We start from the raw sequence: 56,483 nt of genomic DNA on the forward strand, positions 1-56,483 counted from the left end.
CGCGGGCGTGAAGAGATCAGGACCCACGTCGTCCGGTTCAGGCCACGCGCTGCGCGCTCTCGATGACCACGTCGTCCTTCGGGACGTCCTGGTGGAAGCCGCGGGTACCGGTCTGGACGCTCTTGATCTTGTCGACGACGTCCTGGCCCTCGACGACCTGGCCGAAAACGGCGTAGCCCCAGCCGTTCGGGGACTTCGACGTGAAGTTCAGGAAGTCGTTGTCGCCGACGTTGATGAAGAACTGCGCGGTCGCCGAGTGCGGGTCGTTCGTACGGGCCATGGCAACGCTGTACATCGTGTTCTTGAGGCCGTTGTCCGCCTCGTTGTCGATGGGCGCGTTCGTCGGCTTCTGGTTCATGCCGGGGGCGAAGCCGCCGCCCTGGATCATGAAGCCGGGGATGACGCGGTGGAAGACCGTGCCGTTGTAGTGGCCGGCGTCGACGTAGGCGAGGAAGTTCTCGACGCTCTTGGGCGCCTTCTCCTCGTTGAGCTCCAGAACGATGTCACCGTGGTTGGTGGTCAGCCGGACCTTGGCCATGATGTGCTCCATATGTTCAGTGCGCTTGTTTACGCGTTTCAAGCAGAAACGATCACAGTCTGTCACACCTGAGCTGCTGTGCCGTTGTGCTTCATACGTTCGCTCGCGTGTCCACTGTTGATGGAGTGACCGTTTCGGCTGCGCGGCCCATCGTGCCCACGGCACCCTGGAGGGCATGGCAGAGCTGGACGGGGAGAATGTCCCCGCGTACCGCAAGATCCGGATCACCGTTCCGGAAGAGCCCGTCGCGTCGCTCGCGGACGTCGAGGCGTGGCGGGCCCGGGAGGCGTATCCGGACATCCTCCTGGACGGACACCCCGTCTTCGGTGTTGCCCAGGAACGGATGGAGGGCGGCTGGGAGCTGGTCTCCTCGCTCTCGTGCCTGGAGCCGCAGGAGGCCCGGGACTCCATGGGCTCGGTGTTCCGGCTGGCGGCGCGAACGGCCCGGGAGGCCGGTGACCCGGCCGGGCACGACGTATATATGAGCGCGGCGGAGCGCATGGACTGGGAGGCGGTCGACGAACTGACCGTTCGGGGCGTCCGCTACCGGGTGGTGCGGGCGGAGCGCTTCCTGCGCGGCGGGCCGCAGGGTCCCGAGCCGCCCCGGCCCACCGACCCGGACCCCATGGAGCCGGGCGATTCCCACCGGGCCCCGGACCCCGCGGACGGGTTCGTCATCGACCCGTTCACCGCGACCGGCATGTCGGAGGGCATCCTCAAGATGGAGTTGCTCTCCCTCGTCCGGAAGGAGGGCACGGTGCCCCGGGCCGTGCGCGAGGACTCCGTGCGCGCCACGGAGACCCACCCGGGAGGGGTGTTGCTGCCCGCGGTCTTCGGGACGGCGGAGTACACGGACGGACGCTGGCGGCCGGATTCCGCGGGCGCGTCGACGATCCCGCAGGGCGCCCGGGACTCCCTGGCGATAAAACTCCGCGTCATCATCCCCTGGCAGCAGGACCTCACCCCCGCGGAACGCGCCCCCTACACGGCCGCGGCGGACCGGCTGGACCGCGAGCGGTGCGACGAGCTGGAGGTCCTCTCCCTGCGGTTCAGGGTCGTGCGGATGGAACGCCTGGTGCGCATCGGGCCGGACGGCCCGGAGGGCCCGCGCCCGTCCGACCTGGACTCGACACCCCCCGTGAAGGTGCAGGACCAGCGGCTCCGCGCGCAGGGGGTCGACATCGACGACGAGGACTCCCCCGTCGAGCTCGACGAGCACGCCCGGCGGCTGGCCGACCTCTTCCACGAGGAGGAGGCCCGCCGCAAGGCCCGGCGCCCCCGCAAGGGCTAGCCGGAGCGGGCCTCATCCGTGCGGGCCGCCCGGATGCGCCCGGCCCAGTTCGAGGGCGAGCACTCCCGCCACCACCAGCGCGATGCCGCCTATTTGGGTCCAGGTGAGCCGGTCGCCGAACCACACCGCGCCGATGACCGACACGAGCGTCACGCCGATCGCCGACCAGATGCCGTAGGCCACGCCCAGCGCGAGGCCCTGGGCGAGCACCCGCGACAGCAGGAAGAACGCGGCGATGTATCCGACGACGACCACGGCGGAGGCGGCGGGGCGGCCGAAGCCGTCCGAGGCGCGCAGGGCGACGGTGGCGGTGACCTCCGCGGCGATGGCTCCGGCGAGGAGCAGCCACACCGTCACCGGACGGCGAAGGTGGTGATGACGGCGGCGTGGTCCGAGGGCCATTCGTTGGCCGCGACGGCGGGGTAAGGGCCCGGGCTGCCGGTGACGTGGGCGGTGGAGTCCAGAACCGTCAGGCCGTCGCCCGCGAACAGGACGTAGTCGATGCGGTCCTGGGGTTCGGCCCGCCCGCTGCCGTCCTCGTGCAGGGGGTGGAGGGGGGACCAGGTGGCGCCCGGCGCGCGTACCGGGTCGGGGTGGGCCACCCGGTAGGAGTCGCGCAGCCCGGCCTCCTCGGCGGCCTTGGTGACGGGCCAGGCGACGGGCCCGTATCCGCCGTGCAGCGGGGCGGCGGCCTCGGTCCAGTCGAGGTGCGAGGGGGCGTTGAAGTCGCCCACGAGGAGGACGGGGGTGGTGTCGCGCGTCGCGAGGCCGGGAGCCATCGCCCGCAGGACGTCCTGGATCTCGGCGACCCGCCCGGAGGCCGTCTCGTGCTCGATGAGCACCGGGACCGGTCGCCGGTCGAGGCACGCGTCATAGGGCCCGTACGGGGTGTAGTTCAGGTGCGCGTTCCAGACGGTGACGTCCTTGGTGCCGTCCAGGCGCACGGTGACGCCGGTGGCTCCGTAGCCGGAGGGCGCGGGCTCGCCGAAGCGGTCGGCGATGGGGTAGCGGCTGATGACGCCGAGGTTGTGGCCCGCCTGGTGGTGGTGCCAGCCGAGGGCCTCGGCCAGCTTCCGCGTGGAGGTTCCGGCGGTCTCCTGGAGGCCCACGATGTCCACGTCGGCGTCCAGCAGGACCTTGAGCTGCTTGTGGCGGTGGTCGTCCACCGGGCCGCCGCCGAGCCACAGGTTCCAGCTCATCACCTTCAGTACGCGCACCAGCGGCTCGTCCGTCCCCACCACGGGGACGCGCGCGGTCACCCGGGAGCCGTCGCCGGTCGTGACGACGACCTCGCAGACGCCCGCCTCCGTCGGCGTTCCGGTGAGCGTCCCGTCGGTGGCGACGTGCGCCCAGTCCGGGCCGGACGCCTTGGTGAACGAGCCCCCGCCGCCCCGCAGCAGGCCGCCGACCGTGGCGCGGAACGGCTCGCCGATCCGGGCGTTCCGGGTGGTGAAGGCGGGGACCACGAAGCGGGTGCCGGCCGCGATCGTCTCGAGCAGGGCGACGTCCGCCTGCTCCAGGCTGCTCAGCACGGTGCGTCCCGGGGCCTCCGGTATCGGGGTGAGGGAGGGGACGGCGAGTACGCGGCACCCCGCGGCCTCGGCGGAGGCGACGCCGGTCGGGGTGTCCTCGACCGCGACGCAGGCGGAGGGCGGCACGCCGAGGGCGCGGGCCGCCGCGAGGTACGGGTCGGGGTCGGGCTTGGTGCGGGGGGTGTCGTCGGCGGTGACGGTGACCGTGAACCGGTCGGGGCCCAGGCCGGCCAGGACGGTGTCGGCCACCGCGCGCGGGGAGGCGGTGACCAGCGCGGTGGCGATGCCCCGTTCGTGGAGCCCGTCGAGCAGTTCGATCGCGCCGGGGCGCGGCACGATCCTGTTCGCGACGCGCGTCGCGAACTCCCGGTGGAGATCCGCGGTGAGCGTGGCGAGCGGGGTGCCGGTGCCGGTGGCCTTCAGCAGGTGGGCGGCGGTGTGCTCGACGGGGCGGCCCAGGATGTCGGGCAGGTCGCCGTCGGTGGGCGCGTACTCCAGCCCGGCCGCCACGTGCTGGACGGCCTGCCACCACAACTCCTCGGTGTCCACGAGGGTTCCGTCCATGTCGAAGAGGACGGCTCGCAGGGCCGGGGCGTCGTCGTTGCTGTCGTGGGACACGGGTTCTCTTCCGTAGGGGTCCGTGAAGAACAATGAGGTCAGGGGCGGGCGGCGGCGAGCACCGGGCGGTCGGGCAGGCTCAGGGTGACCGCGGCGCCCGCGACGAGGGCGGTGGCGTCGTGGGTCGGCAGGTCGGCCTTGACCGTGGTGCCGTCGGGCAGGGTCACGGTCAGGCGGGTGACGGCGCCGAGGAAGGACGTGGCGGTGACGCGGGCCTCGCCGGCCTCGTCGGCGGTCACGCGGACCGCCTCGGGGCGGACCAGGACGTCGACCTCGGGGCCTTCGGGGGCCTCGCCGTCCACCGGCAGCCGGCGGCCCAGCACCTCGACGGTGCCGATGCCCGCGGTGCGGGCGGGGATACGGCTCATCGTGCCGACGAACTCGGCGACGAAGGCGGTGGCCGGGCGCCCGTACAGCTCGGCGGGGGTGGCGCACTGCTCCATGCGGCCGCCGCGCATGACCGCGACCCGGTCCGCCATGGACAGCGCCTCCTCCTGGTCGTGGGTGACGAACACGGTGGTGATGCCCAGTTCCTGCTGGACGCGCCGGATCTCCTCGCGGAGGGTGAGGCGCACCTTGGCGTCCAGCGCGGACAGGGGCTCGTCGAGCAGCAGCACGCGGGGGCGCAGGGCGAGGGCCCGGGCGAGGGCGATGCGCTGCTGCTGGCCGCCGGAGAGCTGGTGGGGGTAGCGGTCGCCCTTGTCGGGCAGGCCCACCAGTTCCAGGAGCTCGGCGGCGCGGGCGCGCCGCCGGTCGGCGGGCACCTTGCGCATGCGCATGCCGAAGGCCACGTTGTCCAGGGCGTTGAGGTGGGGGAAGAGGCTGTAGGACTGGAAGACCATGCCGGCGTCGCGGCGGTGCGCGGGGACGGCGGTGATGTCCTGCCCGTCGACGAGGATCTGTCCGGAGTCGGGGTGTTCGAAGCCGGCCAGCATGCGCAGCGCGGTGGTCTTGCCGCAGCCGGACGGGCCGAGCAGGGCGAGGAGTTCGCCCGGGCGGGCGGTCAGGTCGAGGCCGTCGAGGGCGAGGGTGGTGCCGAACGTCCGGCGCAGGTCGCGGAGTTCGACGGAGGCGGCGGTGGCGGTCGCGGTTGCGCTGTCGGTCGTCGTCGCGGTGGTCGTCGTCACAGTGGTCATCGTCGTGCTCATCGGGCGGAATTCTTCCGGTCGGTGGTGGGTGCGGCGGCGCGGCGCCCGCCGAGGAAGGCCAGGATCAGCAGCAGCGCCCAGGTGATCAGCAGGCTGAGCACGGAGACCGCGACGGTCAGCTGGGCCTGGGAGCCGCTGGCCGCGACGATCCAGACGGCGAACGGCTGGAAGCCGAGCACGCGGGCCACGGTGAACTCGCCCAGGACCAGGGCGAGCGTGAGGAACGTGGCATTGAGGAGCGCCCCGCGCAGATTGGGCAGGACGGCACTGGCGACCGCGCGGGGCCACCCCGCTCCGCAGCTGCGGGCCGCTTCGACGAGCGTGCGGACGTCGACGGCGCGCAGTCCCGCGTCCAGGGCCCGGTGGACGAAGGGCAGGGCCATCACCGCGTAGGCGATGACGAGCACGAGCGGGAAGGAAGGGTTCTGGAGCGCGGTGAACGTCTGGAAGAAGGGGGTGTCGGCGAGGTGCTCCGGTCCCCAGCGCAGCACCGTGCTGATGCCGGCGACGAGCGCGATGGGCGGGACCACGAGCGGCAGGGAGCAGATGATCTCCAGTACCGGGCGCAGCCGGGGCGCGCCGAGCCGGACGGCGAGCGCGGCGGGTACGACCAGCAGGAGGACGAGGGCCACGGTCGCGGCGGCGAGGGCGAGGGAGAGCAGGAGGCTGGGCAGGAAGCCCTCGGCGCCGAGGAGTTGTCCGTAGGCGTCCGTGGTGAATCCCTGGCCGGGGACGTCGACGGTGAAGACCACGGAGGCGGCCATGGGGAGCAGGAAGTACAGGCCGGCTAGGGCGAGTGTCGCCGTGCCTCGGCGTGCCGTCAGACGAACCATCGGGCGCTCCGTCGTTGCAGGGGAAGGTGGACGGCCATCACGAGGCCGGCGACGACGACCATGTCGAGGCTGAGGGCGAGGGCCACGTTCTCCTGGCCGACCAGCACATTTCCGGAGATGGCGTCGGCGATCTGGAGGGTGATCAGCGGGACGGAGCTGCCCACCATGGCGGCGGCGGTGGCGTAGGCGGCGAAGGCGCTGCCGAACAGCAGGACCAGGCCGCCGAGGAGGGAGGGCGCGAGGACGGGGAGGGCGACGTGGCGCCAGTACTGGGCCTTGGTGGCGCCGTTGTTCTGGGCGGCCTCGCGCCACTGGACGCGCAGGCCCTCCAGGGCGGGGGTGATGGTGAGGACCATGAGGGGGATGAGGAAGTACAGGTAGGTGAGGGTCAGGCCCCAGAAGCTGTAGAGGCTCCAGCCGGCGTCGGCGAGGCCGAGGCGGTGGGTGAGGACGCCCGAGTTGCCGAGGGTGGCGACGAAGGCGAACGCGAGGGGGACGCCGCCGAAGTTGGCGAGGACTCCGGAGCCGGTGAGGACCGCTTCGCGCAGGGTGCGGGAGCCGAAGGACACCACGGCCTGGGCGAGCAGCAGGCCCAGGACGGCGGCGATGCCGGCCGAGACGGCGGAGAGCTTGACGCTGCCGAGCAGTGCCGTCAGGTAGGGGCCGTGGAGGGAGGTGGTGAGGTTGGCGGTGGAGAAGGAATCGGCGCCGGTGGCCGGGTCCTTGACGGTGAACGCTCCGGTGAGCATGGCCAGGGCCGGGGTCCCGAAACCGACGGCCGCGAAGGCGAACAGCGGCAGGGCGGCGAGCCAGGCGCGGGAGCGCTTGCGGCGCGCGGGGGCGGCGGGGGCCGCGGGGGCCCGGTCGCGGGCCCCGGTCGTGAGAAGGGTGGAGGTCATGGACGGTGTCACCCGGAGACGGCCTGGCCCCAGCCCTGGGCCAGCGTCTGCTTGGCCTTGGCCTGCTGGGCCTCGCTCGGGAAGGACGGGGTGCCGGAGACCGGCGGGAGCTTGGCGGCGGCGTCCTTGTCGAGGGTGCCGTCCTTGGCCATGGAGGTCATCAGCGCGGGCCGGGCGTGGCCCTTGAGGTAGAGGTTCTGGCCCTCGGCGCTGTAGACGTACTCCTGCCACAGCCGGGCTGCGGCGGGGTGCGGCGCGTCCTTGTTGACCGCCTGCGAGTAGTACTGGGAGAACTTGCCGTCCTCGGGGACGGAGACCTGCCAGTCCACGCCCTTGGACTTGAACTCCTCGGCGTAGCCGGCGTTGAGGTAGTCCCAGTCGACGCTGATGGGCGTCTCGCCCTTCTCGATGGTGGCCGGGGTGGCCTCGACGGGGGTGTAGTTGCCGTTCTTCTTCAGTTCGCCGAAGAAGTCGACGCCCGGCTTGATGTCGTCGAAGGAGCCGCCGTTGGCGAGGGAGGCCGCGTAGACGGCGGCGAAGGCGGCGCCGGCCTTGGTGGGGTTGCCGTTGAGGGCGACCTGGCCCTTGTACTCGGGCTTGCGCAGGTCGGCGAAGGTCTTCGGGCACTCCTTGACGCGCTTGGCGTCGCAGCCGATGGACACGTAGCCGCCGTAGTCGTTGTACCAGCGGGCCTGGGCGTCCTTCTGGGCCTGGGGTACGGCGTCGAAGGAGGCGACCCGGTAGGGGGCGAGCAGGCCCTGCTGGGCGGCGCTCAGGGCGAAGGAGCTGCCGAGGTCGACCACGTCGGGGGCCCGGTCCTGGCCCTTGCGGGAGGTGACGGCGCTGATCTCGTCCTGGCTGGAGCCGTTGGGGTTGTCGACGCTCACCTTGATGCCGTACTTGGCGGTGAAGCCGTCGATCAGGGCGCCGTAGTTGGCCCAGTCGCGCGGCAGGGCGATCGCGTTGAGCGTGCCCTCCTTCTTGGCCGCGGCCACCAGGGCGTCCATGCCGCCCAGGTCCTTGGCGGAGGTCGCGGTCGCCGCGGCCTTGCCGCCGGCGATGTTCGCGGGAGCCGAGCCGCACGCGCTGAGGACGAGCGCGGTGGCGGCGAGGCCACAGGTGACGGCGGCCGCCTTGGGCAGGGCCTTGGCCGCCCACCGGTTCCGGATGGTGATCACGGTGTCTCCTCGACACGAGTCGTCGTGGGGCGGGTCGAGCGACCCGCCCCCAACTTGTCTGGACAAGTTGGCCACAGTAGGCACGGCGCCGATGACCGGAAGGTGAACGGGAGGGGAACCCCGGCAGCCCCGGAATCGACGATTCCAACCACGTGGACCAGGCACTTTCCAGAAAGCGGGGATCCATCCGATCAGTCGCGGACATACCGTGCGGAGCGCGTACGCTGAACTCACAGGACAAGACATTGCGCACACCGGAGGAAAATCGTGGGGGCACGGTACGAGGAGATCGCCGACGAGCTGCGGCACGCGATCGACGCCGAGGAGTATCCGGTGGGGGCACTCCTGCCGTCGGAATCCGAGCTCGCCGCCCGGTACGGGGTCTCGCGCGGCACCGTCCGGCAGGCGGTCGCGACCCTCACCTCGGAGGGGATGATCGGCTCCCGGCAGGGCGCGCGCCGCGTGGTCCTGGCCGGCCGGCGCAGCCAGAGCTTCGCCGAGCTGCGCAGCTTCGCCCAGTGGGCGCGGTCCATGGGGCACACCGCGACCGGCCTGGTGATCTCCGGTGGCCGCCGCCCGGCCACGGCGGAGGACGCCGTCCGGCTGCATCTGGCGGAGGGCTCGGAGGTCCTTGAGGTGCTGCGCGTCCGGGGGCTCAACGGCGAGCGGGTCCTGCTGGAGCGCACCGTCTACGCGGACTGGGTCGCCCCGGACGTCGAACGGATCGAGCCGGACTGCGAATCGGTCACCCAGCGGCTCTACGAGACCACGGGGCTCGTCTTCAGCTACGGGGAGCACCTCATCGACGCCGTGGCCGCCGGTACCGCCGACGCCGAGCACCTGGGCGTCCGGCGCGGCAGCCCGCTGTTGCGGGTCCGGCGTGTCACCACCACTCCCTCGGGCCGCCCGGTGGAGTGGTCCGACGACCGTTACCGCTCCGACGCGGTCAACTTCAGCGTGCACAACTCCGTGGGCTCCAACCCGCTGGCCCGCCAGGCCGGCCCGGGCATCGCCGGGACCTGACGCGGCGTCATCCGGGGTGCCGCCCGAGCCCCGAAGCGCCATGGCGACGACACCTGGTGTTTGCCCGCGCGTAGCCGTCCGGTATCTGGCCCGCGCAGGGTGGTGCCCGCATCAGCACGACCGCCGAAGGGAACCACCGCCCCATGCCCGTCCACCCCGCCAGTCCCGCACCCCGCGTCCTCGTCGTCGGCATCGACGGGGTCCGCTACGACCACCTGCGGGAACTGCCCACCCCGAACCTGGACGCGGTCGCGGCGTCCGGCTTCCTCGTGCCCGTCGAGATCGACCCCGGCACCCCCACGATGTCGGGGCCCTGCTGGGCCACCATCGTCACCGGCGTCAACCCGGCCAAGCACGGCGTCTGGGGCAACAACCTCACGGGCAACCGTCTGGACGTCTTCCCGGACTTCGCCACCCGGCTGGCCCGGCAGGACGGGCGGCGCACCTTCGTGGCGGCGGGCTGGGACCCACTGGTGGTCCAGCGGGACGGCGGGCCGCTGTTCCGGGCCCCGGCCCGGCTGTCCTTCGTGGCGCCCGCCGCGCACACCACCGAGGCCTGGGACGAGTGCGACGAGCAGGTCACGGCCGAGGCCGTGCACGTCCTGGCCGGCTCCGACCCGGAGGTCTCGTTCGTCTACCTCGGCGCGGTGGACGAGACCGGCCACCTGGACGGCTGCGGCGGGACGTACCGCGAGGCGGTGACCCGGGCCGACGAGCGCCTCGGCAGGCTGCTCGCCGCGGTCCGCGGCCGCGCGTCGTACGCCGAGGAGGCGTGGACGGTCATGGTGGTCACCGACCACGGCCACGTCGACGCGGGCGGCCACGGGGGCGACAGCCCCGAGGAGCGCACGGCCTGGCTCGCGGGCTCCGGCCCGCTCTTCCCGCCGGGTACGCCCGTCGGCACCGTCCGCCACCCGGACGTCGCCGCCCAGGTCTACGCCTCGCTCGGCCGGACCATCGACCCGCACTGGACCCTGGACGGCCGCCCGTTCGGGCAGCCGGCCCCGGTGCCGGCCGGGGTGTAGCCGGGGCCTCGGCGGGTGCGGCGGGCCGGCGTCACCGGGTGCCCCGCCCCTGCCGGAAGCGCTCCCCCACGACCCCCTGGTCGGTCTCCCACCAGGGGCGGGTGACCTCGGGGACGGGTACGGGCCCGGGTGCCGGCGCCTCCGCCGGCGTCGCCTCCCGTGGCGGGGCGGCGAGGGCCGCCTCCGCATCGAGGCGCCGGTCGAGCTCGGCGGTCCTGACGCGGTCGGCGCGCACCCATTCGGCGAACACCGCGATCAGGAACGGCAGCCCCACGAGCTCGGCGATGCCGAGCATCAGCCCGCCGCCCAGCACCTGGTCCCGGTCCGGCCCGGGCCCCCAGCCCGGCTGCCGGGCCGCGTACCAGCCAGCCGCGATCCGGGTGCCGCTGGTCATCACGAGGATGCCGGGGATCGCGTCCACGAGGCCGTCGACGAAGACGAACAGGGCCCGCAGCGGGTGGGTGCACCAGGCGGGCAGCAGCTCCTCGCGGCTGAGCATGGGCAGCACGAACAGGCACCCGGTCAGCAGCAGCTGGAGGTACAGCAGGGAGTGCACCGCCCCGGAGCGCAGCGCCGTCTCGAAGTACGGGGTGAAGTAGACCGACAGCTCCGACGCGAGCACGAGGACCGTGCTGATCACGGGGAACGTCAGGACGCGGAGCACCCGGCCGCGCAGGACCCGGCCCAGGCGGTCCGCGGCCCGCCCGGGCAGCGCCAGCCGCGCCAGCGCGAGCGGGTCGCCGAGCGCGAGGCCGAGCGGGGCGACGAGGTCGAGGAGGATGTTCTGCACGGCGGCGGGCCAGAACAGCACCCGGCCGTAGACCGCGAGCGAGGACATCGTCGCCACGGCGATCGTCCCCAGGCCGAGCACCGCGAAGGCGCCGGCGCGGACGGCCGGCCAGCGGTGACCGCGCCGTCCCGCCCGGAGCACGCCCCACCCGTAGAGCCCGCCCAGCAGCACGACGGCGGCGATCCCGAACGGGTCGGCCTGCCAGGTGCCGGCCATCCGGCCGGGGGTCGGTGCCGGCAGCGCGAGGACCGCGGGACCGCTTGCGAGGAGACTGCTTGCCATTGCCACGAGGGGTCAGCGTAGGACCGGCCCGTAACCGATCTTCGGGCGGGTTCGGGGCATTTACTCCTCTTTGCGATCGACGGAGGAGCGCTTTGCCTGCCCTTCGCCGGTTCGAGACACAGGGCCGCCGAACGCTTCAGGTCAAACCCTTCGTCATCCCGCCTCACTTGCTGCGCGCCCGGGGACCGCCGGTCTACGCTCGTCGGGTTGCTCGGCGAGGGAGGCCGTACCGCTGTTCCGGGTGCGGCGGCTCCGTGATCGGCGCGCGTTCTTCGTAGCGGTTCGTGGAGCTCGGTCGCGAGCCGGGTGACCAATGCCCAGCAGTCCACGAGTCGTACGAGGAGTGCAGAATGGCTGAGGTAAAGCTGGCCGCGGAGCCGCGGACCGCCTTCGGTAAGGGCGCCGCCCGCCGGATCCGTCGCGAGAACAAGGTCCCGGGCGTCGTCTACGGTCACGGCGCGGAACCCAAGCACGTGACGGTCGACGGTCACGGGCTGATGATGGCCCTGAAAACCCCTAACGTCCTGATAAACCTGGAAATCGACGGAAAGCGCGAACTGGTCATTCCCAAGGCGGTCGACCGGGATCCCCTCAAGGGATTCCTCGTGCACATCGACCTGCTGGCCGTCCGCAGGGGCGAGCGGGTCACCGTCGAGCTGCCGATCCACACCGAGGGCGCTCTGGCCCCGGGCGGCAATCTGCTCGAGCACTTGCTGAACGCCCTGCCGGTGGAGGCCGAGGCCACCCACATACCCGAGTCGGTCACGGTGTCCGTGGCGGGCCTGGAAGCGGGGCACACCGTTCACGCCCGTGACATCACGCTTCCGGCGGGCGTGTCGCTGGCGATCGACGAGGACGCGGCGGTGCTCCAGGTCGTGGCGACGCAGGTGGAGGAGACCGGCGAGGACGACGAGGACGCGGAGCTGTAGGGCGTCCCGGCTTCCGGCCGTCGTCCCGTTCCCTCCCGGAACGGGACGACGGCCGCGGTCAGGCCTGCTGACCGAGCTCGTACCACCGCTGGAACCGACCGCCGGCCGTCACCAGCTCGCCGAAGGTCCCCTGCTCGACGATGCGGCCCTGGTCCATGACGACGATCAGGTCCGCGACCCGGGCGTTGGCCGGGCGGTGCGTCACCACGACCGTGATCCGGTCCGGGGCGATGGTCCGTACGAGCCGGAACATGTCGTGCTCGCCCTGGGCGTCCATCTGCGAGGTCGGCTCGTCCAGCACGACGACGTCGGGCTCGCGGTAGAGCACCCGGCCGCAGGCGACCCGCTGCCACTGGCCGCCCGAGAGGGAGACGCCGCCCCACAGCTCGCGGGCCAGCAGGGTGTCGAGGCCGTCGGGCAGTTCCTCGGCCGCTTCGCGCATGCCGACCTCGTCGACGACCTTCCACACCCGTTCGTCGCCGGACGTGACCGGCTGGCCGAGGGTGATGTTCTCCCGTGCGGACAGCGGCCAGTACCCGAACTGCTGGGTGACCACGCCCGTGTGCTCCCAGACCCGGCGCAGGTCCATCTCCGCCAGGTCCGCCCCGTCCCAGAGCACCCGGCCCTTGTCGGCGGTGTACAGGCCGCACAGCAGCCGGGTGAGCGTCGACTTGCCCGAGCCGTTCTCCCCGAGGACGGCCACGACCTGCCCCCGGCGCAGGGTCAGCGATACTCCGTCGACCGCGGGCCGGGTCTTGTTGGGGTAGGTGAACGACACGTCCTCGACCCGGACGGTCTCCGGCCGGTCGGGCACCACGACCGTGCCGTGGGCCGGGTAGTGGGCGCGGCTGGAGGTGATGAACCGTTTCCAGTCGCCGAGGAAGAGGCTGGAGTGGAAGAGGGACGCGGCGTAGTGCACGGCGTTGGTGAGATTGCCCAGCGCCGCGCGCACGGCGAGGACGGCCGTCGCGGCGATCGCGAGCGACATCCGCCCGGTGACCGTGAGCCAGGCCAGCGTGGCCCACGCCAGGGTCAGGCACACACCGCCGGCGCACGCCGAGACCAGGTTGATCCGCAGCGCGCTGGCGGCACCGGCCAGCGACCGCGCGTCCATCCGGCCGGTGATCGCGCGGTACCAGAACATCAGGTACGGGGCCATGCTGTTGCCGCGCACCTCGTCGGCCAGCTGAGTGGTGGTCAGGTGCCAGCGCATCATGCCCTTGACGTTGCGGCCCGAGCTGTTGGCGTGATGCGTCCGGTGCTCGATCCTCGCCTCGGCCATCGCCCCCGTGCCCGACGGGGCCACGGCGAGCACGAGGACCGGCAGCATCAGCGGATGCAGGACCGTGAGCACGCCGAAGGCGGCCACGAGCTTGATCAGCGCCGACATGAACGACTGCACGTCGTAGATCAGCCGGTCGCAGCGCAGCGATCCCGCCTCCGCCGCCTCGTGCTCCTCGGCGAATCCCGGCTCGTTGAACGCGGCGAGCTCCACGGACACCATCGCGTCGACGACGGCGATGTCGGCGGCGGTCATGAGCCGTGGTCTGAGACGGCCCACCGACCAGGACGCCAGCCCGTGGGCGACGCGGCCGATGCCGGCGGCGACCGCGATGGCCAGCAGCGCGGGCAGCGCGGCGTGGACACGGTAGGCGACCGTGCCCGTGCCGAGGATGTGCACCATCGCCCGGGACGTGGCCGTCAGGGCCACGGCCGAGCAAATGCCGTAGGTGAGCTGCGCGCCCACCATGACCGTCACGTCGCGGCGGTCGATGCGCCAGGCCATGCGGAACACCTGCGCGAGGACCGCCGGGATGGACGCCGACAGCCGCCATACGCTGGAGTGGTCGAACGCCGATGTCGTCCACTGCGCCTTGCGTCGGGGTTCCACCGGCTCGGGGAACGGTAGCCTGTGAGCCTGAGCCTGTTTATGGTCTCCCGGACTCTCCATGAGGGTTTCCCTCCCTTGGTTGGTAAAGGGCACCGGGTTCAAGGCACCCGGTGCTCAACCGGCGTGCCGGGGAAGGAGTTCGGCCCGCTTCGCCCGTGAACGGTGGAAGTCAGGGGCGCCCGGATGGCCGGAAGAGCGCGTGGAGTGCGCGACAGGCGCCTCGTTACCGGCTGGTCGCCCGCCGGTCGGCGCTGTCAGACTGACTCATGGTTCGCGGTGACCGGACGACCGACCGTTCGCTGGGGAGGCTGCCGTGCGCAGTGTCAGGGTGTCCGCCGGTGTCATCGAGTACGAGGACGCCGGGGCGGGGCCGCCGGTCGTCCTGCTGCACGGGCTGCTGATGGACCACACGCTGTGGGACCGGGTCATGCCGCTGCTGCCCGAGGGGTTCAGATATCTGCGCCCCGTCCTGCCGTTGGGGTCCCATCGCCGGCCGATGGACGAGGGCGCCGATCTCACGCTGCGCGGACAGGTCCGGCTGCTCGCGGACTTCCTGGACTCGCTCGATCTCGACGCGGTCACGCTGGTGCACACCGACTGGGGCGGCGCGCTGTTCCTCACCGCCTATGGCCTGGACCGGCGCGTGGCACGACAGGTGATCCTCCCGTGCGAGGCCTTCGACAACTTCCCGCCCGGGCTGCCCGGCAAGGTGCTCACGCTCGCCGCGCGCCTGCCCGGCGGGCTGAGGCTGGGGGCCCGTCAGCTGCGGATCGGCCCGCTGCGCCGGTTGCCGATGTTCCTCGGGCAGATGGCCCGACGGCCGCTGCCGGACGCTCTCGTCCGTCGCTGGACCGAGCCGATCCTCGGCGACCCGGCCATCGAGCGCGACCTGCTCGCGTACTGCCGCGGCCCGTTCGACAAGGAGGAACTCGTCCGGGACACCGAGGCGTTGCGCCGTTTCACCGGCGACGTGCTCGTCCTGTGGTCGCCCGACAACCGCATGATGCCGGCCGAGCACGGCCGCCGTCTCACGGAGTTGCTGCCCTCGGCGCACTACGCCGAGGTGCCGGGCGCGTATGTGCTGTCCATGCTGGACGAGCCGGAGACGGTGGCGCGCGAGATCGGCCGCTTCCTCAAGCCCCCCGCCGGCTGGTAGCGCGGCCGGCGGTCAGTGCCGCGCAGGCCACCGCCGTCACCGCCCCGGCGGCCAGGAGGCCCCGGTGGGACCGCGAGGACATCACGGACCACCGTGACCGCGAGGACAGCAGGGAGCCGGTGCTCAGCCAGGAGCCGACCGAGGCGACCGACAGGGCGCTGCCGACCGAGCCGACGGACAGGATCGACCCCGCCGAGCCGATCGAGAGCACCGAGCCCACCGAACCGATTGACAGTACCGAGTCCCGTGACCACAGGGACCACCGCGAGTCTGCGTCATGCTTGGACATGCACCGATGGTAAGGGGCCCGTGGTAAGGCGCCCGCCCCGACCGGCGTTACGCGTCCGGGCCGTTGGGGTTGGCGGGCAGCGGGGGCGTGAAGGCCACCTTGCCGTCCTTGAAGGCAGCCCGGATCTCGCGCTTGCCGCCCGACGGGCAGCACAGGGGATCCGTGGTCGTGAAGACGGGGTAGGAGAGGGTGACCGTCCTCCCGTCCTGCTTCACGATCGTGGACTCGGTGACTCCGGGAGTGTCGTACCCCACGTAGTCGTTGCCCTGGAAGAAGAACACGCTGACGCAATGGCCGTCGACGCTTCCCGTGCAGGTACCGTGAATGGCGCGGAAGGGGCCACGGAGGTTCTTCAGCGCGGCGGGCTCGTCATCGGCCGTGTAGCCCAGGCGCTTGATGCGCAGCGTAGCGGCGTCCACGTCGAACGGTCCGTCGGCCGCTGCCGACGGCGAGGGACGCCCGGCCGAGGGGGCCCACAGGGCGACCGACCGGCTCGGGCCCGGCGAGCCGGCCGGATTCCCCGACGACGAGCACGACGTGGACGTGGCCGCCAGGAGGAGGCACATGGCCGCCACTGCGCCTACCCGCGAGCGCATGCCGTCACCCCCAGCAGGTTGCGCTCCAGGAAGCCGTAGCGCACCGTTCCCATGTCGCCGTGCGTGATGTCGCGCGTAACGCGCGAGCACAGGCCCGCGGCCCAGGCGTCCGGGGACGCCTGTTCGAGGCGAAATCTCACGTCGAGGTCCTTGCCGGTGGTCAGGAGCATCCGCTCGCCGTCGGGTGAGGGGACGACCGCCCGTACCTGGGCGGCCGCCGGGGTACGGGTCCGGGCGATCAGGCCCTCGGGGCCCCACACTTCGAAGGCCCCTTTCCGCATGCTGACCACCCGGGTGGAACGGTCCAGGAAGGCCGTGTAGCGGGAGGGCGCGGCGGGGATGCCGATCAGTTTCCGCCCCGTCCCCACGTCACGGATCTCCGTCTCCCCGTCCTGGCTGACCAGCATCAGCCGCGTGCCGTCGGCGCTGTACCGCACGGCCCGGTACCAGTCGAGCAGCGGCGCCGTGAAGTCGGGGACGATCACTTTGACGCGGCGCCGGTTCTCGAGGTCCCAGATCTCGACGCCGCGGCGGTCGGGCGTGGTCACGGCGGCCTGCCCGGAGCGGGGACGCACGGCCATGGTCGTCGAGTAGTCGCGCTGTTCGACGGAGGCGTCGCCCGTGAAGAGCATCGGTCGCCCGCTCTCCTCACCCGTGGTGATGTCCCAGCGTGAGACCGCGCCGCCCGCCAGCGCCGTCAGGTGACCCCGCGCGTCGAACCCCATGCCCGCGACCGCGCCCGCGCGCGGTGGCGTTCCGGTGGGCAGATCGAGGCGCAGCCGACGGAGCGCGTGGAGCCCGGGCAGGCTGTAGAGCGTGACCGTGGGGTCCGTGGTGTCGCTCACGGCGAGGATCTTCTCGGCGGGGTCGAAGACCGCGTGCCCCGGAACCCCGCCGTCCTTCGCCGCGCCGTCGGTGGCGACGCGGCGCCCTGTCGCCGGGTCCCACAGCGTGACCGTGCTGTCGACGCGCACCGTGGCCAGATAGCGGCCCGACGGGGAGAACTGGGCTGTTTCCGCGTCACCGTTCCTGCCCTCCGGGGACGAGCCGCCGATCCAGCCGACCGTGCCGAGGGAGTCCGGCGCCGGTGCGGTCATGGCCAGGATCTCCGTGCCCCGTGCGCGGACGATTCTCCGGCTGCCGTTGGACAGGACGTACCGGGTGTAGCGGCCGCCCGAGGCCTCCTCCTCGTCGAACTGCGACAGTTGCCGGCCGGTGTGCGCGTCGTGGACCGTGACCGTGCCGTTCCGCCGTGCGAGCACCACCTGGTCGGACACACCGGCCAGTTCGGCGGTGGCATCGCACGGGATGGTGCGGGCGAGGCGCGGGTCGGTCGTGCCGTCGGCCGGGTCCGTCAGATGCCATCGGCCATCCACGCACTGGGCGACGACCGGGTGGGGGCCGCTGAGGAAGGACACCACGGGGAGACCCGGCCCCTCGGCCGGACCCTTCTTCGGCACGGGAAGGCCGCCGCGCGCGTCCCACACGTGGTAGTCGTCCCCGATGTGGGAGGCCACGACGTGCTCACCGCTCGCGTCGAAGGCGAACTCCGTGGCCTCCCCATAGGTCCCGGTGGGCGCCCGCAGCGTCACCGCGGGGGCCGTGGGCCGGTCGAGGTCCCACACCTGGGCCGTGTCGTCCGCCGGTGGGTGCGACACGAGCCGGTGCCCCGTGCGGTCGAAGCGCAGCTGGTCGGGCCGTTGGTCCGCGCTGGCGGTGCTCGCCGCGCCGCGCAGGGTCGACAGCACCTTGCGGCCGGGGACGTCCCACACCCCGATGCTGTTGCCGTCGCCTCCGAGCGCCAGCCGTGTGCCGTCGGGACTCACCGCCACGGCCGAGACGTTGTCCATGTCCACCAGCCGCGAGATGCCGCCCGACGCCGCCACGCGCCAGACGGTGAGCCGGCCGGCGCCGGTGCGGACGGCGATGACCTGCCCGGAGTCGTCGAGCGCCGTCTCGGCGACCGTCCCGGTCGCGGGCAGCACCGCGTCGTAGCGGGCGTCGGACAGATAGCGGTCGAAGAGGTTGTCGCGGGCCTGCTGGGTGGAGGCCGTGCGCCAGGCGGCGACGGACAGCAGGGCCGAGGTCTCGAGCCGGGAACCGGCCTGGCGTTGTGCCTCCTGCACGAGCCCGGCCGAGAGTTCGGCCGCTTTGCCGTCCCGTACGGAGACGAGTCCGGCGCCGGCGAGGCCCGTCATCGCCGTGAGAACGGCCGTCCCCGCGAGGGCCGCGCGCAGTCGGCGGCGGCGCCGCCATTCCGCGCTCGCCCGGATGTACGCGCGCTCGGCCTCGGGGATGTCGTCCTGCCGGTCGCGCAGGCGCCGTTGGGCCTCGCTGAGCTCCGAGCCACGCATCAGCAGCGCCCGGTCGCGGTCGCTGAGCTCCCAGCGGCTCATCCGCGCCCGGAGGTGCTCCTGCCAGGCGCGGAACTCTCGGTCGGCGTCGACCCAGGACCGGAGCGTGGGCCAGTGCTCCAGCACCGCCTCGTGGGCGAGGGCGACCGTCTCCACGCCGTCGGAGGCGTGGTCGAGGTGGACGATCCGCTGGGTGGCCAGGAGCTGGGCGGCTTCCCAGCAGTCGGGGTGGAGTTCGGGGCGGCGCGCGGTGCGTCCGGTGTCGACGGGGTTGTCGGCGGCGCCGTCGCCCGGGCGGACGAGCTGGACGAACAGCCTTCGCACCTCGTCCCGCCTGTCGCCCAGCCGCTCCTTGACGGCCCGTTCCGCGTGCGTCGCGAGGGCCCCGGCGACCCGGCCGGTCTCCTCGTAGGCCGCGTGGGTCAGCACCCCCTTGACCTGGCGCTCCCACAGGAGGGTGAGGGCGAATTCCAGGAGGGGCAGGGCCCCGGGGCTGCTTCCGGCGTCCGCCAGCAGGCGCTCCGCCAGCCGGTCCTCGAACCGCACGGCGCCGTGGAAGGAGTCGACCGGTGCCAGCACCACCTCGCGCAACTGCTCGCCGGCCAGCTTGTTGACGAAGAAGGCCGATGTGTCGCACGCGCGCTCCAGCGCCGGGAACCGGCGCATCGCCTTGAGGAAGTCCAGCCGCAGGGTGAACACCAGGCGGACGAGCGGACCGCCGTCCCCGGTACGCCACTCGGTCATCCGCAGGGCGTGTTCGACCAGCGCGTCCGCCTCGTCCGGAGGGCAGCGGAAGAGCACCTCGAACTGATCGACGAAGAGGAGGAGCTGGGAGGTTCCCGAGCGGCTGACCGCCTCCGTGACGAGGGGGGCCGCCGCTCCGTCCCGTAATCGCCGCGCCAGCCGGTCCAGGCGCTCCCCCATGTCGCCCGGGGCGTCCTCCTCGCCGGGGAGGGCGTCGAGCAGCGGCAGCAGGGCCGAGGCCAGCATGTGCTCGGCGCGCACGGCCGGTTCGGGGACGAGCGTCACCGCGCTGTAGTCGCCGCGCCGGCGCAGCGCGGGCAGGAGCCCCGCCCGGACGAGGGAGGACTTGCCGACCCCGGACGCCCCGACCACCGGGACCACACCGGATGTGGTGACCGCCTCGGTCAGTTCGGCGATCTGGGCGGAGCGCCCGAAGTAGTGGGCGGCGTCCTGCTCCCGGAAGGGCAGGAGCCCCCGGAAGGGAGAGTCCGGCGAGGCGTGCCGGGCGAGCTCCGGGTGGGCGTCGAGGAGCGTGTCGAGGGTGAGGGCGTAGGCGGCCCGGCCCACGAACCGCCGGTCGGTGGCGACGACCATGCCGACCACGCCCTTGAGCCGGTCGTCCCACAGGGGCGTGCCGCTGAAGCCCTGGAGGATCTCGCAGGCGCCGGTGCTCTCGATCTGCACCCAGCCCCGGCCGCGCTCGTCGACGATCGTGCCGAGCGACCACACCCCTTCGTCGTCACCGGCGGGAAAGCCGAACGCCGTGAACGGGTGGTCCCGCACCGAGTCCACGTCCAGCAGCCGTACGGGCGCCACGCCGGCGGGCGGGTCCTCGGTGAGCGACAGGACGGCGATGTCACCGGTGCCGTCGGCGGCGACGGGGATGTGGCGTACCAGGGACGCGGTGCGTCGGCGGGCGGGCCGGCCGGCGAGCGGGAAGTCCAGCTCGACGGGGAGCCCCGGGGGCAGAGGTTCGGACTCGGGCTTCCCCGCGCTCGACGATATGACGTGTCCGCAGGTCAGCACGGTGCGCGGGGCGGCCAGGAAGCCCGCGCCCAGGGGAGCGCCGTGCGACCACAGCCGGGCGATGCCGGGGTTCGGCACGGGTCCGGGCATGGGGTGGTTCTCTTTCTCCTCGCTCCGGTCAGCCGACCACGGCCGCTGTGCCGTTCGCGGTCGTGCCATTGGCGCTCGTGCCATTGGCAGTCGTACCGTTCGCGGCCGTGCCGTTGGCGGTGACCGCCCTGGTGACCGGCAGCGCGTCGGGGCGTTGTCCGTCCCACTCCAGGGTGAGCGTCAACGAGGCCTCACCGGCGGTCTTGGCGAGGAAGACGCCGGTCTCCCCCGAGAGCTTCAGCCCCAGCTCAAGGGTGATCTTGTTCGGCTGGCGGGGGAAGTCGGTGAGCCTGCCGACGACGGCGTGCGCGGCCTCCCGCACACTGTCCAGCCCCCGTTCCAGGGTCTCCGTGGCCTGCGCGACGGCCCCGCCGCGGGCGACCCTGACGACCGCCTGGGGGTCCTCGTCGATCTCGACGAGCACGGATCCGCCGCTCTCCAGTGGCACTCTCAGTAAGTTGGGCACCGGCCGCTCCCCCTCCATCGCTCCGCCGATCGGAACGTGCGGGCACTCTAGCGAGCGGCGGTGCGCGGGGGTTGACGTTCGCGAAAGCCTCACTCGTCGGGGTGCTGTGAGTGGTAGGAGGTGGCGCGCGGCTCGCGCGTGCGGGCGAGGAAGATGCCGAGAAGGACGACGAGGAGGCCGATTCCCAGTTTGACCGCCATGCTCCACAGCGTCTCGCGCATGTGCGCGTCGTGCCGGTTCGCGTAGATGTACCAGGCGGCGGCGCCGAGGAGGACGAGCGTGACGGCGGCCAGCCTCAGGCCCAGCCGCCGCGCGTCCCGGGTCAGCAGCGCGGCCGCCGACCAGCCCGCCAGCAGGAGGAACACCCCGGCGAGGGCGAAGGCCACGGGGAGGCCGGGGACGAACAGGGACACGGCCAGCAGGACGCCGCCGGTGACCACCGCGAGGTCCACCGCGCGGCGGCCGAACCTGCCCGGACGGGTGAGGAAGCGGACCATGGCCCACACCGCGAGGGTGTAGCCGCGCAGGGCGCCGAGCACCGTGCCGACGGCCTTGAGGCGGGGCGCGCCGACGGCGCCGGCCGCGACGGCGGCGCTGTGCGCGGCGGTCTCGGCGAAGAGGTCGCCGCCCGCCTCCTGGGTGATCCGCTGGCCCCCGATGGCTCGCGCACTCTCCCACAGCCGCCACAGCGTCTCCGCCCGCATCGCCCGGTCGGCCGCGCCGGCCGTCTCCGCGTCGTACTGGGCGAGCCATCGCGTGCTGTCCTCGGGACGGCCGTCGCCTTCCGTGCGGACCGCGTCCGCCAGCAGGTGGAGTTCCTGTCTGAGGATGCCCGTCTGGAGGGCATGGGCGACCGCCTCCACGCAGAGGCCGAGCCGGGGGTCGTCGTCGGGGCCGCGGCCGGCGGGTGTCGGTGCGGGACGGATGGGAACGATCTGTTCCGTCACCAGGCCCCGGCACGCGGGGGCGTAGCGCTCCTGCCAGGTCTGCTCCAGCCACGCCCGGTCGGCCGGTTCGCGCGCGTCGACGGCGCAGTCGTGCAGCGCGTCCATGAGCCGGTCGGCCGCGTCGGCGGCGTCGGTGTCCGTCGCCCAGACCTGCCGCAGCCGCTCCGCCGACATCAGCGTGCGCGTCAGATGGGCGGCGCCGTCCATGCGTCCGTGGATCCAGTCATTGACGCGCCAGGAGGCGCGGTAGAAGGCGCCGAAGTGGTGCAGTTGCCTGCCGGTGAGCAGGCCGGGGTCGCGGGAGGAGACCTGGATCAGTTCGACTTCCTGTTCCACTCCGCGTTGGGTGTCGCCGTACGCCTGCTGGACGACTTCCAGGCGGAGCATGCGGCCCAGGACGTCCTGGGTGGGGTGGAGCAGGTAGTCGGTGAGCGCCTTGAGCTGGGTGCGTCCGGTTCCGTCGGGGTCGACGACGGACTCCTCGGATCCGGCCCCGGCGATGCGGGAGAGGGCGTCCTTGCAGCTCAGGAGGGACTCGGCGAGGGCGGTCGCCTGGCCGTACCGCCGCGCGTGCCGGGCCGCGTAGTCCTCCGCGTCGGCGTCCGGCGGTCCGTCCCAGTCGGTGAGGGCCCGGCGCAGCCAGTCCTCCAGGTGGCGGGTGGCGGGCGCCGTCGCCTTGCCGAGTCCGTCGTGCGTGCCGGGTGGCAGGTCGGCGCCGGCGCCGGTCCAGTGGTCCGCCAGGGTGCGCCAGTCCGCCTCGATCTCCTCGCAGACGGTGCTCGCCCGGCGGCGTGCCTCGATGACGGCGTGCCGTTCGCGCGAGCCCATGGGTGCCAGCCAGACGGCCCGTTTGAGGACGTCGACGACGATGTCGCGCAGTCCCTGGACGGTGGTCTGCCCCCAGTCCCAGTCGGCGCCGGTGCGGCCGATGGCCTCGTCGACGGAGTTCCCCCGGGGGATGAACGACTCCGGTCGCGCGCGCTGGTCGCGCAGGACCGTGCGAAGGCGGTCGGCGATCTCCCGTTCGCTCCACCGGCCGGCCGTCTCGGCGGGCTGCCCGGCGGCCAGCCATCGGCCGATGGTGTCGGCGGCGTACCGGATCCGGGTCTCGAGGTAGCCCTCCCATGCCGCTTCCGAGAGCTGTCGCGCCGCGCCGGTCAGGGCGTACGCGAACCGGGCCCGGGCCCGGCGCCGGTGCCGGGTGTCCTCGTTGCGGGTCTGGATCTCGGCCAGTTCGCGGGAGACCGAGTCGGTCGAGCGCAGCCGTGTCAGGACGCCGAGGAGGACGTCGGCGGCGTGCGGGGGCGGCATCGCGGCGGGCGCCGGGGCGGGGGTCGGCGGTGGTGCTTCCGACGGGTCGGGCACGACGTAGGTGAGGAGCCGGCGGACCTGCGCCTGCGCGGTCTGCCGGTAGACGGCCTCAAGGGCGGGGCGGATGGGTTTGTTGAGCAGGATCCCTCCGTCGACGACGTATTGCGGGACGCGGAAGTTCGCGCGTCCGGCCGTCGAGGGCCAGGGGCCCTCGGCCGCGTCCCCGTCGACGTCCACCCACTGCGGGGCGAACGCGGCGGGGAAGGAGGAGGTGCAGCGTGCCGCGACGGCGAGCCGGTCGACGACCCCGTCGTCCTGGAGGCCGGCGACGGGGTCCGTGGCTCCGGCTCCGGCTCCGGCTCCGGCCCGCGAGGTGAACAGGAAGCGGGCATCGTGGTCGATTTCGGTGATGCGGACGCCCGTGTCGTCGCAGAAGGTGCTCTGCCGGCCGCGCCAGAGAGTGCCGGTGAGGATGAGTTCGATGGGCTGCCGCCCGGTCCTGCCGTCGTCGGCGCCGGCCTTGGCGGGAGAGGTGGCGACGTCGCGGAGGGCGCCCCGGAGCTCGTCGAGGAAGTAGTCCCCTCTGAGGAGGGAGACGGGCCGCTGCCGGAGCGGGTTCTGCAGCAGTTTGCCGAGCGCGCCCTTGTCCCGCCACAGGCCGCACAGGGGCGTGATGTCCTTCTCACGGGCGAGGCCGAGTGCGAGGAAGGCGCCGTTGAGCCCGCCGGCGGAGGTTCCGGCGATGACGTCCACGCGCGCGTCGGCGCGCAGCAGGTCGAGCAGCGGCCGGTAGACGGGCTCGTCCCAGCGGCGGGCCATCGCGAGGTGGTGCAGCTCGACAGCGACCCCGCCGATCCAGACGGCCAGGCTCACCCCGCCGTTCATGACCACGGCCAGCCGGATGTCCTGCCGGTCGATGTCGTCGGTCTCCGCCACTTCCGTTCCGCTCCCTGCCGCTCGGCCGGCCGCCGCCTCCTTCAGCTGAACACGGCGCCTCGCCGATCGCCCGCACGTCGGCCGTGTCGCACCGGCACCGCACCCGCACGGCTGGTCGTCATACGGTTTCCGGCGTCCCCGCAGTGGGTGCCGTCAGCGCCTGGGCCTCCGCGTAGGACAAGGAGGTGAGGTCCGTGGGCCGTCCGTCGCGGATCGCGGTGGCGGTGGCCACGGCGGCCGTCAGGGCCCGGCGGTAGAGGAGCGAGCCCAGGCTGACCCTGCGCACGCCCAGCCCGGCCAGGTCGGCGAGCGTGGGGCCGGTGGGCGTGTAGAGGATGTTCAGCGGGACGGTCAGGGTCGCCGTCAGGGCGCCGATGCCGTCAGGGTCCGACAGCCCCGGTACGAACACGCCGTCGGCTCCGGCCTGTTCGTAGACCGCGAGGCGTGCCGCGGTCTCGTCCTCCTGGCGTCCGAGCCAGTGGGTGTCGGTGCGGGCGTTCACGAACAGCGCGGGTGCGGCGGCCTTGACGGCGGCGATCTTCGCGGCGTGCAGCTCGGCGGGGGCGAGGGTGCCGTCCGGGCGGCCGTCCTCCAGGTTGATGCCCGCGGCTCCCGCGGCGTGCAGGGTCCGGGCCAGCTCGGCCACGTCCCGCGGGTCGTCGCTGAAGCCCCCTTCGGCGTCCACGGAGAACAGGAAGGAGCCCTGTCCGAGCCGGCGGGCCAGCGCCAGAGTCGCCTCGGCGGTGGCGGCCTCCCCGTCCGGCAGGCCGGCGGCCGCCGCCACGCCGAGGCTCGTGGTGCCGATCGCCGGGAAGCCCTGCGCCACCAGAGCGGCCGCGGAGGCGTGGTCCCAGGCGTTGGGCAACAGCAGCGGTGCCGGCTGGTGGTGCAGACGGGCGAAGGCGGTCGGCCGGCGCCCGCGCAGGCCGTCCGCCAGGGCGAGGGCGTGTGCCCGGCCGGGGCAGATCCGTGGTGGCGCGCCGAAGGTGAGGGGGACGGGGTGGGTGCGGTGGGCGGCCACGAGGTCCAGCACCACCGCGTCGCCCTCGGCGATCCGCCGGCCGGCGACCTGGGTGGCGTGTGCGGCGACCCGGCGCGTGGTCCGCAGCGGCGGGTTCTCCCGGAGGACCCGGGCGAGGGGTACGTCGCCGGTGCCCGCGGCCTCCGCCAGGGCGGCCGTCGCGTCGCACGCCTGCACCAGCAGCCCGATGCGGTTGGCGGCGGCTTCCAGGCCTGCTTCGTCTGCTTTGTTCGTCGCGCCCGGCGCCGTTCGCTCCACCAGCCAGGCCACCGCCTCGTCGGCTGCCTCGTCCGCGGGCGCGCCGAAGTAGGGCCCGGACACCACGGTCACCGCCTTCGCGACCGCCTCGGGCTCCGGCATTCCCATGGCTTCGGCGAGGGTGCGCACCACCCGTGTCCGGAGGTCGCCGCCGGGCTCCGCCGCCACCGCCCGCTGTAGTGCGGCGGGTTCCAGCCGGGCCAGTTCGGCCTCCACCAGGGCCCGGCGCCGGCGGTGCGGCTCACCGGAGGCGAACCGGGCCACAGTGGCGCGCAGCCAGGCGACGCTCGCCCCGGCCGGCCCGGTGTGCGCGGCCGGCGGCTCCGGGACCAGCGCCGGGTCGGCGAGGGCCGCCCGGATGTCGGCGTAGCGGTCGAATTCATGCGTCGTACGGGTCGGCCCCGTCGTGTCCGTCGCCGTGTCTGTCGCGTCCGTCGTGTCTGTCGTTTCCGTCATGGCCCAGACGCTAGGGCCGGAACAGTTCGGCGCCGCCCGAACCGTTCCTGCGGCATCCTGACGTCATGATCCCGCTCGCCGAAACCGCCGCTCTGTTCGCCGACCGCACCCGGGCCGCCTTCTGCCAGGCCCTTCTCGACGGACGTGCCTGGACGGCGGGCGAACTCGCCACGTACGCGGGGGTGCGCCCCTCCACCGCCAGCGAGCAGCTCTCCCGCCTCATCGCGGGCGGTGTGCTGACCGAGGAACGTCAGGGCCGGCATCGCTACGTCCGACTGGCCGGCCCGGAGGTGGCCGGGCTGATCGAAGCCCTCAGCTCGTACGCCCCGGACGGCGGGGCCGCCCCGGACGCCACCGGCCCGCGGAACCTGCGGGAGTCGGTGCGGCTGAGCGCCGAGGCCCGGGCCCGCACCTGTTACGACCATCTGGCGGGGCGGCTCGGAGTGGCCCTGGCGGACGCGATGGTCGCCCGGGGCCTGGTCGCGGCCGGCTCCGGGGTCTCCGTCACCCCGGAGGGCCGGGCCTGGCTCGCCGAAGCCCTGCGCTTCGAGCAGCCTCCGGGCACCCGGCGGCCCCTCGTACGCGGTTGCCTGGACTGGACGGAGCGGCGCCCCCACCTCGCCGGAGCGCTGGGCGCGGCCCTGTGCACCACCTCGCTGGAACGGCGGTGGGTGCGGCGGGTCGGCTCGGGGCGCGCCGTGAAGGTGACGCCGGAAGGGGCGTATGCCTTCCGGGAGTTGCTGGGGGCGAGCGTCTAAGCAGGCCAGGTGAAGTCCACTGCGGTTCGGCAGCGCCCGAAGGGGCGCGGGGAACTGCGCGACCAGCCACGACGGCGCCTCCCGCGGAGCGCTCAGCCGCGTCACCGGGGCGGGGCGCACACTCTTCCGGTCACTGCCCGTCGGCGTGGCCGGCGCCGACTCGCCCGGCGACGATCGCGACCGTGGTGTAGCTCGTGGTGAACCCGCCGCCCATCGCGTCGATGGCGACCCCCACGGACTCCAGCACCTCGGCCATTTTGTCCGAGGGGAGCCGGGTGAAAGCACCCTGAGTGGGCATCACATCGAGCCATGCGTCGCGGGTGTAGGTCCACTCCCAGGTGAATCGCCACCGCTCCGCGTCGCCGAACGCGCCCGTGTCCCGGATCGCGGCGGCCACCTTGGCCAGAATCGCCTGATACCCGTCCTGGTTGCTTCGCGCTACCGGGCGGAATTCGAAGGGCACGTCGGGCGCGGCCCGTCGGGCGGCTCCCGCGATCGCTTCGGCCACGGCGGGCGGGAGCCGGGGAACGTTCCAGAACAGTGCCAGCCGGCCGCCGGGCCGCAGGACACGCGCGGCCTTGACCGCTCCCGCGACCGGGTCGATCCAGTGCCAGGCCTGACCGGCGACGACCGCGTCGAACTCCCGGCCGACGGGGTCCCAGTCCTCGAACGTCGCCACGTCGACCGCTCCCCCGAGCCGCCGTGCCACGTCGGCCATGCGCGCGTCGGGTTCGACACCGAGCACCGTGCAGCCGGCCGCCTGGAACTGCCGGGCGACGATTCCCGTGCCGCACCCGACGTCGAGGATGTCAGGGGCGTCGGGGCCGGGACTTTCGGTGGCGATCCGCTCCACCAGGGCCTGGGGATAGCGCGGCCGGGCGCGGTCGTAGCGTTCGGCGTCCATGCCGAACGACTCGGCCAGTTCCCGGTGTTGATGAGGTTCGCTGCCGGAAGGACGTAGAGTGGGCATGCGCCCACTATGGTGGGCGCATGCCCACTCGTCAACGGGCGGAGGAGGACACACGGCATGCCGACAGGGGTGGCCCTACGCGACGCGCGACAGCAGCTGTTCGACGCGGCCGAGCGCATCCTGCTGCGGGACGGGCCGAACTCGCTGACCAGCCGGGCGGTCACCGCCGAGGCCGACTGCGCCAAGGGGGTCCTGCACCGGCACTTCGACGACTTCGACGACTTCCTCGCGGAGCTCGTGCTGGACCGCATCGCCCGGGTGGACAGTCGGGCCGACGTCCTGCGCGCGTCCGCCGGGACGGGCACGGTCACCGGCAACCTCGCCGACGTGCTGACGGAGCTGTTCGAGTCGGTCGCGGTGGCGATCGTCGCCCTGGTCACCTTCCGGGACGAGCTGCGCGCCCGGCTGCGCCGGGCCGGATCGGCCGGTGTCCCGCTGCTCACGGAAGCCACGGCCATGGTCGCCTCGTATCTGGCGGCCGAGCGCGAAGCGGGACGCGTCGCGGCCGACGCCGACGTCCGCACGCTCGCTCCCACGCTGATCGGCGCCGCGCACCTGCTGTTCGCGGACCGGGGCAGCGCGCCGCCGGATCCGGAAGCCGTCCGCAGGACCGTGGCCGCGGTCGTGGCAGGCGTCGTACGGGAACCTCGATGACGAACGGCCCGGCAGCGGGTGCCTGCCGGGCCGTTCGTCCCACGGTAGGACGGCGCGTCAGATCGCGGTGCGGGCGGCCGCCGAGCCGAAGCCGAGCCAAGTGTGCCGGTTGCCCGCCCAGCACCAGCCGGCCTTCGGCGCGTCGCGCCGCTCCCGGCCGTCCCGCCCGGTCCCGTTGCTGATCCACAGGGCAGGGGTGCGCGCGTCCAGCCGCCCGTCGGCCTTCCGCAGCCGGGAGCCGATGGTCATGAAGCAGCGACCCCGTTCCAGTGCCGCCGGCTGCTGGATCACCCAGTGGACGCCCTCCGCGAAGAGCAGAGGGGTGCGGTGTTCCTCGACGATGGCGGGCAGCGCCTCGTCGGGGCTCCAGTTCGCCATGTGATCGCCTCGGTCGAGGCCCTCCAGTACGTAGACCGGCGCGTCGGGTACGTGAACGCCCTCGACGGTCGAGAAGAGATCGATGTCGGGCATGTCCTCCACGACGAAGCCGGGCTTCTCCTTGTGCCGGAGGAACGGCACAAGAGCCGATGCCGGGACCCGGTCCGGGTGAATCACGAGCAGGCCTTCGCGGGCCGCCGACGCGGCAACTGTGGAGCGCAGCTCGTCGGCGTGGAATCCGGCGAGTCGGTGCACTCCGAGTTCGATCAGGCGCTCCGCCTGATCGTCGATCGAGGGCAGAGCGAGCAGAGCGGCTGTCATACGACTCCCTGGGACAGTGAGAATCGGCGAGGTGTCGGCCCGGCAACGTGGCGGATCGCGGGAAAATTCCCGGATCCGGGCAGGGTAGGCGCGCCGCACGGTGCGGATGGTGCGCGAGCCGCCACGGCCACAGGACGGCCAACGGGGCGGGGCTGCGGGTCAGCCATCCGACGGACCGTCATGAGCGCGCCGTTCCGGAGCGCCAGCCGCTCCGGAGCGCGGCGCGCGGGCGTGGTCGCTCCTACTCGTCCGCCCTACTCGTCCGGCCGGTCCGCCGTGACGAGGTAGTAGTCGAGGATCCGCTGCTCGTAGGCCCGCAGGAAGTTCCGTGGCCAGGTCCCCGTGGCCCAGTCCCGGCCCAGCCACAGATCCCAGCCGGGCCAGACGTGCGGCCCGATCGACCGGGCGCGTACCCCCGTGAGCCCGGCCGTCGTGAACGCCTCCGTGAGGGCGGTCACCGGCCGCGCGATGTCCAGGCCGTTGGCGTAGGTGTCGAGGAGCCCCGCCAGTTCCCCGGGCCGTCCCGGCGCGTCGTCCACGGTGAAGAAGCTCGCCACGGCCACCCGGCCGCCCGGCCGCAGCACCCGTGCCGTCTCGGCCGCGAAGGCGGTGATATCCGGGAAGTGCTGCGCGGCCTCCACGCTGACGAGCGTGCCGAACTCGCCGTCCCCGAAGGGCATCCGCTCCGCGGCCCCCTGTACGAACCGCAGCCGTCCCGGCTCCCGTCGCAGCAGGCCGGAGTGCGCGCCGTGCGCCCGTTCCAGCTGCTGCGGGTGGATGTCCATGCCGGTGACGGCGGCCGGTCCGTACTCGCGCAGGGCCAGCGCGCACCCCATCCCCAGCCCGCAGCCCACTTCAAGGACGTTGAGGTCGCCCAGCGGGCCGGCGGAGTCCAGGACGTGCCGGTAGAGGTCCTCCTGGCTGCGGATCCGTTCCGTCACGCCGAGGGGGACGGCCAGGTCGATGGCCCGCCAGTAACCGAAGTTGATGAACCCTCCGGCGAAGATCGTCTCCTTGCCGAGATCCGCGGGACCGTACGTCTCCCGCACCACGGAACGCATCATCGGACCGGACTGCCGAGAACCGTCTGCCACGAAGTGACACCTCCTGGAACCGCACGCCGTCATGCCAGCACACCATGGTGGCATTCCCGAGGGCGCCGGATCAGGCACATGGCTCCCCCCTCCTCCCCCGCACCCGCGCGGAAAATCACGATGCGTACGACGGCTTCCGTTGGTACGGTCACCGGCATGATCCCCAGCACCTGCCAGAACTGGTTCCTCAAGCCCCGCAACGCCGCCTAGCGGCAGGCTGCGACCCACATTCCGACAGCTTCGCCGCACTCCGGTTTCCCGCCGGTGCGGTGCTCGACGCTGCCCGGCTCCGACGACGACTCACACCGCGGAGCACGATTCATGAACGACCGGAACGACCGAAACCCCAAGGGCGACCACGGCCATCACGGCCATCACCAGGATCTGCGCGATCTCCTCCCCCCGGCCGAGCCGACCCTGACGGCCGCCCCCGCCGAACTGACCCGGTGGGTCACCCGGCACGCCGCCCGGCTGGCCGGCCTCGGCCCCGGTGCGGACCCGGGGGCACCGCTCGACGACCTGGAGCCGCTGCGCGAACTCGTCGGCGGCGCCCGGGTGGTCGCCCTCGGCGAGAGCTCCCACCAGATCCGCGAGTTCGGCCTGCTGCGCCACCGCGTCCTGCGCTTCCTCATCGAGGAACTGGGCTTCACCGCCTACGCCATGGAGTACGGCGCCGCCGAGGGCCGCGCCGTGGACGCCTGGGTCCAGGGCGGACCGGGCGACATCGACGACCTCCTGGCCCCCGGGGCCGGCGAGTCCCAGGGCCCCGGCTCCGGAGGCGACGGCACGCGCGTCAGGGGCCTGGGCCTGCCCGTCGAGTGCCGCGACACCCTGCGGTGGCTGCGCCGCCACAACGCCGGTGCCGCGCGGCCGGTCCGCTTCGTCGGCTGCGACATCCCGACAGCGGGCGGTTCGCTCGCGCCCGTACTGGAACCGGTGGCCGCCTACCTGGCCACCGTGGACCCCGGTGCGCTGCGCTTCCTGCGCACCGCGCTGGAGATCTCCGAACCGATCGCGGGCGGCACGGTCATGGTACCCGCCTACGCCAGGCTCGACCTGGCCCCGGCGGAGCAGGACCGGCTCACCACCGCGCTCGCCCGGCTGCTGGGCCGCTTCAGGGACCTGCGCGAGATCTACACCGAGCGCGGCGGCCGCGCGGCGTACGAGACCGCGCTGTCGGACGTCCGCGCGGCGGTGACGACCGACATGGCCCAGCGCGCCATGGCCGAGGCGCTCGCGGGCACGCCCGACGGCCCGGCCTTCGCCGCCCGGGAACGCTATCTGGCCGACACGCTGCTCGAGTTCCTGGCCCGGTCGGGGCCCGACACCCGTGTCGTCCTCGTCGGGCACAACGCGCACATCCAGCGTTCGGCCAACAGGGCCGACGGCCCCCTGGCGGTGACGACCATGGGCCACCTGCTCTCCAGGGCGCTCGGCGCCGACTACGTCCCCGTCGCGCTGACCGGCAACGGCGGTGACACGGTGGAGAACGTGCCGGACCGCGACCACCCGCTCGGGATGCGCTGGGGCCGGGCCGCGACCCCGGAGGCCGCGCCGGACAGCGTCGAGGCGCTGTTCGCGGGCGTGCCCGGGGAACCGGCCCTGGTGGACGCCCGGGCCCTGCGTGCGTACGCGCGTCGCCACGGGTTGCCCGAGCCGGTCCGTACCCGGTTGGACACCGCGTACTTGGAGATGCCCGTGCTGGAGGCGTTCGACGGGATCGTCTGCGTCCCGGACACCGGGCTGAGCGCCGACACCCCGCAGTAGCAGCAGTAGCCGTAGCAGCAGAGGAAGAGGAGGAGGACGACGGGCGGGCGGGTACCACCCCCGTGGGCACCCGCCCGCCGCAGGGCGCACGTATACCGGTTCGCGCGCCTCACACGGATCACACGGATGCCGGGAGCGCGAACCGTACGTCGGTCAGCCGCTCCGACAGCTCCCACAGCCGACGGCCGGTCCCGGGATCGGCCGCGGCGGAGGACAGCCGTACGCACGTCGGTGCGCCGCGCAGCTCGGCCGGGCCGTCGGGGCCGATGAACTGCCCGCCCTCCACGCTCGTGTCGGTCGCGGCGTACAGCTGCGGCAACGCGCCGCGGGCGGGTCTCTGGGCGAGGAGCGGGTTGCCGATACGGCCGAACACCACCCGCCACAGGCCGACGGGCGCGCTCATCTGGAGGTTGGTGGCCGTGTATCCGGGGTGCGCGAGCACACTGCGCACCGGGCTGCCGGCGGCGGTGAGCCGCCGGTGGAGCTCCCACCCGAAGACGGCGTTGGCGAACTTCGACTGGTTGTAGAAGCCCATGGGCGAGTAGCGGCGCTCGCCCGTGAGGTCGTCGAAGTACATACGGCCCTTGCGGTGGTTGACCGAGCTCACCGTGACCACACGGGGTGCGTCCCCGGCGGCCAGCAGGTCGAGAAGCAGGCCGGTGAGGGCGAAGTGGCCGAGGTGGTTGCAGGCGAACTGGAGCTCGTGCCCCTGCGCGCTCAGGGTCCGGGGCGGTGCCATCACACCGGCGTTGTTGATGAGGACGTCGAGTTTCTGGTGGTCGGCGTGCATCCGGTCGGCGAAGGCCCGGACGGAGTCGAGGTCGGCCAGGTCGAGGTGGCGTACTTCCAGGCTGGCGTCCGGCTGTCCGGCCACGATGTCCTCGGCCGCGCGGCGGCCTTTGACCTCGTCGCGGACGGCGAGGACGACGTGCGCGCCCTGGCGGGCGAGCGCCCGGGTGGTGGCCAGGCCGAGGCCGCTGTTGGCCCCGGTGACGACGAACACCCGCTGAGGGCGGTCCGGGGTCCGTTCGGTGGTCCAGTGCTGTAGCCCTGTCATGCGGCACACACTGCCCTTCGTGTCACCGAGTGTCAAGCAAGGCCTCTAGTGTCACCCATGACATGGCGCTACGATGACTCCGTGAGCTCCCGCCCCGAAGTCACCATGGCCCAGCGCAAACGCCAGCTCGTCGCCGATGAACTGACCGAAGCGGCGCTCCAACTGCTCGCCCTCAAGGGTTTCGACACCGTCACCATCGACGAGATCGCGGCGGCGGCCGGCGTCTCCAAGCGGACCTTCTTCCGGTACTTCGCCTCCAAGGAAGACGTCGTCGTCCAGTTCCTCGCCGGCATGGGCGCGGACATGCGCACGGAGCTGGCAGCCCGCCCTGCCGAGGAACCCCCGTCCGTGGCGCTGCGGCACGCCGTCTGGGTCGCCATGGCGGCCTGCGCCGACGACGCCGACCACTCCGGCAGAGCACTGCGCGTGGTCCAGCTGATCCTGCGCACCCCCGCCCTGTACGCACGCTTCCTGGAACGCCAGGCCCAGTGGCGCACCGACCTCGCCACGGAGCTGACCCACCGCCGGCGCCCCTCCCCCGCGACCGACCTCTACCCGCTCATGGCCGCTGGGATGGCGCTCACCGCCTTCGACGCCGTGCTGCACCGATGGAGCGACAGCGATGGGGCCGAGGACCCGGCAGGACTGATCGACGAGGCCTTCGCCGTGGTGGCCCCGGCGCTGGACGCGGGCGGTTCGTAGCCCTGTTCGCGGCGCGATCCGCGGGACCCGCGCACGTCCGCCGATCTCGGCAAGCGGCACCCCTACGGCACCGGGACGTACTACTTGCAGAAGGCCTAGCCGTACCGCCCGTTCATGGGCAGGGCGCCAAAACCGCAAAGAGTCAAGGAGGTCATGATTCCGGAGGCGGCCGAACGGGCTCTGGTGCCACTGGAGCGGGCCGCCGGCCTGGCCGGTACGACCGAACGGCCGGGTCACCGCGCCGGCATGGGCCGGCATTCCCCTGGGCGGCCCCGTCGCCGGCGCGGCGCGACATGGACCGCCCGCGAGGGCGGGACATCTCGAAGACTTGAGCCCCTCCCCCTCGCTCCTTACGCTCGTATACGGGAGCACTCGTCGGCAGCCCAGGTCCCACCCGGCGCACGATGCCGCCCGACTGGCGCCTCCGTCGCTCGTCGATGCCTCTGACGTGGGAGCCTTCCATGACCACACCCCGGGACTTGTTGATCACCGCCATGGAGGTGGCGCCCAGCCGCCCCGTGGAGCGGGGCGAGATGTCGCTCGCGCTGGCGGGAGCCGAGTTGATCGACTTTCTGGCCGCCGGGGTCATCACCCTGGACGACGACCGGATCGTCCCCGGCGATGGGGCGGTCGTGGCCGATCGCCTTCTGGACCAGGCCGTGGCGTCGCTCGTCCGCGAGGCGCCGTACGAAGCGGTGAGCGACTGGCTGTGGCGCCGTGGCCGAGAGCTGGCCCCGGCCTATCTGGCCGCCCTGGAGACGGACGGAGTGCTCACGCGGCAGCGAAGCCACTGGAAACCCTTCCAGGGCGGCCAGAGGGTTCTGGCCGATTCACCCGACCGCCGCCTGGCAAGGGACCGCTGGGAGTCGAACGACCCGGTCCTCGCCGCCCTCGCGACAGCCGTCGGGATCCGCGGCCAGGAGACCGAAGACACCCCGGATACCACTGCCTCCCCGGGCGCGCCCGACGAGGCAGTGGAGACCGTGCTCGCCGCGGTCAACGACGCGTTGATCGAGCTGGAGGCCGTCAGACAGCGGCGAGCCATTGAGCAGGCCGCTTTCGACAACATCTGGCGCGGCCAGTAGCGGCCTCGGGCCAGCTGGTGCTGTGACCGCTCGGCATCCCGCCCGACCACCGAGGTCCTGCTGGGCCGGGCGATGAACGGCACGGAGCCACTGCCTCGGCGACAGGCCATCGTCCACGCGGCGGCCTCGGCTTCGGCGAGCGTCCGACGTGCCCGCGTTCGTCCCGACCTTGATGGTGAGCTTCTTTGTGATCTCCTGGACGGGGCCGCCCTTGCCCTTGAGGGCGACGGCGAAGGTGGGCCCTCGGGGAGTATCCGAACGGAAATCAATCGAGCTCCGCTGATGCCTGCACGAAGCTCCCGACAGCGCGAGTGAACTTGACTGTAGACCCGTTTACCAGAAGCCGCAGCACATCCCACTCCAGGGCCCAGCCTCCACCACCCGCCGACTCACATCAGGTCGGCAAAGGCTCGCTGACCACCCGTAGATTCAGTGCAGGAGTCGGGTCACGGTCCCCGTGCCGGCGGCGCGACCGTGGTGCCGGAAAGCGAAGGACTGGCCTTCCTCCATGGCGACGGGCCGGTCGAGCGTGACCGTCACCGCGCCCCCGTGAAGCGGCTGCAATGAGTCCGATTCCCGGCTGAGCGCCACAACGCCCGGCACCACCGCGGCACGGACATGGAACTGGAGGCGCTCGCCCGTGCGTACCTCGGCAGAGCCATCCTCCTCGGCCAGCAGTGCAATGTCCGCTTCGAAGCCCGCATGCGCGGTGACCGAGCCGGGCGCCGCGAGGACCTGCCCCCGCTCAGCCGTGCCGGCCTCCACGCCCGGTAGCGACAGACCCACGTTCATCCCCGCACTCGCCTCGCCGACAAGCCGGCCGCGAGCGGCCTCTATGCCTTCGACAGGAACGATCGCGCCGCCACCGAAGCCGACGATCTCCACGTCGTCACCCTTACGAACCCACCCTCGCTCGATCCGGCCCGTCAGCATGACCACCCGGCCCTGGTTCCGGGAGAAGACATCCTCGACACCCATCAGGAACGACTCGCCCGCCGCATTCACCCAGGACTCCCTTACAACCACCAGCCGTCATCAGATGGCCAAGGCTAGCGGTGGTCGCTGACCATGCCTTCCGCGCTCCCCTTGTGAGAAGACCGCGGCGTCTACCTGGCCGGACTCGACGCCGCCGGCGTCTTTCTCACGAAAGGCCTGGCTCATGGGCACCCACGTACCCGCGATCGGCGTCGAAGACGGCTCAGCTGGCGCGCAGCGTCGGGTGCACGAGCAGGCTTGCGAGGTAGCCGGATCATCGGCCGCAAGATAACGGATACGGCTGACCGGCGACGATGCGGCGCTGCGGGCGCGGGTGGCGATGAGGTCTTGGATCGAGCGGCCGAGCCGGTCGAGGGATGGGACGACGAGGGTGCCGGACTTCTCGTCGGCGAAGATGCGGATGCACGCGGCTTGACAGGGTGCCGAAAAATGCGGTGCCTGACTTCTTGAGCACCGCCGCTTTTTGACACCGCTTCTCGGACACGTTCCGGGCCCACCGGGGCCCGGAACGGCCGGTTATCGATCTTGTTCAGGAATCGGTCGACAGAAAGCTTGACCGGTGCCGCGGCCGCACCAGCCTTCCCTCTCCCCCCGTAGAAGGAGCCGCTTTACCTTTGGGGGAGCCATTCCTGGAGTCCGTCGAGATGCCCGAGTTCCGACTCGATGTGCTGCCTGTCGTCGGCGGTGAGCTCCAGACCTCGCAGTTCGGCGAGCCAGGGATCGGTGGGCTCATCGATGGTCATGGCCAGGTCGGCGAGGTGGCACAGGGCGATGGCTCGCTCGGCCACCGAGGCGTCCGTGCCGTGCCTGCGCACCGCGGACTTGAGCGCGCGGAAGGCCTGTAGGTCATCGTTTTTGAACTCGCGCAGGATCCGGGCGTTGTCGAGCGCCTTGGCCAGGCCTGTCAGCTTCTTCGAGCCGCCGTATTCCAGTTCGAGGGGCTCGTCGCGCTGGATGAATATGACCGAATTCCCGGACGGATCGATCAGCGTGAACCGGGAGGCACCAGGCCGGTAGCGGGTGATCCGCGGAAGGCCGGAGGTGAGCACTTTCCCGTAGACCCGCCGCATCGCCGCGACGAACTCCGCGTGATACGGCGCCACGGTGTCGACCATGACCAGGCAGCATCCGGACTCCTCCCGGGTCGGGTCCAGGTCCTTGGGTGCCGGGCCGAAGCACAGCTGGAATCCGCTCCACCGCAGTATCAGGGACACATAGGGCTTGCTCTGTTTGTAGATCGCCTCGAACCCCAGCGCCTCATAGAACGTCAGGGTCTCCTCCACTGAGGCACACGGCATCAACGGCACCGTTGTCTCGTTCGGCCGAACCGCAGGCTCGCTCAAGTCGCTCTCCTTCCACGTGGCTCAGCGATGCTCGCACCCTTGGGCGGGATCCGCACATGAGTCGTTCCGCGTAGGGGCTGGACCTGAGGCCAGAACCACGGGGTCAGGCCGCGCCGGTCGACGGGCGTGAGAGGACGGCACCCCCGGCCGCATTACCCCGGCACGACGCCAGGTGCTGGCGCCGAGGCCGCCTGAATGACGCATTGGCCACCTGACGCCTGCGGGCCGCCCGACTGGACTGTCCCGTCCAAGTTCCCGGCACCCTGGCGGCCGCTGGACCGCTCCTGGTTCGTCCTCACCGACGGGGACCCGAGCGCAACCGAAGTGTTCGGCACGACCGCCTTGATTGCCGAACCAGCCGCACGGTGACGGCTTGGTCGCGTCCTGTTCCAGCAGGTCTTCCTCCGCCGCGCCGACGCAACTCTCACATCGCGACGTCGAGAATCGCCCCCAGGACCCCGCTGCCGAGCGCGCACCAGAAGCCGCCCTTGAGGAGCCGCCCCTGGACACGGGTACGTCGCGCGTTCATCGGGCCGCCGTAAATCAATGCCGGGGCGCCCACGCACAGGAAGGTCAGCCCGAGGCACGTTCCCGCGAGCCAGCCGAATGCATACGCGGGGTGGACCACGTAGTAGGACCATGAGGCCTTGGCCACCTCGACCCGGTGCCCCATCGCGTAGTCCGGCTCAACCCTTGCGTGGTGATCCACAATGCGGCCGTCCGACGAACGGAAAGTTCCCTGAGACGTCACATTGACCCCGCCGCGGCTGCTGGTCGTGTATTCGTGCGTCTCCACCGTGAACGTGCCGCGGGTGCCCGCGATGCCGGCCGCGAACGGGAGGCCGCACGCGCTGAAGCCGCCGACGAGGCAAGCGAGCAGCAGCGCGACGACGCCGCCGAACCGGACCTTGGCGGGTGATGCATTCCTTCTTGCCGGGTACCTCATCGCGTTCTCGTTCTCGGGGCGGCCTCCCCGTGTGCCCCTCCCGTACTCGGCTGACCGGATCGCGGTTCACCGTAGACAGCGGTCACGGCGCCGCAGCCGCCCAATTCGTCACAAGTGGACGGCTGTATAGGCAATCCATATGCAGCCTTGGCCGCATGCCGGTCGTCGATTGACCACTCATTTACCCGGGCCGGCGGTGGGCAAGGGGAAAGACCATGAGGGGGCTCATTCCCTCGCGGCCTTGTCTCGGCCGTCCCGGGCCCTCAACGGATGGTGCCGACGAACGTGCCTGGGTCGCCGAATTCGCGCCGCTCGGCCACCCGCGCCACGGCGGCTGGATGGTCCCCGGCGGGCACCTCGGACGCGGAGAACCCCCGGAGCGGGCCGCGCTGCGCGAGGACCAGCGGGCCAACCGCCGGCACGCGGCAGCGCGGGCGACCGGCCCACCGGCTTCGACATGGCACCGGGGCACCGGCCTGATCATCTGGGAGCGTCGCGGTGCCGGCCGCAGTCGCGGGCCGCCGCGCCTCAGCGGAAGGCAGCGGCGTGCTCCGCCGCCCACTGCCGGAAGGGCCTGGCCGCGGAGCCGGTGACCCGCGAGACCGTGTCGCGCACCTGAAGCAGGGCGTCGTTGACGTCGCCGCCGGTCACATCGAGTACCGCGTCCGCGGCCTCGTCCCCGAAGATCGCGGCCATCCGGGCGTGGGCCTCTTCTCGGCTGATCTCGGCGAAGGGCACGTCCCGCCCCAGCACTTCGGCGATGGAGGCCACCTGCTGACGGGCCGTCACCCGTTCCGGGCCGGTCAGGGCGTACGTCCGGCCCTGATGGCCGGGCCGGGTCAGCGCCACGCGCGCCACCGACGCGATGTCCGCGGGGTGGATCGTGGGCAGGCCGACGTCCGCGTACGGCATGCGGACCGTCTGCCCGTCGCGGATCGACGCCGCCCACATCATCGCGTTCGAGGCGAACTGCGTCGGCCGCAGGATCGTCCAGGCCATACCGCTGTCCTTGAGCAGCTGCTCGACGGCGAGGTTCTCGCCTGCGGGGCCGAGATGCGGATGCGTCTGGACGGTGATGGACGACACGAGCACCACGTGCTCCACACCCGCCTGCCGGGCCGCGTCGAGGATCTCGGCGTCCGAGCCCAGACGCGAGACGAGGAACAGTGACCGCACGCCCTCCAGCGCGGGCTTCAGCGAAGCCGTGTCGGCGAAGTCGCCTTCGACCGCCTCGACCCCGGCGGGGAACGCCGCCCGCGAGGCGTCGCGGGTGAGCCCTCGCAACGGACCGGCACCGCATGCGTGCAGCTCCGCCAGCAGGGCACTTCCTATGTTTCCGGTGGCTCCTGTCACGAGGATCACGAGCGCCCTCCCTTTCGTCCCGTCGGATGATCAATGTGAGCGGACTCCGCGTCGCCCTGCCCGGCCAGGCCGCCAGGAGGCCGGAGAGGCCGGTCTCGAACAGCACCGCGCCGGCATTCGAGCCGGACCGCCGCAGCGCCTTGAGCTGCCGGCATTCGGGGGGCGTCGCACCACCGGCGGGCGGCTGCGAGATCGGGGAACTCGCCCCTTCGGCGTGGCAAGATTGTCCTGTTCGGGACTGTCCCGAATTTACTACCGATCGGGACTATCCCGCAAGCGAGTGATGTGAGTGATGTGATGGACGAGCTGTTCGACGACCCGCGCTGGGAGGCCTACGGGATGCTCCGCGAGGCGTACCTGGCCGTGACCACGCATATCGACGCCGAGGTCAGCCCGCAGGGCGACACGGACGCATCGATCTCGGACGTACTGTTCCGCCTGGCCCGCACCCCCGGCCACGCGCTGCGCACCGTGGACGTCACCCGGGCCCTCGCCACGAGCACAACCCGCACCACCCGGCTGCTCGACACGATGGAGCAGCGCGGCCTCGTGACCCGCGGCACGCATCCGACCGACCGGCGCGTCACCCTCGTGTCACTCACCGACGACGGGCTCGCGGAGGGGCGACGGCGCGGCGCCCTGGCGCTGACCGCGAGTCAGCGCCACATCCAGGACGTCCTGGCACCCGACGACGTGGCCGTGATGACCGCAATCCTGCGCCGCCTCCGCGACGCCAACCAGAAGGCCCGCCAGGCCCGCTAGCGCTCCAGCAGGGCTTCGGCGATCTCGTCGGGCTTGCCGATGCCGCGTCGTGCCGGCGCCCACCGTCGGCGCATGGGTACGGCGCCGTCGAACTCGCCGACGGAGCCGAGCCGGACGGCTGCCCAGTGGTAGCGGCGCGGCCCCTTGGCGCCGCTACCACAGGAGCGGTCTTCCCATTCCGGGTGGCACTCGAGGGACCCGTGCGGTCACCGGCATGTCATGGCATCGTCGCGATCGCCAACAGCCGTCAGCGTCGTGTGGCGTCCCAGATCTCGCTGGTCCCGAAGTAGGAGTCGTACAGTTCCTGGACTTCGAGGAGGCTCTCCGGCGGCACTTTGCCGTAGCGGATGCGCTCAAGATGGCGGAAGTACTCGAAGCGCTCCACCCCGGGCGTGATGATGACAAGCATGTCCGCGATCTCGCCGGGCGCGGCGGCGAAGGCGTGCTGCGTGCCGGGCGGTACGACGACCACGTCCCCGCGCTCCGCCGTGACCACTTGATCGCCGGACAGCAGCTGGGCGGTGCCGTCGAGGACGTAGAACATCTCGGCGGACTTGCCGTGATGGTGCGGACGGGCGCCGTTCGCACCCTTGCCGAGGGTGACACGCATGCTGGAGAGCGCTCCACCGGTGGCGGGGCTGTCGACGAGCAGCTGGTTGGTCACCGGACCGCCCGCGCCTGTCAATTCGGCGTCAGCAGCGCGTACGACGACGGTTTCATCGAAGTCGGGTATGAAGAGGGACACCATTTGCTCCTGAAATGTTGATCACGCCGAAACGTACGCCATGCACCAGGTCGAAGGCCACAGCGAGTGCTGCCGGATGGAGATCACCCCCCAGCACTACAGCCGGAGCTCTTGAGGGTCGATGACGGGTGGGATCGGCTTGTCGCGTGCTCCGTCGCGCAATCGGGTGGTAGAGGGGCTTTGCGGCGCCGGTGGTGGATGACGGTGTGGCCCGTATGCGTCCGCTGTGCCTCGCCGAAGACGGGTGCGTCAGCTGGGAGGCGTACCGATCGCACAAGGATGTCGCGCGTTTCGTCCTGGTCGAGCGCTGGGCGAGTCGGGACCATTGCGGCACCCACGACTCCGGTGCGGCTATCCAGGACATCTACATTCCCGAGATCATGCCGCGTATCGAACGTGAAGTGCACCCGAGCGCCCCTGTCGTACCGGTGTGAGATCTGACAAGGCACGGACCGACGTCGGCCCCGGCGCCGCGCGTGGGACGAGCATGGTCTTGCCCGTGCCCGGGGGGCCACTCACAACGGCGAGTGCCGACGGGGTCATCAGCGTGGCGGTCTCGTGGAACCGGGGCGAGAAGCACAAGCGCCAGGCGCCCGTCGGGGTGGCTCAGGCCGCTCCGGACCAGGCAGGGGAAGCTCCTTCCGCCCTGTCCCAGGGCCACGGGCCAGGGCCTGCCGGCCCTTTCCTCCTCCAGCCCGCCGGTTACATGCCACCGAGGCGTCGGCATGTACCGGATCGAGGGGTTTGCGAGCGCCGTTCTCCCATGGATCTCCCGAGGGACGGATGCTCGTTCCATGAAGTCACGCAGGAAGACGTCCCGGATCCTCCTGACCGTCTGCGCCGCGTTCGCACTGGCAGCCGCCGCCTCCGCCAATACCCAAGCCGCCAGCGGCAGGTTCGACTACGACGCCACGGACGGAACCCACAACGTGATCGCCAACCCGCCGGACGGCGTGTGCATCGATCTCTCCAAGACAGCGGTCGGCGTGGACAACCAGACGGACACGCAAGTCACGCTGTACACCGGCAAGGGCCAGACCGCCCGCTGCACCGGCACCAGGGAAGTCGTACCGAAGCGCACGGGAATCACCTGGGGAAACTACCGTCCCAACAGCATGTGGTTCGGGCCCGGGGCGCCGTAGCGGGAGGGCGCCCTGTCGGGCACGCGGCAGTCCTGCGTCCGGTCCGGCCGCGGCTCCATGAGGGAAAGCCGTCGGCCGGGTTCCCGGCCGACGGCTTTGAAGGGGCCCCTGGGCACAAGGCCGGTAAGGGCCTGGCCCGGGGCTGTCCGCTACTTGAACAGGCGGTCGCTGCTGGTGGCCATGCGGTGGGTGCTGCCATGGCGGTTCACCCAGTCGCGGACGAGCTTGATGGCGTTGGCGCACTGCCAGCTGTTGTCGTACTCGCGCACTCCGGTGAAGGCGCCGTAGCCCGCGATGATGCCGTCCACACGGGCGTCGCCCAGCAGTTTGTCGACGTACCACGGGTCGTTGTAGGTGGTCGTCCAGGACAGCGTCGCCGCCAGCCGTCCGGCGGCGCGGTCCTTGGCGCCCTTCTTCAGCTCCGCGCACGTGTTGCGGCCGGCCTCGGTGCAGTTTCCGAATCCCTTGGTGATATCGGAGTCGCCGTAGTCCATCACCCGGCGGCCGGCCGGGAACCCGGAACCGGACCGGTTGAAGGCGCCCACCACCTGGTCGCGGGTGCCGGTGGTCGTGATGCCCTCCAAGCGGCCGAGCTTGCCTTCCAGGCTCTTCCAGCCCCTGCCGCCGACGTCCGGGGTGTTACCGCCGTGGTACTCGTAGAAACCGTAGAGCACCTGGATCCCGGCAGCCGTCAGCCGCTGCGCCTTGTCGCGCAGGCCGGCGACGCTGCACGTACGGTTCGGCGCCTCCCCGCAGTAGTTCGGGTCCTTGATGTCCAGCCAGACCAGCGCCAGTCGGCGCCCCGCCTTGGCGTTGGAGACGATACGGTCGATCATGCTGTCGAAGCTGGGGCCCCGCCGGTTCTCACCGGCCGAGGAACAGTCGTGGTAGGCGCGCCATTCGTTCGGATTCCACCAGGCGCAGACGTCGATCTCGATGGCGTTGGCGCCATGGCTGAGCGCGGCGTCCACGCCGTCCAGGGTGTCGACCCGGTGCGCGATGGCGTAGATCGCCTGACGCTGATCGGCCGCTGCCGCCGGGGTCGTACTGAGCGCGGTGGCACCGATGATCCCGCACAGTGCCGCCAGTAACGCCAGCACCATCCGAGGGCCGGCGCGGTGTCCGCGGTGTCGAAGACGAGTGGTCAAGAGACGAGTGGTCAAGAAAGGTACTCCTTCATGTCGGTGTCCTGAACGCTCGGACCACCTGAGCTTGTGGGGCAGGGCGTCCCGGCCGCCACGAATGCCGGGCACTCCGGGACGCGGGAACGCGAAAGCGGGCTTTGACCGGGGGAGACGTAAGCCGCCTGGAACGTCCGAATGGAATGCTCCGGGCCACACCGGGACGGGGAGCGGGGGGCCTCCCCGCGCGGAGTTCTCGGTCACGGAGCCCCGGGACCCACCGACGGCAGGTAGCGCGGTGCTCGCCAGGCCTTCAGCCGGTGCTCCACCGCGGCCCCCAGAGCGAGCAGCTCGGCGTCCTGATGGGCACCGGCCGTCAGCAGCAGTCCGACGGGCAGCTTGTTCACGAATCCGGCGGGCACCGACAGCGAGGGGTAGCCGGCCACGGCCGCGGGGGTGGAGGACGGGATGACGTCGTTGTCGCCCCGTGCGCAGTCGGTGGTCCAGGCGGGCGGGTTCGTCGGGGCGGCGATGGCGTCCAGCCGGTGGGCGGCCATCGTCTCGTCCACGGAACGCCGGGACAGGTTCTTCAGCTCGGCGCGCTTCGCCCGGTACGCCGGGTCGATGGTGGCGGGCGCGGTGAGGGCCTGCTCGAAGAGTTCCTGGCCGGCGAAGCAGGTGCGCTCCGCCGGGTGGGTCCGGTTGAACTCGATCAGTGCGGCGAGGTCCCGCGGACCGTCGCGCGTGGCGAGGTAGGCGTTGATGTCCCGGCGGAACTCGCTCAACAGCGCCGGGAATTCGAGCTCGGCGAGCCGCTGCTGGTACGGCGGCGTCACCTCGACGACCTCGGCTCCCGCGCCGCGGAGCTCGTCCGCCGTACGGGCCATCACGGCGTCCACCTCCGGTCCGAGCGAGGGCAGTCGCCACAGGCCGATGCGTTTGCCGCGCAGTCCGCCGGCACGTGTCGCCTCGTCCGGGAGGCCGAGAAGGGTGGCGTCGCCGCCGCTGAGGACGGCGAGGGTCAGTGCCGCGTCCGTCACGTTGCGGGCCATGGGCCCCGCGGTGTCCTGTTCGGCCGAGATCGGGACCACGCCCGCCTGGCTGACCAGTCCGAGGGTGGGCTTGTGGCCCACCACCCCGTTCATCCCGGCGGGGCAGACGATGGAGCCGTCGGTCTCGGTGCCGATGGCCACCTGCGCCAACGAGGCGGCGAGCGCGGCGGCCGAGCCGGAGGACGATCCGCACGGGTTGCGGTCCAGGACATACGGGTTGTGGGTCTGTCCGCCCACCGCCGACCATCCTGATGTCGGTTTCGTCGCACGGAAGTTCGCCCACTCGGACAGATTGGTCTTGCCGAGGATCACCGCCCCCGCGTCCCGCAGCCTGGTCACCAGGGCGGCGTCGGTGCGCGGCGGTCGTCCGGCCAGCGCCAGGGAGCCGGCCGTGGTCGGCATGTCGCGGGTGTTCACATTGTCCTTGAGGAGGACGGGGATGCCGTCGAGCGGGCCGCGGGTGTCGCCCCGCCGGTGTCTGGCGTCGCTGGCGGCCGCCTGCCGGAGGGCCTCCGGGCCGGTGCGCAGCACCGCGTTGATCATGGGGTTGATGGCTTCGATGCGCCGGAGGTAGGCGGCGGTCAGTGCCGATGAGGTCAGCGAACCGTTCGCCATGCGGGCCTGAAGCTCCGGGATGGTCACCGTGTCGAGGTCGACGCCCGGCAGCCCCGGTAAGCCCGGCGGAGACGCGCTGCCCCCACCGGGTTCAGCGGCGTCCGCACGCGGATCCGGCACGCCCGTCAGGAGGAATCCCCCGATCAGAGCGGCGATCAGAGCTGTGGTGCTCCTTTTCGTCATGTGCGACAGCCGACTACATACGGAGATCCCGGCGCAAGGGTGCCGCGACACCCCCGGGCGTGACGAGCCCACGCGCCTCCGGATCGGGCCCGTCACACGATCAGGGGGTACGGAGTGGTGCGGGCGCCCTGCCGGGTCCGTCGGTCCGCGTGCAGACTGGACGGGAGGGCAGGGATACCGTCGTGGCAAGGCCACCCGCGGCGGCATCCCCCGGTCCGGGCCACGGGCCGCCAACTCCTCCGAGGGGAGCCGTACATGAGCGAAGGCCGTGCCGCACCGTTCGTCTGCTATCCCACGGCGATCCTCGACGTGCTGTCACGCGCCCCGGACCGGACCGCCCTGGTGGCGGCCGACGGGCGGCGCGTCACCGCCGGGGCGCTGCGCGACAGCACGTACCGGCTGGCGCGGGAGCTGGCCGGGCGGGGCGTCGGCCGTGGCGCGACCGTGTCCCTGCTCACCGGCAACACTCCGGAAGCCCTCGTCGCGCGCTACGCCGCGCATCTGGCGGGCGCCCGGGTGGTCCACCTCTACGAGGGCATGGCCCCCACGATGCTCGCCCGTATCGCGAGCACCGTCGACACCACTCTGCTGCTCGTCGACGCCACCCGGCACACGGCGGCGAAGGAGCTGCTGTCCCTCGCCGGGCCGGACGGGATCCCCACCGTGCTCGGCCTGGGCGCCGACCCCTTCGGCGAGGACGTCCTGGCGGCCGCCTCCCGGCACGCGCCGACGCCCTTCCCGTCCGGGGTCGTCCCCGAGGACGACATGTCCATCACGTTCACCGGCGGCACCACCGGCATCCCCAAGGGCATCCGCTCCACGCACGGCCCGTACCGCCTGGGGCTGGAGCGACCGGTTCCGGACGCCGGCGACCCGCCCCGCTATCTCGCCGCCACCCCGCTGGCCCGGCTCTCCGGTCCGCTCAGCGACAGCGCCCTGCTCCACGGCGGTTCCATCGTCCTACTGCGTGCCTTCGACCCCGGTGACGTCCTCGCGACGATCGAACGCGAGCGGGTCACCCACATGTGGCTGCTGCCACCGCTGCTGCATCGGCTGCTCGACCACCCCGCCCTGGCCGGAACGGATCTGTCGAGTCTCACCCGGATCACATACGGCGGCTCGCCCGCCTCGGCCGTCCGGCTGCGCCGGGCCATCGACGTCTTCGGGCCGATCCTGTACGGCTGGTACGGCCAGACGGAGGTACCCGCCATCGCCGAGGCACGCCCGCGCGACCACACGGTGACCGGGCGCGGCGGCCGGATCACCACCGGCCGGCCGCTGCCCTGGGTCGAGGTGGCCATCCGCGACGGCGACGGCCGGACCCTCCCGGCAGGCGAGGAGGGCGAGGTCCAGGTGCGGTCCCCGGGGATCATGCCCGGCTACTGGAAGCAGCCCGAGCTCACCGCCGAGGTCCTGCGGGACGGCTGGTTGCGCACCGGGGACATCGGCTATCTCGACGAGGACGGCTATCTGTTCGTCGTCGACCGCCTCAAGGACCTGATCATCGTCGTCGGCGGCCACATCTACCCCACCGAGCTGGAGGAGCTGCTCCTGTCCCACCCCGCCGTCGCCCGCTGTGCGGTCTTCGGCACCCGGGACGCCGACGCCGCCGAGCACGTTCACGCCGCCGTCGTCCCCGCGGCCGGGCACTCCCCCGGCCTGGACGAGATCCGCGCCTTCGTGACCGGCCGCAAGGGCCCCATGTACGCGCCCGAGGCCCTCCACCTGCTGCCCGACATCCCGCTCACATCAGCGGGCAAACCCGACAAAGTGCTGCTGCGCGCGACGCTGGGCGTCTGACGGTCGGGCGGGCGATCTCCCCGGCCGGGGCCGGGGGAAGCGTGCCGCTCCCCCCGGCTCCCGTCAGGGTTTACGGGGCCATCTCGTACGCGCCCGACAGCGCTTCGACGCGCTCCCAGACGCGTGCCGAGCGGGCCGCGTCGACGACCGGGCGGCGGACCGCGCCGAGGGCCCAGTTCTGCTGCTCCTCGGTGGCGGAGTCCTTGCCGTGCAGCTCGACGGCGTGGGCGGAGTAGTCGCGGACGAGGACGGCGAACAGCTCGTCCAGGACGTCCTCCTCGGCCCCCTTGAGGGCGGCCTGCTCAAGGATCAGCTGGCCGTGGACGACCAGGGCGAAGAGCTGGCCGACTGCCAGGAGCAGGTCGAGGTCGCGGCTCTGCTCCTTGTCGGGGGCGGCGGTGGTGACGAACGCGCACAGGGCGTCGGCCTGCTCGCGGAAGCGGGCCACGTTCGGCAGGTGGGCGTAGGCGTCGAAGGCGGCGCGCCAGTCGTGAAAACGGATGGCACCGAGGCCGCGGGCCGGGCCCTGCCGGAAGAGGAACGCGTCGTCGGCCGCGTCGAGGCGGGTCGGGACGGCCGGGTAGTCGGCCGGGTCCAGCAGGTGGTTGCGCATGAACTTGAGGATCAGCGCGAGGTTGACGTGGACCGTGCCCTCGAGCTTCGGCAGGCCGCGGATCTCGCTGGCGGCCTGGGCGAAGTAGGTGTCCTTCTCGAAGCCCTTGGCGGCGATGACGTCCCACATGAGGTCGATGACCTTCTCGCCCTCGGTCGTCACCTTCATCTTCGTCATGGGGTTGAAGAGGAGGTAGCGGCGGTCGTCGGGGCCGGCGGTGCGGAAGTAGTCGACGGCGCGGTCGCTGAAGAGCTTCATGCCGACGAGGCGGACATAGGCGTCGGTCAGCTCGCGGCGCACGTGCGGGAAGGCGGTGACGGGGCGGCCGTAGAGGATGCGGTTGTGCGCGTGGGTGACGGCCTCGTACATCGCGTGCTCGCAGATGCCGATGGAGGCGGTGCACAGGTTGAACTTGCCGACGTTGACGGTGTTCAGCGCGGCGTCGAAGGCGGCCTGTCCGGTGTGCAGGACGTCCTCGGCGGCGACGGGGTAGTTCTCGAGGCGGAATTCGCTGACGTACTTCGAGGAGTCGACCACGTTCTTGACGAGGTGGTACGCCTCGTGGCGGCTGTCGGCGGCGAAGAAGACGTAGCCGTCGGGGCCCTCGACGTCGGTGCGGCGGCCGAAGACGGAGACGAGGCCGGCGGCGTTGCCGTTGCCGATGTAGTACTTGGACCCGGTGGCCCGGAAGCCGCCCTCGCCGTCGGGCTCGAGGAGCATGTCGGTCGAGTAGATGTCGGCGCCGTGGGTCTTCTCCGACAGGCCGAAGGCGAACACCTCGCCCTGGTCGAGCAGCTCGGCGGCGCGGGTGCGGGCGGCGGTGTTGTCGCTCTGCCAGACGGGGCCGAGGCCGAGGATGGTGACCTGCCAGGCGTACCAGTAGTCGAGCCCGTAAAAGCCGAATATCTCGTTGAGGGCGGCGATGCGGGCGGTGTCCCAGCGCTTGTCCGCCGCGTCGTCGGCGGCCGCGGCGGGGGTGAGGAAGGTCGCGAACAGGCCTTCCTTGGTGGAGAATTCGAGGAAGTCGGCCAGCCAGGCGCGGGAGCGGTAGTCCTCGATGAGCCTGCGCTTGCCGCGGGTCTCGAACCAGTCGACGGTGGCGCGCAGCAGTCTGCGGGTCTCGGGGTCGAAGTGCGCGGGGTCGTAGGTGCGCGGGTTGAAGAGAAGCGGGTCGGCCATGGTTGTGTCCGCCTTTCCGGCTCGAGTCGGGGGGTGAACGGTTCGGTGTCGCTGTCGGGGGGTGCCCCGGGACTCCGGGGCCCGGACGCGGGGGTCGGGGCCGGGGCCGGGGACCGGGGGTCAGGCGCCGGGGCGTTCGCCGGTCCGCGTTCCGGTGGCGTGGGCCGCCTGGATGCGCTGGAGGGTGGCGAGGACGTCGTCGAGCCAGGCGAGGGTCATCCGCTCGTACGCGATGCCGCCGCGCAGTACGACGTGCTGGAGCTCCCGCATCGCGTCCGGGCCGGATTCGGTGGGCGCGTCGGGCCCGGTGAAATCGCGCAGTTCGCCCGCGAGGTAGTGCGTCAGCCGTTCGGAGTGCACCCGGTGGTACCGCTCGACCTGGCGGATCAGGGCGGTCGGGTCGTCGAAGGCGGCGCCCCGGATCTTCACGGCGAGGTCGTGCCGGACGCTCTCGGGTTCGATGGGCTCGTGGAGCCAGTCGGAGAGGACGGCCTGCCCGGCAGGGGCGACCGAATAATGCTTCTTGTCCGGCTTTCCCTGCTGTGGCACCTCATGAACGTCGACCCAGCCGTCGCTCTCCATCCGCTTCAGGACGCGGTAGATCTGCTGGTGGGTGGCGGTCCAGAAATAGCCGATGGACCGGTCGAATCGCCGGGCGAGCTCATAGCCGGAGCCCGGCTTCTCCAGCAAAGAGACGAGGATCGCGTGCTCGAGCGCCATACGCCGGATCTTCTATGCAACTCGTTTCATAGGCAAGTGGCCCGAGCGCGGTGAGACACGGCTCACGCCGCCACCGGGCGGCGCGAGGGAACGGCCCGGGCCCCGGGCCGGAGACGGCAGAGGCCAGGCGCCCGACGGCCGGCAGCCGGCAGCCGCTCATGGCGCGACGGGCTCCTGCGATGGCCTGCGAGGCCGGGAGGCCAGGCCGATCGCCTCGTCCAGAACATCACGGGCACGGATCAGATCCATGATCAGCCGGTCTGTCCGTTCGCGCTCCTTGGCGAGTTCGGCGACAAGCCGTTCGGTCGCCCGCGTGGACGGGCCGCCGTCCACGTCACGCATACAGGGAAGCAGCTCGGCGATCTTCGCGCTGTTCAGGCCCGCGGCGAAGAGGGCCTGAACGCGGATGACCCGATCGACGGCCCACTCGCCGAACTCGCGATGGCCGCCGGGCGTGCGCTCGGCAGTGAGCAGCCCCTGCTTCTCGTAATAGCGCAGCGAGCGTTCGCTCACGCCCGTGCGCTCGGCCAGCTCCCCTATCCGCATGTCTTCCCCCCGCCCCATGGCGTCCGGGCGCACACCCGCCCGGACTTGAACCTGACACCGATGTCAGTTCCTACCGTACGGGCATGACGCAGACGACCGTACGCCCCGCCCTCTTCCAGCCCACCCGTCTCGGCCCGCTCCAGCTGCCCAACCGCCTGGTCATGGCCCCCCTCACCAGGAACCGGGCCGGAGCCGACGGCGTCCCCGGAGCCCTGATGGCCACCTACTACGCCCAGCGGGCCTCGGCGGGCCTGATCATCGCCGAGGGCACCACTCCGAACGCCGTGGGCCGGACGTACCCCAACATCCCCGCGATCCACAGCGAGGCCCACGTGGCCGGATGGCGACGTGTGACCGATGCCGTGCGCTCGGCCGGCGGAACGATGTTTCTCCAGCTCCAGCACGGAGGCCGGGTCGGCCATCCGCTCAACAGCGGGCTGATGCCGCTCGCCCCCTCCCCCGTCCCACTGCCTGAGACGATCCACACCCCCGACGGTCGCCGGCCCTCCGTCGTGCCGCGCGAGATGACCGTTCAGGACATCCGGTCCACGGTGGCCGACTTCGCCCAGGCCGCCCGCAACGCCGTGGCGGCGGGCTTCGCCGGTGTGGAAGTGCACGCGGCCAACGGTCAGCTCCTCCACCAGTTCATGGCGCGCAACACCAACCACCGCACGGACGCCTACGGCGGCCCGGCGGAGAACCGCGTCCGCTTCGCGGTGGAGGTGACCCGCGCCGTGGCCGACGCGATAGGCCCCGACAGGGTGGGCCTGCGCATCTCTCCGGCCAACACCGTCAACGGCATCGAGGAAGGCGACACCGAGCGGCTCTACCCCGCGCTCATCGACGCCCTGGCGGACACCGGTCTGGCCTATCTGCACATCGAGTTCGCCGACCCCACCGACGCCCTGTTCACGACTCTCCGCGACGCGTGGCCCGGCACCCTCATGGCCAACCCCGATCTGGGATGGCCGGGCCCCCTCCCCGCCGACGGCGGACAGGCCGCCGGGGAGCGCCTGCTGGCCGCGGGAGCCGACCTGATCTCGCTGGGCCGCGGGTTCATCGCCAACCCCGACCTCGTCGCCCGCCTGCGCACCGGAGCGCCCCTCAACCCGGTGCGCGAGAAGTACACGATGTACGTGGGAGGGGCCACCGGGTACACCGACTACCCCGCGTTGACCGCCTGACCGGCCGAAGGCGACGGCGGAGTCGAAGGCGACGGCGACGCCGGCTTGGTGACCGCGTTCGCTATGCGCAGCACCATTCCCATCTGGGACTTGTCCCGGTGCGTGGGAGTCCAGGAGTACACCACCTTGCGCTGGAGGTCCCGTGTCGCGACGACCGCCGAGTTGTAGCCGTACCGCTCCCCCGTCTTGCCCCACAGGGTCACGCCGTTCACCGTCACCGACTGAAGGCCCATGCTGTAGGAGGCCGGGGAGCCGTCCACCATTCGCACGTCGGCGCCCGGCAGCGTGAACATCTTGTCCAGCGTCGCCTTGGGCAGCAGCTTGCCGGGGGTGAACAGGGCCGTGACGAAGCGGTCCAGGTCACCCGTCGTGGAGATCATTTCTCCCTCGCCCCAGGCCTCGGACTGGTCGAAGTCCGTCGCGTCCTTCAGCGTGCCGTCCGCCATCGCCAGGTATCCGTGGACGTGGGGGCCGTGGATCTTCGGGTCGTTGCCCGGGAAGGAGGTGTGGCGGAGGCCCAGCGGGCGCAGGACGCGCTCACCGATCGCCTTCGCGTACGGCTTGCCCGTCACCTTTTCGATCAGCATGGCCGCCAGGACGTAGTTCATGCCCCGGTACTCCTGCTTCGTGCCCGGCGTGAACTTCATCGGGCCGTCGGGCAGGGTGGCCACGATCTTCTTGGGCGTCCACTGGTCGTAGCGGTGCTCGAGGATCTGCTCCGGGGTGTCCCGCTGCGGAATGCCGGCGTCGCTCTCGTTCGGCAGGCCGCTGGTGTGGTTGAGGAGCTGCGAGACCTTGATGGGCGCGTAGCTCTTGGGGAGCAGGCCGGGCAGGTAGTCCTGGATCGGCTTGTCCAGGTCCACCCGGCCCTCGGCCGACAGCTGGAGCACCGCCGTGGCGACGAAGACCTTCGTGATGCTGCCCGCCCGGAAGGTGTCGTCCGCCCGGACCGGCGCGCCCGTCCTGATGTCCGCCACGCCCGCCGTGCCGTACCACTGGCCGGCCGTGCCGCTGACTCTCAGCTGGGCGGCCGTCGCCTGGGGGTGGGCCAGGTCGGAGATGGCCGCGCGCAGGGCCGCCGTGTCGAGGGGCGGCACGGCGGGCGTCGTCTGCTCGGCCGCCGCGGAGGCCTTGGGCGGCCGCGTGGCCGCGAACGCCGCGGGGGCGGTGGCGCCGGCGAGGAGAGCGGCGGTCAGCGCGGCGCCCACGACGGCCTGGGTGGTGCCCACGAGGGCCCGGCGGGAGAGGAAGGTCGAAGTCATGAAGATCATGATTCCGGCACCCGCCCGGGCCCGGCATCCGGTAACGCCCCCTACCCACCCCTGACGCGTCCCTGACCCGAGGCCGGGGCCCGACCCTGACGTCCTCTCAGGGGGACCTCGACGGTTCTCATGGACGTCAGTTCACACAGGGGATACCGCCCTCCTTCACCGACTCACCCGCGAAGCCGCCGGCCGGCGCCGACGACTCCGGTCCCGGCGAGGACGACCCTCCGCCGCTCCCACCCTGCGACGGGGACGGGGACGGGGAAGAAGGCGAGGAAGGTGACGGCGACGAGGACGAGGCAGGCCGGCCGATCTTCGACTGTACGAGCGCCCGGATCTTGTCCTGGTCGACGAGTTCCACTTCCTCGCGGTTGCGCGTGGCGGATCCCTCGGTCGGCAGGGTGTTGAACTCGACGTTGCCGCCGGTGAGGTTGCCGGCCTGCCGGGCGAAGTCGATCACGTCGAGTTTGCTGTCGACGACCAGGTCCTTCTTCACCACCCCGAACAGGCCCCGCAGCTTGCCCAGGTCGTCGAAGACGCCCTGGGTCTTGAGCTTGTGGGTGACGGAGGAGAGGAACGCCTGCTGCCGGTGGGTCCGGTCCAGGTCGCCGCCGTCCAGCCCGTGCCGCTGGCGGACGAAGGCCAGCGCCTGTCTGGGGTTGAGCTCCTGGAGGCCGGCGGGGAAGTCGGCGCCGGAGTAGCGGTCGCGCACCGGGTGTTTCAGGCAGACCTGGATCGGCTGGAGCACCTTGGCGATGTCGTAGAAGCCCAGCAGGTTGACCTCGGCGAAGTGGTCGATCGGCACCCCGAGGAAGCTCTGCACGGTGGCCAGGGTCGCCTCCCGGCCGGCTTCCCGGCTCCCCGCCTCCAGATCGCTGCCGCGTACGCCGTCGCGGTAGAGCCGCTCCCGGGCGCCGGTGTAGGCGTTGGAGTACGCCTCCTTGATCTTGAAGTGTCCCTGGGACGAGCCGTCGCCGTTGAAGGTCTGGACATAGTCGTCGCGGGGGATGGAGAACGCCTGGACCTTTCCGCCGTCGGCGGGGATGTGCATCAGGATCAGGGTGTTGGTGTTGTAGTAGCCGATGTCGCTCGACCCCGCGTGCAACTGGTCCTGGACGAACTCCTTCGGCAGGTCGTTGCCGTTCATGTCCTTGCGGGAGTCGAGGCCTATCAGCAGCAGGTTGACCGAGTTGTCGAGGTGTCTCGGCGCGTTCCGCCCGACCCTGTCGAGGGCGTCGGAGGTGTTCAGGCCGTTGGTGATCCAGCGGTACGCGGCCCAGGAGACGCCGCTGGTCGCCAGGACGGCGGCGGAGGCGAGGCCGACGACGACCCGCGCGGTGACGACCATGCGGGGAGTGCGCCTGCCGCCCCGATGCCGCGGCGCCCCGCCCCGGGCGGGGCCACCGGCCGGGTACATCTCGCCTGCCCTGTCGACGCCGTGCCGTGCGGCGGCGCCCTGGTCCTCACGCACTGTTCCTCCTCGTGCTCCGCCGGAATCGGATCCACCGCGCGGCCAGCACGACGAGGAGGGCGGCCTCGGCCGCCGCCATCGCCGGGAAGGCTTCGACGGCCCAGTGCACCGCCGCGGTCGCGATCCCCTTGCCGTGGCCGTTCGCCGTGCCGCCACCCAGTCCCTCGGCGACCGCCGTGATCGGCGCGACCACCAGCGGTGGGGCGTACGCCACCCACCACGCGCCCGCCCGTGAGCAGGTCATGGCCGCCAGAACCGCGGCGACGACCGCCGCGGCCACGAAGGCCCGGCCGGGCGCGGAACCGGTCAGCCCGTCCACGGCGATCCCGGCCACCGGCAGCGCCAGGGCGGCCAGGGGGATCAGGGCAGCCCCGCGGGACCGCGCCCGCGCTCTGCCGTGTCTCCTCCCGCGCGCGGCCGCCGCCCGGCCCCGGGGGGCCGGCACCCGCCGCGCCCCCTTGATGTGGGGGCGCGGCGCGGCCGGGTCGTGCGAGGGCCTCGCGCTGCCGCGCGACGGGGTGGCCCGTTGGTCTGCCGTGGGCATTCCGGATTGCATAGTTGCGCAATATAGCAAGCATGAGTGCTGCGGGAGCTCATCGGTTCCTGGTGGAAGCGATCCCCCCGCCGCGTCCCCTCGTCCCGCGCCCGCGTCACATGGGGCTGATGTCCGGGGCGGCCGCCTCCAGGTCGTCGACGCTCCCCGACATGATCGTCCGCACATGCTCGGTGATGTGCTCCGCGGGCCAGTCCCACCAGGCCACCGCCAGCAGGCGGGCGACATCCTCGGCGCTGTAGCGGGTGCGGATGAGGCGGGCCGGGTTGCCGCCGACGATCCCGTAGTCGGGAACGTCCGCGGTGACCACGGCACCGGATCCGATGATCGCGCCGTGCCCGATCCGTACGCCGGGCATCACCGTCGAGCCGTACCCGAACCACACGTCGTTGCCCACGACCGTATCCCCTCGATTCGGTAGCCCGGTGAGCAGATCGGAGTGCTCGGCCCAGGAGCCGCCCATGGTCGGGAAGGGGAAGGTGGAGGGGCCGTCCATGCGGTGGTTGGCGCCGTTCATGATGAACCGCACGCCCGTGCCCAGCGCGCAGAACTTACCGATGACCAGCTTCTCCGGCCCGTAGTGGTAGAGCACGTTGCGCGTCTCGAACGCGGTCGCGTCGTCCGGGTCGTCGTAGTAGGAGTACTCCCCCACCTCGATCAGCGGGGACTTCACCAGCGGCTTGAGCAGCACCACCCGGGGCTGACCAGGCATCGGATGGAGCACGGTCGGATCTGCGGCGACAGGCATGGCAGGCGGTTCCTCAAGAGTTGCGGGACGGTGATTCCATTTCATGATCGCAAACACTTCGCCGCCCGGGACAGCGGTTTACCGTCCGCCCGGCATACTCACAGTATGGCGGCCCGTCCCATGGCCGCCGGGCGGACGCATCCGACGTCGGGGGGCTCGGAGATGGACGGTCACATACCGGAACGGCGAGGGCAGCGCTGGAGCCCGGAGGAGTACGAAAAGCTCGTGGCCGGCATCGGCGAGGGGCTGACCGCCGAGGAGTTGGCCGCCCGGCATCAGCGGAGCGTGGCCTCCATCGGGTGGGCCGCCCGGTCGCTGGTTCCGGCCGAGGAGGCGGTGGACGGGGAAACGGCTCTCGCCCGGCTGACCGAGCGGCTCACCGGCGGCGGGGCGGACGGCACCTACAGCAGCGGGCACGACAGCGGGTACGACTGGCGGGCCCGGCTCGCGGACGTCCTGCGCACGCGGGCGACCGCCCGGAAGGTCCGGGAGGCACGCGGCCGGCGTGAACGCCCGCGGCAGTGCGAGCCCGACGCGATAGCGGCGTTGTGGCAGGAGGTGACCGCGCACCGCCTGTCGCCGGAGCGGCTGACCGAGTTCCTGGCCCGTCAGCCCGTCAAGGCACTGACGACGTTCACGGAGGACGCGCTACGCCCCGTCGCCGCGCGATTATGGCGCGCCCACGGGCAGCTCCTCCTCGAGGAGTGGCTCCTGGAGGCCAAATGCCCCGGCCACACGGCGGCCGACCTGTCCTGGGAGGCGGTCTCCGAGGGTGACACCGATGCGACGACCGTGCTCCACGACCTCTCGGCAGCGGCTGTCGACGAGTTGCGCGATGTGCGCGCCCACGCGGTCCTGTGCCGCCGGCTGGGGCTCGACGGCCACGACCCCCGTACTCAGTCGGCGATAGGGCAGGAGTTCTCCCTCACGGCACAGCGCATCAGCCAGCTCCAGGCGCGGGGCTTCGCCAGGTTGCTCGGCAGTCGGGATCCGGCCACCGTCGCCCTCCGCAACGCTTTGCGCCTCCTGCTGCACGACGGGGCACCACACAGCGGGGCACCGGGAGAAGCGGAGAGCGCCGAACGCCTCCGGGCCGTGGCCGACGTGGCCTTCCCCGGGGCGCCGCTCAACCCCGCCGGCCTGCTGCTCGCCCGCCTCTCCGGCAAGAGCGACGACGAGGCCAAACGGATGCTCGGCGTGATCGCCACCCTGGCCTCCCAGCGCCGCAAGGAGGAGCGGAAGCGGCACCACCTGGAGGCACGCGTCGCACGCGCCTCCGCGCGCTGGGCCGGCCTGGCCGCGGCGACCGACTGGTCTGGCGCCCCGGGCCCGGCCCCCGCACCGGAGGAGTTGTCGGCCCTGCGCGACGTCAACCCGCGCGAGCATGCCGGGTCCTGGTTCAGCGCCAAGCTGGGGCGCGAGGTGCAGTACGAGTCGACGACCGAACTGCAAGTCCTGCAACTCCTCGACCACGCACGCCAGATCGCCTACTACCAGGAGCAGCCACTGGCCATCGCCTACGCCTACAAGGGCCGCCCGCGCACCTACTATCCCGACTTCCTCGCCGTCACCGCCCAGGGCCATGCCGTGCTGATCGAGGCCAAGCCGCAGTACGACATCCCGTTGGCGATCAATGAGGCCAAGTACCGTGCCGCCGCCGGGTACTGCGCGGGCCGTGGCTGGGGTCTCCTGGTCACCGACGGCTCACGCACCCGGGCCGGCCT

The 56,483-nt window shown here is 72.0% G+C and carries 49 protein-coding genes and 1 pseudogene (1 of these 50 running past the window's edge); 16 read left to right on the forward strand and 34 right to left on the reverse strand.

The window, feature by feature from the left end; all coding sequences use genetic code 11:
• Positions 1 to 37: 37 nt before the first annotated feature.
• A complete protein-coding gene (locus RM609_RS11110) occupies positions 38 to 538 on the reverse strand; it encodes a peptidylprolyl isomerase (protein ID WP_311610249.1) in 501 nt (166 codons plus the stop codon).
• 175 nt (positions 539 to 713) lie between these two features.
• Between RM609_RS11110 and RM609_RS11115 the strand changes: the two genes are divergently transcribed.
• Complete coding sequence (locus tag RM609_RS11115; protein ID WP_311610046.1) at positions 714 to 1,829, forward strand: DUF5954 family protein; 1,116 nt, start codon at positions 714 to 716, stop codon at positions 1,827 to 1,829.
• 12 nt (positions 1,830 to 1,841) lie between these two features.
• Here RM609_RS11115 and RM609_RS11120 read toward each other — a convergent pair whose 3' ends face one another.
• From RM609_RS11120 to RM609_RS11145, 6 genes are read right to left on the reverse strand one after another with little or no spacing between them, the layout of a single operon-like run.
• On the reverse strand, positions 1,842 to 2,186 hold the full coding sequence (locus tag RM609_RS11120) for a DMT family transporter (RefSeq protein WP_311610048.1): 345 nt from the start codon (positions 2,184 to 2,186) through the stop codon (positions 1,842 to 1,844).
• Positions 2,183 to 3,979, reverse strand: coding sequence for an HAD-IA family hydrolase (locus tag RM609_RS11125; RefSeq protein ID WP_311610050.1), 1,797 nt, complete (start codon positions 3,977 to 3,979; stop codon positions 2,183 to 2,185). The genes RM609_RS11120 and RM609_RS11125 overlap by 4 nt, the downstream gene beginning before the upstream one ends.
• Before the next feature lie 38 nt (positions 3,980 to 4,017).
• Positions 4,018 to 5,127 (reverse strand): ABC transporter ATP-binding protein, encoded by a 1,110-nt coding sequence (locus RM609_RS11130; protein WP_311610052.1) that lies wholly within the window; start codon positions 5,125 to 5,127, stop codon positions 4,018 to 4,020.
• Positions 5,124 to 5,960 (reverse strand): ABC transporter permease, encoded by an 837-nt coding sequence (locus RM609_RS11135; protein ID WP_311610054.1) that lies wholly within the window; start codon positions 5,958 to 5,960, stop codon positions 5,124 to 5,126. The genes RM609_RS11130 and RM609_RS11135 overlap by 4 nt, the downstream gene beginning before the upstream one ends.
• Positions 5,948 to 6,859, reverse strand: coding sequence for an ABC transporter permease (locus RM609_RS11140; protein WP_311610056.1), 912 nt, complete (start codon positions 6,857 to 6,859; stop codon positions 5,948 to 5,950). Before RM609_RS11140 ends, RM609_RS11135 begins: the two co-directional genes overlap by 13 nt.
• An 8-nt stretch (positions 6,860 to 6,867) precedes the next feature.
• A complete protein-coding gene (locus RM609_RS11145) occupies positions 6,868 to 8,001 on the reverse strand; it encodes an ABC transporter substrate-binding protein (protein WP_311610251.1) in 1,134 nt (377 codons plus the stop codon).
• A 303-nt stretch (positions 8,002 to 8,304) separates the two neighbouring features.
• Here RM609_RS11145 and RM609_RS11150 point away from each other — a divergent pair, with 303 nt between their 5' ends.
• Together RM609_RS11150 and RM609_RS11155 are read left to right on the forward strand one after the other, a co-directional pair.
• The gene (locus tag RM609_RS11150; RefSeq protein WP_311610059.1) at positions 8,305 to 9,060 is read left to right on the forward strand and encodes a GntR family transcriptional regulator; all 756 of its coding nucleotides are present in this window, start codon (positions 8,305 to 8,307) and stop codon (positions 9,058 to 9,060) included.
• A gap of 143 nt (positions 9,061 to 9,203) precedes the next feature.
• Positions 9,204 to 10,085, forward strand: a complete 882-nt coding sequence (locus tag RM609_RS11155; protein ID WP_311610061.1) for an alkaline phosphatase family protein — start codon at positions 9,204 to 9,206, stop codon at positions 10,083 to 10,085.
• Positions 10,086 to 10,116: 31 nt separating this feature from the next.
• On the opposite strand, the gene RM609_RS11160 is transcribed toward RM609_RS11155, so the two are convergent.
• On the reverse strand, positions 10,117 to 11,157 hold the full coding sequence (locus RM609_RS11160; protein ID WP_311610063.1) for a cytochrome c oxidase assembly protein: 1,041 nt from the start codon (positions 11,155 to 11,157) through the stop codon (positions 10,117 to 10,119).
• 350 nt (positions 11,158 to 11,507) lie between these two features.
• Here RM609_RS11160 and RM609_RS11165 point away from each other — a divergent pair, with 350 nt between their 5' ends.
• Positions 11,508 to 12,086 (forward strand): 50S ribosomal protein L25/general stress protein Ctc, encoded by a 579-nt coding sequence (locus RM609_RS11165; protein WP_311610065.1) that lies wholly within the window; start codon positions 11,508 to 11,510, stop codon positions 12,084 to 12,086.
• 58 nt (positions 12,087 to 12,144) lie between these two features.
• Here the strand turns inward: RM609_RS11165 and RM609_RS11170 are convergent, their stop codons facing one another.
• Positions 12,145 to 14,037 (reverse strand): ABC transporter ATP-binding protein, encoded by a 1,893-nt coding sequence (locus RM609_RS11170; protein ID WP_438828418.1) that lies wholly within the window; start codon positions 14,035 to 14,037, stop codon positions 12,145 to 12,147.
• Positions 14,038 to 14,290: 253 nt separating this feature from the next.
• Here RM609_RS11170 and RM609_RS11175 point away from each other — a divergent pair, with 253 nt between their 5' ends.
• Positions 14,291 to 15,133, forward strand: coding sequence for an alpha/beta fold hydrolase (locus RM609_RS11175; protein WP_311610068.1), 843 nt, complete (start codon positions 14,291 to 14,293; stop codon positions 15,131 to 15,133).
• On the opposite strand, the gene RM609_RS11180 is transcribed toward RM609_RS11175, so the two are convergent.
• From RM609_RS11180 to RM609_RS11205, 6 genes are all read right to left on the reverse strand, one after another.
• On the reverse strand, positions 15,111 to 15,422 hold the full coding sequence (locus tag RM609_RS11180) for a hypothetical protein (RefSeq protein ID WP_311610069.1): 312 nt from the start codon (positions 15,420 to 15,422) through the stop codon (positions 15,111 to 15,113). The genes RM609_RS11175 and RM609_RS11180 overlap by 23 nt on opposite strands.
• Before the next feature lie 47 nt (positions 15,423 to 15,469).
• On the reverse strand, positions 15,470 to 15,841 hold the full coding sequence (locus tag RM609_RS11185; RefSeq protein ID WP_311610071.1) for an LppP/LprE family lipoprotein: 372 nt from the start codon (positions 15,839 to 15,841) through the stop codon (positions 15,470 to 15,472).
• Between the two features lie 161 nt (positions 15,842 to 16,002).
• Complete coding sequence (locus RM609_RS11190; RefSeq protein WP_311610073.1) at positions 16,003 to 20,232, reverse strand: nSTAND1 domain-containing NTPase; 4,230 nt, start codon at positions 20,230 to 20,232, stop codon at positions 16,003 to 16,005.
• 28 nt (positions 20,233 to 20,260) lie between these two features.
• Positions 20,261 to 20,698: a CU044_2847 family protein gene (locus tag RM609_RS11195; RefSeq protein WP_311610074.1), complete on the reverse strand. Its 438-nt coding sequence runs from the start codon at positions 20,696 to 20,698 to the stop codon at positions 20,261 to 20,263.
• Positions 20,699 to 20,787: 89 nt separating this feature from the next.
• A complete protein-coding gene (locus RM609_RS11200; RefSeq protein ID WP_311610076.1) occupies positions 20,788 to 23,892 on the reverse strand; it encodes a patatin-like protein in 3,105 nt (1,034 codons plus the stop codon).
• Positions 23,893 to 24,010: 118 nt separating this feature from the next.
• Positions 24,011 to 25,627 carry an isocitrate lyase/phosphoenolpyruvate mutase family protein gene (locus RM609_RS11205; RefSeq protein ID WP_311610077.1) on the reverse strand — a complete coding sequence of 539 codons (1,617 nt, stop codon included), beginning with the start codon at positions 25,625 to 25,627 and terminating at the stop codon, positions 24,011 to 24,013.
• Between the two features lie 65 nt (positions 25,628 to 25,692).
• Here RM609_RS11205 and RM609_RS11210 point away from each other — a divergent pair, with 65 nt between their 5' ends.
• A complete protein-coding gene (locus RM609_RS11210; protein WP_311610078.1) occupies positions 25,693 to 26,385 on the forward strand; it encodes an ArsR/SmtB family transcription factor in 693 nt (230 codons plus the stop codon).
• Between the two features lie 130 nt (positions 26,386 to 26,515).
• Here the strand turns inward: RM609_RS11210 and RM609_RS11215 are convergent, their stop codons facing one another.
• Positions 26,516 to 27,355 (reverse strand): class I SAM-dependent methyltransferase, encoded by an 840-nt coding sequence (locus tag RM609_RS11215; RefSeq protein WP_311610080.1) that lies wholly within the window; start codon positions 27,353 to 27,355, stop codon positions 26,516 to 26,518.
• A 57-nt stretch (positions 27,356 to 27,412) separates the two neighbouring features.
• Here RM609_RS11215 and RM609_RS11220 point away from each other — a divergent pair, with 57 nt between their 5' ends.
• Positions 27,413 to 28,009, forward strand: a complete 597-nt coding sequence (locus RM609_RS11220; protein WP_311610082.1) for a TetR/AcrR family transcriptional regulator — start codon at positions 27,413 to 27,415, stop codon at positions 28,007 to 28,009.
• Between the two features lie 57 nt (positions 28,010 to 28,066).
• On the opposite strand, the gene RM609_RS11225 is transcribed toward RM609_RS11220, so the two are convergent.
• Together RM609_RS11225 and RM609_RS11230 are read right to left on the reverse strand one after the other, a co-directional pair.
• A complete protein-coding gene (locus RM609_RS11225; protein WP_311610084.1) occupies positions 28,067 to 28,708 on the reverse strand; it encodes a DUF5701 family protein in 642 nt (213 codons plus the stop codon).
• A 254-nt stretch (positions 28,709 to 28,962) separates the two neighbouring features.
• Complete coding sequence (locus RM609_RS11230; protein ID WP_311610085.1) at positions 28,963 to 29,802, reverse strand: class I SAM-dependent methyltransferase; 840 nt, start codon at positions 29,800 to 29,802, stop codon at positions 28,963 to 28,965.
• A 321-nt stretch (positions 29,803 to 30,123) separates the two neighbouring features.
• On the opposite strand from RM609_RS11230, the gene RM609_RS11235 reads away from it, so the two are divergent.
• Entirely contained in the window at positions 30,124 to 31,569 is a 1,446-nt protein-coding gene (locus tag RM609_RS11235) for an erythromycin esterase family protein (protein WP_311610087.1), read from the forward strand.
• Between the two features lie 118 nt (positions 31,570 to 31,687).
• Here the strand turns inward: RM609_RS11235 and RM609_RS11240 are convergent, their stop codons facing one another.
• Positions 31,688 to 32,626, reverse strand: a complete 939-nt coding sequence (locus RM609_RS11240) for an oxidoreductase (protein ID WP_311610089.1) — start codon at positions 32,624 to 32,626, stop codon at positions 31,688 to 31,690.
• Positions 32,627 to 32,683: 57 nt separating this feature from the next.
• Here RM609_RS11240 and RM609_RS11245 point away from each other — a divergent pair, with 57 nt between their 5' ends.
• On the forward strand, positions 32,684 to 33,328 hold the full coding sequence (locus RM609_RS11245; protein ID WP_311610090.1) for a TetR family transcriptional regulator: 645 nt from the start codon (positions 32,684 to 32,686) through the stop codon (positions 33,326 to 33,328).
• A gap of 461 nt (positions 33,329 to 33,789) precedes the next feature.
• Entirely contained in the window at positions 33,790 to 34,413 is a 624-nt protein-coding gene (locus RM609_RS11250; protein ID WP_311610092.1) for a GOLPH3/VPS74 family protein, read from the forward strand.
• A 429-nt stretch (positions 34,414 to 34,842) separates the two neighbouring features.
• Here the strand turns inward: RM609_RS11250 and RM609_RS11255 are convergent, their stop codons facing one another.
• From RM609_RS11255 to RM609_RS11270, 4 genes are all read right to left on the reverse strand, one after another.
• A complete protein-coding gene (locus tag RM609_RS11255; RefSeq protein ID WP_311610094.1) occupies positions 34,843 to 35,418 on the reverse strand; it encodes an EF-Tu C-terminal domain-related protein in 576 nt (191 codons plus the stop codon).
• Between the two features lie 599 nt (positions 35,419 to 36,017).
• Positions 36,018 to 36,716 carry a DUF8817 family protein gene (locus tag RM609_RS11260; RefSeq protein ID WP_498073165.1) on the reverse strand — a complete coding sequence of 233 codons (699 nt, stop codon included), beginning with the start codon at positions 36,714 to 36,716 and terminating at the stop codon, positions 36,018 to 36,020.
• A gap of 460 nt (positions 36,717 to 37,176) precedes the next feature.
• Positions 37,177 to 37,698: a hypothetical protein gene (locus tag RM609_RS11265; protein WP_311610098.1), complete on the reverse strand. Its 522-nt coding sequence runs from the start codon at positions 37,696 to 37,698 to the stop codon at positions 37,177 to 37,179.
• A gap of 528 nt (positions 37,699 to 38,226) precedes the next feature.
• Positions 38,227 to 39,060 (reverse strand): NAD(P)H-binding protein, encoded by an 834-nt coding sequence (locus RM609_RS11270; RefSeq protein WP_311610100.1) that lies wholly within the window; start codon positions 39,058 to 39,060, stop codon positions 38,227 to 38,229.
• A 285-nt stretch (positions 39,061 to 39,345) separates the two neighbouring features.
• Here RM609_RS11270 and RM609_RS11275 point away from each other — a divergent pair, with 285 nt between their 5' ends.
• Complete coding sequence (locus RM609_RS11275) at positions 39,346 to 39,822, forward strand: MarR family winged helix-turn-helix transcriptional regulator (protein WP_311610101.1); 477 nt, start codon at positions 39,346 to 39,348, stop codon at positions 39,820 to 39,822.
• 17 nt (positions 39,823 to 39,839) lie between these two features.
• Here the strand turns inward: RM609_RS11275 and RM609_RS34620 are convergent.
• A pseudogene (locus RM609_RS34620) lies at positions 39,840 to 39,998 on the reverse strand (IS701 family transposase); the annotation flags it as partial.
• A gap of 71 nt (positions 39,999 to 40,069) precedes the next feature.
• A complete protein-coding gene (locus RM609_RS11280) occupies positions 40,070 to 40,567 on the reverse strand; it encodes a cupin domain-containing protein (protein ID WP_311610103.1) in 498 nt (165 codons plus the stop codon).
• Positions 40,568 to 40,782: 215 nt separating this feature from the next.
• Between RM609_RS11280 and RM609_RS11285 the strand changes: the two genes are divergently transcribed.
• Both RM609_RS11285 and RM609_RS11290 read left to right on the forward strand, forming a co-directional pair.
• Positions 40,783 to 41,001: a putative quinol monooxygenase gene (locus tag RM609_RS11285; RefSeq protein ID WP_311610253.1), complete on the forward strand. Its 219-nt coding sequence runs from the start codon at positions 40,783 to 40,785 to the stop codon at positions 40,999 to 41,001.
• Between the two features lie 360 nt (positions 41,002 to 41,361).
• Positions 41,362 to 41,709, forward strand: a complete 348-nt coding sequence (locus tag RM609_RS11290; protein WP_311610104.1) for a hypothetical protein — start codon at positions 41,362 to 41,364, stop codon at positions 41,707 to 41,709.
• Positions 41,710 to 41,858: 149 nt separating this feature from the next.
• Here RM609_RS11290 and RM609_RS11295 read toward each other — a convergent pair whose 3' ends face one another.
• Both RM609_RS11295 and RM609_RS11300 read right to left on the reverse strand, forming a co-directional pair.
• Positions 41,859 to 42,812: a PI-PLC domain-containing protein gene (locus RM609_RS11295; RefSeq protein WP_311610105.1), complete on the reverse strand. Its 954-nt coding sequence runs from the start codon at positions 42,810 to 42,812 to the stop codon at positions 41,859 to 41,861.
• A 278-nt stretch (positions 42,813 to 43,090) separates the two neighbouring features.
• On the reverse strand, positions 43,091 to 44,680 hold the full coding sequence (locus tag RM609_RS11300; RefSeq protein ID WP_311610106.1) for an amidase: 1,590 nt from the start codon (positions 44,678 to 44,680) through the stop codon (positions 43,091 to 43,093).
• Positions 44,681 to 44,935: 255 nt separating this feature from the next.
• On the opposite strand from RM609_RS11300, the gene RM609_RS11305 reads away from it, so the two are divergent.
• A complete protein-coding gene (locus RM609_RS11305) occupies positions 44,936 to 46,480 on the forward strand; it encodes an AMP-binding protein (RefSeq protein WP_311610107.1) in 1,545 nt (514 codons plus the stop codon).
• Between the two features lie 70 nt (positions 46,481 to 46,550).
• On the opposite strand, the gene RM609_RS11310 is transcribed toward RM609_RS11305, so the two are convergent.
• The 3 genes from RM609_RS11310 to RM609_RS11320 form a co-directional block, all read right to left on the reverse strand.
• The gene (locus RM609_RS11310) at positions 46,551 to 48,272 is read right to left on the reverse strand and encodes an acyl-CoA dehydrogenase family protein (RefSeq protein ID WP_311610108.1); all 1,722 of its coding nucleotides are present in this window, start codon (positions 48,270 to 48,272) and stop codon (positions 46,551 to 46,553) included.
• Positions 48,273 to 48,392: 120 nt separating this feature from the next.
• Entirely contained in the window at positions 48,393 to 48,992 is a 600-nt protein-coding gene (locus RM609_RS11315) for a PadR family transcriptional regulator (RefSeq protein ID WP_311610110.1), read from the reverse strand.
• Positions 48,993 to 49,148: 156 nt separating this feature from the next.
• Positions 49,149 to 49,538 (reverse strand): MerR family transcriptional regulator, encoded by a 390-nt coding sequence (locus RM609_RS11320; RefSeq protein ID WP_311610111.1) that lies wholly within the window; start codon positions 49,536 to 49,538, stop codon positions 49,149 to 49,151.
• A gap of 83 nt (positions 49,539 to 49,621) precedes the next feature.
• Between RM609_RS11320 and RM609_RS11325 the strand changes: the two genes are divergently transcribed.
• On the forward strand, positions 49,622 to 50,722 hold the full coding sequence (locus RM609_RS11325; RefSeq protein WP_311610113.1) for an alkene reductase: 1,101 nt from the start codon (positions 49,622 to 49,624) through the stop codon (positions 50,720 to 50,722).
• Here RM609_RS11325 and RM609_RS11330 read toward each other — a convergent pair.
• The 4 genes from RM609_RS11330 to RM609_RS11345 form a co-directional block, all read right to left on the reverse strand.
• Entirely contained in the window at positions 50,701 to 51,984 is a 1,284-nt protein-coding gene (locus tag RM609_RS11330; protein WP_311610114.1) for a serine hydrolase domain-containing protein, read from the reverse strand. The two genes, RM609_RS11325 and RM609_RS11330, sit on opposite strands and share 22 nt — an antisense overlap.
• A 136-nt stretch (positions 51,985 to 52,120) precedes the next feature.
• Entirely contained in the window at positions 52,121 to 53,458 is a 1,338-nt protein-coding gene (locus RM609_RS11335; protein WP_311610116.1) for an LCP family protein, read from the reverse strand.
• On the reverse strand, positions 53,451 to 54,002 hold the full coding sequence (locus RM609_RS11340; RefSeq protein ID WP_311610118.1) for a DUF6542 domain-containing protein: 552 nt from the start codon (positions 54,000 to 54,002) through the stop codon (positions 53,451 to 53,453). The genes RM609_RS11335 and RM609_RS11340 overlap by 8 nt, the downstream gene beginning before the upstream one ends.
• A gap of 106 nt (positions 54,003 to 54,108) precedes the next feature.
• On the reverse strand, positions 54,109 to 54,759 hold the full coding sequence (locus RM609_RS11345; RefSeq protein WP_311610119.1) for a CatB-related O-acetyltransferase: 651 nt from the start codon (positions 54,757 to 54,759) through the stop codon (positions 54,109 to 54,111).
• A gap of 105 nt (positions 54,760 to 54,864) precedes the next feature.
• Here RM609_RS11345 and RM609_RS11350 point away from each other — a divergent pair, with 105 nt between their 5' ends.
• A protein-coding gene (locus tag RM609_RS11350; protein WP_311610121.1) for a TnsA endonuclease N-terminal domain-containing protein crosses the window boundary here: on the forward strand, positions 54,865 to 56,483 show its 5' portion. The gene runs 190 nt beyond the window's last position; only the first 1,619 of its 1,809 coding nucleotides appear in the window; the start codon lies at positions 54,865 to 54,867; its stop codon lies beyond the right edge, outside the window.

Origin of the sequence: Streptomyces hesseae, from assembly GCF_031845785.1 — a bacterium.
Taxonomy (GTDB): domain Bacteria; phylum Actinomycetota; class Actinomycetes; order Streptomycetales; family Streptomycetaceae; genus Streptomyces; species Streptomyces hesseae.

Bases quoted from the DNA above. Each gene is read 5' to 3' on its own strand.
- RM609_RS11110 (WP_311610249.1), bottom strand. From the start codon at position 538: ATGGCCAAGGTCCGGCTGACCACCAACCACGGTGACATCGTTCTGGAG.
- RM609_RS11115 (WP_311610046.1), top strand. From the start codon at position 714: ATGGCAGAGCTGGACGGGGAGAATGTCCCCGCGTACCGCAAGATCCGG.
- RM609_RS11130 (WP_311610052.1), bottom strand. From the start codon at position 5,127: ATGAGCACGACGATGACCACTGTGACGACGACCACCGCGACGACGACC.
- RM609_RS11135 (WP_311610054.1), bottom strand. From the start codon at position 5,960: ATGGTTCGTCTGACGGCACGCCGAGGCACGGCGACACTCGCCCTAGCC.
- RM609_RS11140 (WP_311610056.1), bottom strand. From the start codon at position 6,859: ATGACCTCCACCCTTCTCACGACCGGGGCCCGCGACCGGGCCCCCGCG.
- RM609_RS11155 (WP_311610061.1), top strand. From the start codon at position 9,204: ATGCCCGTCCACCCCGCCAGTCCCGCACCCCGCGTCCTCGTCGTCGGC.
- RM609_RS11160 (WP_311610063.1), bottom strand. From the start codon at position 11,157: ATGGCAAGCAGTCTCCTCGCAAGCGGTCCCGCGGTCCTCGCGCTGCCG.
- RM609_RS11165 (WP_311610065.1), top strand. From the start codon at position 11,508: ATGGCTGAGGTAAAGCTGGCCGCGGAGCCGCGGACCGCCTTCGGTAAG.
- RM609_RS11170 (WP_438828418.1), bottom strand. From the start codon at position 14,037: ATGGAGAGTCCGGGAGACCATAAACAGGCTCAGGCTCACAGGCTACCG.
- RM609_RS11180 (WP_311610069.1), bottom strand. From the start codon at position 15,422: ATGTCCAAGCATGACGCAGACTCGCGGTGGTCCCTGTGGTCACGGGAC.
- RM609_RS11190 (WP_311610073.1), bottom strand. From the start codon at position 20,232: ATGCCCGGACCCGTGCCGAACCCCGGCATCGCCCGGCTGTGGTCGCAC.
- RM609_RS11205 (WP_311610077.1), bottom strand. From the start codon at position 25,627: ATGACGGAAACGACAGACACGACGGACGCGACAGACACGGCGACGGAC.
- RM609_RS11210 (WP_311610078.1), top strand. From the start codon at position 25,693: ATGATCCCGCTCGCCGAAACCGCCGCTCTGTTCGCCGACCGCACCCGG.
- RM609_RS11215 (WP_311610080.1), bottom strand. From the start codon at position 27,355: ATGCCCACTCTACGTCCTTCCGGCAGCGAACCTCATCAACACCGGGAA.
- RM609_RS11220 (WP_311610082.1), top strand. From the start codon at position 27,413: ATGCCGACAGGGGTGGCCCTACGCGACGCGCGACAGCAGCTGTTCGAC.
- RM609_RS11225 (WP_311610084.1), bottom strand. From the start codon at position 28,708: ATGACAGCCGCTCTGCTCGCTCTGCCCTCGATCGACGATCAGGCGGAG.
- RM609_RS11235 (WP_311610087.1), top strand. From the start codon at position 30,124: ATGAACGACCGGAACGACCGAAACCCCAAGGGCGACCACGGCCATCAC.
- RM609_RS11240 (WP_311610089.1), bottom strand. From the start codon at position 32,626: ATGACAGGGCTACAGCACTGGACCACCGAACGGACCCCGGACCGCCCT.
- RM609_RS11245 (WP_311610090.1), top strand. From the start codon at position 32,684: ATGACATGGCGCTACGATGACTCCGTGAGCTCCCGCCCCGAAGTCACC.
- RM609_RS11250 (WP_311610092.1), top strand. From the start codon at position 33,790: ATGACCACACCCCGGGACTTGTTGATCACCGCCATGGAGGTGGCGCCC.
- RM609_RS11265 (WP_311610098.1), bottom strand. From the start codon at position 37,698: ATGAGGTACCCGGCAAGAAGGAATGCATCACCCGCCAAGGTCCGGTTC.
- RM609_RS11285 (WP_311610253.1), top strand. From the start codon at position 40,783: ATGCGTCCGCTGTGCCTCGCCGAAGACGGGTGCGTCAGCTGGGAGGCG.
- RM609_RS11290 (WP_311610104.1), top strand. From the start codon at position 41,362: ATGAAGTCACGCAGGAAGACGTCCCGGATCCTCCTGACCGTCTGCGCC.
- RM609_RS11295 (WP_311610105.1), bottom strand. From the start codon at position 42,812: ATGGTGCTGGCGTTACTGGCGGCACTGTGCGGGATCATCGGTGCCACC.
- RM609_RS11300 (WP_311610106.1), bottom strand. From the start codon at position 44,680: ATGACGAAAAGGAGCACCACAGCTCTGATCGCCGCTCTGATCGGGGGA.
- RM609_RS11305 (WP_311610107.1), top strand. From the start codon at position 44,936: ATGAGCGAAGGCCGTGCCGCACCGTTCGTCTGCTATCCCACGGCGATC.
- RM609_RS11310 (WP_311610108.1), bottom strand. From the start codon at position 48,272: ATGGCCGACCCGCTTCTCTTCAACCCGCGCACCTACGACCCCGCGCAC.
- RM609_RS11315 (WP_311610110.1), bottom strand. From the start codon at position 48,992: ATGGCGCTCGAGCACGCGATCCTCGTCTCTTTGCTGGAGAAGCCGGGC.
- RM609_RS11320 (WP_311610111.1), bottom strand. From the start codon at position 49,538: ATGCGGATAGGGGAGCTGGCCGAGCGCACGGGCGTGAGCGAACGCTCG.
- RM609_RS11325 (WP_311610113.1), top strand. From the start codon at position 49,622: ATGACGCAGACGACCGTACGCCCCGCCCTCTTCCAGCCCACCCGTCTC.
- RM609_RS11330 (WP_311610114.1), bottom strand. From the start codon at position 51,984: ATGACTTCGACCTTCCTCTCCCGCCGGGCCCTCGTGGGCACCACCCAG.
- RM609_RS11340 (WP_311610118.1), bottom strand. From the start codon at position 54,002: ATGCCCACGGCAGACCAACGGGCCACCCCGTCGCGCGGCAGCGCGAGG.
- RM609_RS11345 (WP_311610119.1), bottom strand. From the start codon at position 54,759: ATGCCTGTCGCCGCAGATCCGACCGTGCTCCATCCGATGCCTGGTCAG.